Raw genomic sequence first — 57,671 nt, 5'->3', positions numbered from 1 at the left:
GACGGATAGATGATGACCTGCACCAACCAAATCAACACAAAAAGCCCCGAGTCAACCGACAGACGAATCCACTCCATATGATTTGATTATTTCTTACGGCAAAATGTATCCATAAAACCTGAACCTCCATCCGAACAAAAACCTTCTAAAACCGCCAGGCAAACCCTACTTTTCCGGTTCATCTGAGTTGCCATTGGGTTTCGGTATGGACTCTTTGCAGGATCAGAAAGAAAGGAACCCACCAAATCAGGTCGTTGGTATACAAGGTATAGCTGAACTCAAAGGGGATTTCTCGTAGTACAAGGTAATTGAAAAGGAATCCCAGGGGTCCGAATATCTTTCCCAGAAACCCGACTGCCACGATAGGCCAGTGTTTGAGGGGGTTGTAACTGGCCCACCAATAGCCCAAGCCGTATACGCCTACAATCATACCGGTCCCTTGCCAAATAGTAGGATGCTGCAGGGGAGCCATTCCAGTCCACTCGAAAAAGGTATGCGGCCAAATCACCACCCAGGCTCCCCAAAGAATATTATAAATGGCTGCCAATCTGAGGCAGGTAGACATCCAATCGGGATAATTTTTTTCCATGCCAATAAGGACAATCCGTCCGTCAAAAAGTTTGAAAATAGCCTGGATTTTTTCATCCGGTGAATCGGATGAGCGGATGACCTTCCCGCGCTCCGTTAAGTTGGATTGAAGCTGAGAGTGTAGATTAGCGCTGGCGCTAGGCTTATCGCCCAGCCGACCCGGAAATTTACACTTTTCCGACAGCGGTATCCGCCATTGGCCTATTTCTCATAAAATCGTTGATCTCTTTCTGATTTTTAGCTTACAAATAAGCCCCTTTTGCTTGATCGAGATGGCGTCTACACCATGATTTGACTTTGGGTATTGATGGTCTTTTCCTAAATTCGAAGGTAATAATCGATTACTGCCATGAGAACTTCTTCTATCATTCCGTTCTTCCTGTTGTTGTTGCTGTTGTTTGCTGGATGCGAGACCTCCGACTATTTGGAAGATGCGGAAGCTTTTCAGATCACTCGTAATGGTGAGCTTGTGCTGGACCTCTCAGATATCGAGCTGTACGATTTTTCTACCCATATCCTTTACCTGAACGAAAACAATCGGCTGAATGGGGATTTTGATCAGCTCAATGGTGCCACTGTGATAGTTGATGGACAGGAACTGTATACATTGAGGATTCAAGAACCGCACAGCTCGGCTATACATCCGGGGCCGCAGATTTTCAGGATGACGGATACGTTTGGTGATTTTGCATTTCGTATCCGATTTGTTTCCCTGACGGATGGCACTTCTCCTGCCCCTGTTGATCCAAGAGAAAATCCGAAAATCAGGAATGCCCTGAAAAGACATGGAAAATTGAGGGAAGGTCTTGCGCTGGAAATTCTTTCCGTCGAAAGCCAAGGTTCTCTGGTCAAAACCAAGGTTAGACTAAGGAATATCGATTCGTTTTCTTACTACCATTTGGATCCTGTAAAGATGGGAAACGGCCTGTTCCATTTCTATACCAATGGTTTAAGCTTCTTCAATCCCGCAATCAAGTCCTATATATATGACCAATCTGTAGCTCAATCGCCCGAACCATGGAATTATTGGACAAAGGAATGGCTGTCGGAAATCCAGCCAAATGAATCCAAGGACTTGGTGTTCACCTACAATCTTGGAACAGTGCCGGCAGGACAGGAACTGAGGTTTTCCTTTGATTTTCCATCTCCTGAACTGTCCATCAAAAACAGAAATGACTTGTACTTCAAATCAAGCCGTATTTGGCTTGGCAGTGTGGGTGATACCAAAGTGGTGAGGTTCTAGACCTGTTTTTTTGTAGTCAGAACCTTACTAGGTCCAAGTGGTTGATTTTCCCTTATTCGACGTTGCTGGATTAAACCCTTTTACAGCTCCCAACCCCGAGAGGGTTGAATTAAACCCCTCTCGGGATTTAAATGACTATTTTTCCAAATCATTCGAAACCTCCGGATTGGCATCCGGGGCCAATAACCGTCGGTATTCAAGCCCTGCGGGATATGGAATGAAGTCGAAATCCCAAAAAATCCGAGATCAATTGACGATCAAGAAAGTGAATATTTTGTGAATCTGTAATGTTGTAAGATTGGCATAATGAGCCGATGTCGACTGCGGATATTTGTCCAGAGAAGACATTGCTCTCTTTTTGAAACCACTAAATCGTTATCCATCCATTTTTGGTTAGGTCAATTAGAGTAACGCTGCTATACATTTCCTCCAATCTTTTAGGTTGAAATCAACCTTCCTCAATCCATATTTTTCTTTTCAACCACCCATCCCGGGGATTTTGACAGGCCGGGGGTTTTGCCGGTAAAGAGCTTTCCTGCTTCCTTGTCGCCTTTCAGTTGCCACTTGTACCAATGCGTAGCGACTCGGGCAAATTCGCCTCCATGGGCTTGGCCATAGGTGCCGCCGTGGCCCACGTCGAGATTGCCGACGAAAATCGGCACATGGTTGATCCTTGCAAAATCGTCCATTCCGTTGCCATAGGCGATGTCAGACTTCCCGCCCAAGAGGTAGAGCGTCGGCACTTTGATATTGTTCAGTTGGGCTTTAGTCACTTGGGGCATACCGGGCATCCCGCCACCGGGATTGGGCAATACACCGCTGTTGAATACGCCAACCGTGGTAATCCTTGGATCGCCCGCGACTTCGAGGGTTTGCAGCCCACCGCAAGACATCCCGCTCACGGCGATCTTTTTGGTGTCCAGCTTTTGGTAGTAGGGACTCTTGGGATCGGCGTTTTGTGCAATGGCCCAGTCGATGGCGTCGAGTAGCTTTTGGGACTTCGAGCGGACTTCCGTTTGCTTGGGCATGGTGCCGATGGCGATGACCAAGAATCCATGGGAAGCCACTTCATTCAGGAAATTGACGTGCTCCCAAGGCGAATCGAAGCAAGCGCCATTGCCCCAAGCGATAATGGGAAGCTTGTTTTTGTCGCCAAACTTTGAAAGATCCTGTGGCTTGAATACCGTGTGCGTGGGAAGCGAGGCTTCGGAAACCATGACGGCGGGATAGCTTCCGGTACCTCCGTTTTCAAGGACTTCAGAAAAGGGTTCGGGCTGGAAGAGCAGGTTCTTGGAGAAAAAAGGAAGTGCCTTTGTCCGAATCCTTTCCGCAATCCGGTTGAGATGGTCGCCCTCATAGCTTTCGTAGAAATGCGGGATTTGATAGGATTCCAGCACTTCGTGAAGTTTTTTGGTCGCCTCGCTGATGCCTCGGTCCTGCAGCCCGGCATCGAGTGCGATGGCTTTCAGTTTTTTGAGATTGGGTATGTATTGATCCACAAAATTCAGCGTGCGGTTGGCAATGATCTTGTTGATTACATCTTGACGCGGTTCGCCGTTTTTGGCTGGAAGGTCCAAGTAAAAAGGTGGATTCTGTGGATTGGGGGCAAATGCGGCCGAAGTGGCAAGTGTGGCGATTTCAAAAAACGTGGCAGTCTGCAATTGGTCAAGCGTGAAACCCTCCAATTTGGTCATCAACTCGGCATTGGTGTTCGCCGCGCCATCCATGCAGCAGGGGCTGAGGGCATAGATCGCCGCATAGACATCCGGATATTTCATTCCCAAGCGTAGGGTGCCATAGCCTCCCATGGAGTGTCCCGCCAAGCCACGGCTGCTTCTGTCGGCAAGCGTGCGGTAGTTGGCGTCGATATGCCGAACCAATTCCTTGGTGACGAAGGTTTCCCAGTCACCAATCGTCGCCGAACTCGCGTACATACTGCCCTTGAAGCGGTTGTAGGCATTGGGCATCGCCACGATCATTTCCTTGGAAAGGCCCTCGGCGATGGATTGCTCGATGACAGTTTGGAGGTTGATCCAGTGGTTTTCCCAGCCAAACCATTGGGAATCGTTGTCTGTAAAGCCATGCAGCATGTACAGCACCGGAAAGCGCCTGTTGGGATTCGCCTGGTATGAGGGCGGAAGGTAAACGGTCACGTCCCGGTCAGCCGGATCCCCGATGAGGTTGCCAGCGAGGGCGGCGCTACGGACTTTGATGCGTTCTTTGGTGCCAGTTTGGGCAAATGCGGCATAAACGCCCAGGCAGATCAAGATGCTGAACAGAAAAAACTTTTTCATAGGCTAATGGGTAGGAGACCAGTTGGAATTTTATTGTCTCACTTTGTGAAAATAGGAAAGAGAAAAATAAAATCCTACCCCTGGCTAGCTGTACGGACAAGGTTTGGTTTGAAAAACCCCAAAGCTTACGCCAAATTCTCCTGCAGGGAACTGATGGTTTCTACCAAGCTCTCCCAAGTGGCGTTGAGGCTTTTTTCCTCGGCCACTACCTTCGCATAGGCATCATTTACTTTGGCGAGTTTTTGGGAATCGGCATAGACCGATTCATCTGCCATTTCTGCCTCAAGGGCTTTTTTGCGGCTCTCGATCGTACTGATTTTCTCCTCCAACAGCTCCAGTTCCTGCTCTTTTTTCTTGAGCTCTTTCTTGGTCAGGTTGATTTCCTGTTGGGAGATTTCCCTCTTTTTGACGTTGGGTTTTTCCTTGGGCGGTTCTTTGACGGTCACTTGGTTGGCTTCCTGCTGGGATTTCCAATAGGTATATTCCTCATAGGTGCCCGGGTATTCCTTGATTTGGTTGTTTTCGATGTACCAAATCTTGTTGGCGACGCCACGGATGAAGTGTCTATCGTGGCTGACCGTGATAAAAGTGCCCTCGTATTGCTGCAATGCCTGTATCAGGATATTGACCGACTGCATGTCGAGGTGGTTGGTCGGTTCATCAAGGAGGAGAAAATTGGCTTCGGAAATCAAGGCTTTGGCCAAAGCAACCCGCGATTTTTCCCCACCTGAAAGGACTTTGATTTTCTTGAAGACATCGTCATTGGTAAACAAAAAGCAGCCGAGGACATTGCGCAGCTCGATTTCGGTCTTGCCACTTCCCTCCTGCTTCAATTCGTCGAGGATCTCGTTGTCGACATTGAGCGCCTCCAGTTGGTGCTGGGCGTAGAAGGATTTGATCACATTGTAGCCGTGTTCGCGCTTGCCTTGTATCGGTTCGGTACCGTCGATGATGCGCAGCAAAGTTGATTTACCCTTGCCATTGGCACCGATGAGGGCGATTTTATCACCCCTTTCGATGCGGGCAGAGGTATTTTTCAAAATCACCAAGTCCCCATAAGACTTGGAGACATGGTCCAAGACCACGATATCGCGGCCCGACTTTTGGCTGAATTTGAACTTGAAATTGACAGCAATATTGTCATCCACGACTTCGGCTACCCTTTCGAGTCGGTCAAGGGCCTTGATACGCGACTGGACTTGGTTGGATTTGGTCGCTTTGGCACGGAAACGCTCGATAAAGCGCTCCGTTTGTTTGATCATTTGTTGCTGGTTTTCGTAGGCGTTTTGCTGGATTTCCATGCGTTCCTTTTTCTCTTCTTGGTAGAAGGAATAATTGCCGGCGTAGACCGTCAAGTTGCCGTTGGACACTTCCACGGTCGTCGACACGCAGTTGTCCAAAAACTCCTGGTCGTGGGAAACCACGATGACTGCGCCCTCATAGTTGCGCAGGTAGTTTTCCACCCATTGGATGGAAGGGAGGTCAAGGTGGTTAGTAGGTTCGTCGAGCATCAGCAGGGCGGGCTTCTCAAGCAGCAGCTTGGCGAGCATCACCCGCATCCGCCAACCGCCGGAGAAGGTCCTTAGTGGGCGTTTGAGGTCCGCGGTGCTGAAGCCGATTCCTTCCAGGACTTCCTCGGCTTTGGCTTTGATCGTGTAGCCTTCGTTGGCTTCGAATTGGTCCTGCAAGCGGGCGAGCTTGTTGATGATGGCCTCCGAATGGTCAGTTTCCATCTGGTGGAGCACTTCGTCGATCTCATCCTGAAGTCTCAAGGTATCCTTGAATGCCGCCAGCGCGACATCCAGAATGCTTTCGTCCGATTGGTAAGAAAGCAAATCCTGGTTGAGGAATCCGATGGTACAATCTTTGGCCTTTTGGATATCTCCGGCGCTGGGTTGGTAGTCGCCATTGATGATTTTGAGCAAAGTCGACTTGCCAGTACCGTTGAGGCCAACGAGGCCGATTTTGTCCTTGGGCTTGATATGCAGGGAGGCATTCTCATACAAAGCCCTGCCACCGATAAAGTACGAAAGATTGTTGATGGATAACATGCTGCAAAAATAACCATTCTCCCCATTCATCTAGGTTTGGGGCCGATTATTAGATTGAAGGGGGTTGGTTGGTTTGGGGTGGGGAAAATTGAAGCAGGGTGAAGCCACGAATGCGCGAATGAAAAAAAGAAAAAGCAAAACCAAACTATTCGTGTATTCGTGGCCAAATAAATTATTGGCCACCATTACACTTAATTGTGAGAGAATGATGATCTATTTGCTAATTTGAGGACTTATGAGACCTTTTTGAATCCCAAATTTAAACCCATGAATAAATACCTCTTCCTCGTCCTCCTCAGCCTTTTGACCATTGCCTGCCATGGACAGCGCAACGCCAAAAGCGACATCAAGCTAGAAACGATCAAGTTGCCGGCGGGCTTCTCTATCTCCGTTTGGGCGGAAAATGTACCGGATGCACGCTCGCTTGCCATGAACGCCGACGGCTCGGTGATTTTTGTGGGCAACCGTCAAGGAAAAAACGTCTATGCGCTCAAGGACACCAACGGCGACGGAAAAGCCGACCAGAAGTTTACCCTTGCCGAGGGCCTGAGAATGCCCAATGGCGTTGCGTTCAAAGATGGCGACCTGTACGTAGCCGAAGTCAGCAGGATCCTTCGATTCAGGAACATCGAGAAAAATCTCGAAAAACCGACTTACGAAGTCGTCTACGACAAATACCCTGACAAAGCGCACCATGGCTGGAAGTTTATCGCCTTTGGACCTGATGGCTTGCTCTATGTGCCGGTTGGCGCTCCCTGCAATATCTGCGAATCGGAGGAAATCTTCGCCTCCATCACCCGCATCGACGTCAAGAGCGCGACGCCCAAACCGGAAGTTTTTGCCCATGGCGTACGCAATACGGTTGGCTTTGCCTGGCATCCAAGCTCCAAGGAAATGTGGTTTACGGACAATGGCCGCGACATGATGGGCGACGATATTCCTGATTGCGAACTCAACCATGCCCCAAAAAAAGGAATGCATTTCGGCTACCCCTATTGGCATGCCGGGGATGTCAAGGATCCTGAATTTGGCGGCAAGGGAAAAGATCAATCCGCCTATACTGCTCCCGCTGCCAAGATGGGCGCCCATACTGCACCCTTGGGCATGCGTTTTTACACTGGCAAACAGTTCCCGTCGTCCTACCAAAACAACATTATCCTTGCCAAACATGGGTCTTGGAACCGCAGCAAAAAAAGCGGCTACAACCTGACGCGGGTAGTTTTGGACGGCAACCAAAAAGTTGTGAAGCAGGAGGTTTTTGCCGAAGGCTGGCTCAACAATGAGACCCAAGACGTCTGGGGCAGACCGGTGGACGTCCTGCAAATGCCCGACGGCAGCCTTTTGGTCTCCGACGATATGGCCAATTGCATTTACAAAATCACCTATTCCGGCAAGTAGTCATGGATCGACGCAAAACACTGAAAAAAATTGGCATCGGAGCAGCCGTCAGTTTGGCTGCCCCCTCGCTTTGGTCCTGTAACCGCCCTACTCAAACCGCCACCAGCACCATGGAATCCGCAAAACCACTCCGATTGTCTTTGGCCCAATGGTCCCTGCACCGTACTTTCCAAAGCGGGGAATTGAATGCGGCTGATTTTGCAAGAATTGCCAAATCCGAATTTGGCTTGGATGCCGTGGAGTATGTGAATGGATTCTATCGGGAAAAGGGCACCGACCAGGGCTTTTGGAAGGAAATGTTGCAAAAATCCCAAGATCATGGCGTCAAAAACCTGCTGATCATGGTCGATGAAGAGGGGGACTTGGGCAACCTCAATGATACCGAAAGCCAAAAAGCTGTCGAAAACCACTTCAAATGGGTGGATGCCGCAAAAATCCTCGGCTGCCATTCCATCCGTGTCAACGCCTTTGGGGAAGGCGCAAAGGATGAGGTCCGAAAAGCCATGGTCCAAAGCCTCGGAAAGCTCTGCTCCTACGCTGCCGAGTCGGATATCCATGTATTGATCGAAAACCACGGGCTGTACAGCTCGGATCCATTTTGGATCAAAAGCATCATCGAAGAACTTAATGCCCCCAATCTCGGCACATTGCCTGACTTCGGAAATTGGTGCCTCTCAGCCAAATGGGGCAGCACACAGGCGGACGATTGTGCGGAGGTTTTTGACAGATATGAGGGAGTAAGGACGCTTTTGCCTTTTGCCAAAGGTGTCAGTGCCAAGTCCTACAGCTTCGACGAAAAGGGTGAACAAACCAAGATCGATTATGGGAAAATGCTTGGAATCGTGAAGGAATCAGGTTTTGAGGGCTATATCGACATCGAGTACGAAGGCATGCAACAAACCGAGCCGGAAGGAATCAGGCTCACCAAGCAATTGATCGAGCGGATTTGGGAAACGCTTTAGCAAGTTGGAACCAAACCTCTCTTCGTCATCCCGAGGAACGAGGGGTCTGAGACGCAACCAGAACATCTAGGACTTCCGAAAGATTTCTCCTTCGTCGAAATGACAAAGAGAAGTTTTCCCAACAATGAACCCTAGACGATGGCGAAAACCTCTCTTCGTCATCCCGAGGAATGAGGGATCTAATCAACCCTAAGCGAAACAATACTCCCCATGGATTTCTCCTTCGTCGAAATGACAAAGAGAGTCTTTCTCAACAATAAACCCTGGACGATGGCGAAACCTTCAATTGGTCATCCCGAGGACCGAGGGATCTAATCAACCCTTATCCAATCAATACTCCCGATGGATTTCTCCTTCGTCGAAATGACAAACAGAAGCCGATCCAAAAATGAACCCTGGACGATGGCGAAAACCTCACTTGGTCATCCCGAGGAACGAGGGATCTAATCAACACTTATCATAACAACAACCCCCATAGATTTCTCCTTCGTCGAAATGACAAAGAGAAGTCTATCCAAAAAAACAACAAGAATCAAAAAGAAAAGGCCCTTGGAATGTCCAAAGGCCTTTTTCTATTTCAACCACTCCGGCTTCGTCGTATCGACGTTGGCCTGTAGCTGATTGAGCAAATTGTAAAGACCAAAGTAAGTCCTGTTGATGTACAAGCCATGGCGGGAACCACGTGCCTGTCTTGATTTGCGGAACATTTTGTCATTGGAAATCCTATCTCCCAACCGGAAAATCTGCTCAAAGTAGCTGTCGTCCGCAAAGTCAAACCGCTCGACATGGAAGGGTTTGCCCAATAAGGAAATCATTTCCTTGAACACACCCTTGAAATAGGCCTTTTCCTCTTCGGAATCCTTGTCACTGATAAATTCAAGGCCGTAAAATATCGCATTGAGCTCCTCTTCATTGATAAGGAGATCCCTTTTGATCAATGAAAAATACCCACTGTAGAAGTCTTCCGGAATCACCTTTACACAACCAAAGTCGATGATTCCCAACTTTCCGTCCGTTTGGATAATGAAGTTACCGGGATGTGGATCCGCGTGTACCTGCTTGAGGTTGTGGACTTGGTGGTGGTAAAAGTCCCAAAGCGCCTGCCCTACCCTGTTTTTTGCCTCTTGGCTTGGACTGGTATCGAGCCATTCCTTGATATGCAGTCCATCAATCCAGTCCATGGTGATAATCCTGTCCGAACTCATATCGTCGTAATACTTCGGAAAAGCCAAATCCGTCAGGTGCGCGCAAGCTTGGGATATTTCCCTTGAACGCTTCACCTCCAACAAATAATCCGTCTCCTCCAGCAGCTTTTCTTCCACCTCCGCCATATAGTGGTCAAGTTCGCGTTCGTTCATATTGAGCAGGCGCAAGGCAAAAGGCCGCACCAACTTCAAATCCGAACTTACAGCGTCCGCTACGCCCGGATATTGGATCTTGACGGCTAGCTTTTTGCCACTTTTCGATGCCTGATGGACTTGTCCAATCGAGGCAGCGTTGACCGCAGAGCGGGTAAAGGACTCAAAAAGCTGCTCGGGCGTCTTGCCGAAATACTTCTGAAACGTCTTCACCACCAAGGGATAGGAAAGCGGTGGCGCGGAATACTGCGCCATCGTAAACTTATCCTGATAGGCCCTTGGCAATAGATTTTTGTCCATGGACATCATCTGCGCCACCTTCAGCGCCGACCCTTTCAACTCGCTGAGACTGTTGTAGATATCTTCCGCGTTGTTTTGGTGCAGTTCCTCCTTGGTCAGGGAGGGATTCACGACCTTTTTGGCATAATGCCGCACATAATTCCCCCCTACTTTGGCTCCGGTCGTGATAAACTTCGCGGCGCGTTGTACTTTCGATACTGGAATTTGCTGTTGTTCTTTCACTCCTGCTTTCACGTTCCTCCTTATTTATTCTGGTATAAAAACTTCGCAAAGTCCAAAAAGGTATCCAAGGCACTTTTTCCCATCAGGTCAAAGGCCAAGTTCACCGATTTTTCTATGGCAGCGTCCGTCTTTTCAAAATTGACCGAGCTGTCCTTTAGCCAAAACTGGAATACAAACCATACCTGAAGCCACAATGCCTCATCATAGCGCTCGGTGATGACCGGGCGGTTGGCAATCTCCTCGGTTTCTTTTCCTTCCAAAATCAGCTCATTGGCGAAGTCTTTGAACTTACTGCGGAACGTCTTGACTTCGGCGGGAAGCAAGTTTTTAAGGTCCCGCTTGCCCCCATATTGGGAAAGCAGGTAGGACCGGTTTTTCTTCATTTCCTCGACGAGGGTAAAGAGGAACCCGAGTAGCTTTTCCCGTGCACTGTATTCCTTGTAGACTTCCTGGGACTCGAGATTATTGATCGTGGTGTCAAACAAATGGCCCCAGACGGCGGATTTGACCGCTTCAAAAGAGGTGAAATAGCCGTAAAACTCCTCCTCTTTCATTTTGAGTTCCTTGGCAAATTTGTAGACGGAGGCAGGTTCCTTGCCGTGCTCCAATACATAATCGATATAGCCTGCGATGATTTTGGACTTAGGTTCCGATTTGGCAGTTTTCTTTGCTGCGGTCTTTTCCATGTTGGTTTTGTTAACTGCAGACATAACCTAGAAAGGTTGTATGAAGTTTAGAAAAGCAGGAAAAATTGGGTGGGATTTTGGGGAAATAGGTAAACTACAGAAAAAACCCTCCAATATACCTAGACTCGGCTCGGTTACCGGTTTACCTCGGCCTGAAACGGAGGTGAAAAAGGGCGGCTGCGCCACCTTTTTCCCCTCTCCATTTCTAAAAACCGAACCCAATGCACAAACTAAGCCGAGACCCTTTCAAAAAAAGCCAAGACTTATTATTTTTAGATCAAATAAGGTTTCTGCTATTAAAAAAAATAACCCATGCCCCAACGCCCACTCTCAGAACTCACAGACTCTGAATTATTGAAGGAATCAAAAAAGCTCAAGTCAATCCAGATTACCAATGCCTTTTTGGTTGGATTCCTGATTGGCATCATCGTTTTCAGCGTTATGAACAATAGCCTGGGATTTTTATCCTTGATACCGCTTTATCTGATCTACAAGATAGTGAATGGGGCAAAGTATGAAAAGGAAGAGCTAAAAAGGCTCCTAAAGGAACGGAATCTGAAGTAAAACCGAAGGATACCCAGTGATACTTTGATGTGATTTTCTGACAGGGCACATAACTATCTCTCAGATCTGGGAGTGGAGAGTATTTATCAGAAATCAATACCCTACCCGTTGATCACTTTAATAACCAAAGATCATGTCAACTGTCCTTCACTATCTGATCTCTGTCGACATAATCCGAAGTCCCTACTTCACCACTTTTTCTACAACCAGATTATGGTTGGTATAGATGCAGACGTCGGCGGCGATGCCGAGGCTTTCACGGACCATCTGCTCAGCCGTGAGTTGCGGAGCAAACTTTTTCAGCGCCCGGGCAGCGGATTGGGCATACATGCTTCCTGAACCAATGGTGGCGATCTCCATGTCGGGCTCAATGACATCACCCGTACCAGAAATAATCAAAATATCCTGACTGTCCGCGACGATCATCATGGCCTCCAAGCGGCTAAGCATCCTGTCCATTCGCCATTCCTTGGCGAGCTCGACGGCTGCACGCTTCATGTTGTTGCCATAGGCGCCTAGCTTTTCTTCGAATTTGTCCAACAAGGTAAATGCATCTGCCGTCGATCCCGCAAAACCCGTGACAATCCTGCCACCCTGTAGTTTACGGATCTTGTTGACTGTGCTCTTGGCAACGGTGTTGCCCAAGGTAGCTTGGCCATCAGCGCCGATGACCACTTCTCCGTTGTGTTTGATGGCGACGACGGTGGTTGATTTTATTTTTTCCATATTTTCTAGATGTGAGATATGAGACTCCAGACGTGAGACCATCCGTAGTAACATTCAACTTCGTAACGTTTTAACATTCTAACCTTTCAACTTTTCCCAACGTCAACAACCATACTAAACCAAAAAGTCCTGCGAAAACAGGACTTTTTGGCATATATGAAGGTTTTTTTTAAACCAGCATTCTAACAGGATCTTCCAAGAGACCTTTGAGGGTTTTGAGGAAAGCGGAACCAACCGCTCCATCCACTACCCTGTGGTCACAGGAAAGCGTCACTTTCATGACATTCCCAACCTGCATTTGGCCGTTTTTCACGATCACAGTCTCTTTGATTCCGCCGACTGCCAAGATGCAGGCATCAGGCGGATTGATGATGGCCGTGAACTCTTCGATGCCAAACATCCCCAAATTTGAGATCGTGAAGGTATTTCCTTCCCAATCCTTGGGTTGGAGTTCCTTGTTTTTGGCTTTTGCGCCCAATGTCTTGGCCTCATTGGAGATTTGGGAAAGTGACTTGTTGTCAGCAAAACGGATGACCGGCACCAACAAACCTTCCTCGACAGCTACCGCCATTCCGATATGGATGTGGTCGTTGTAGCGGATTTTGTCGCCGAGCCAAGATGAATTGACTTTGGGATGCTGGCGCAAAGCTGCTGCAGCCGCCTTGATGACCATATCGTTGAAAGAGATTTTCACTGGGGAAACCTCGTTCATGCTGTTTCTTGCCTCTATGGCCTTGTCCATGATGATTTCCATGGTCAGGTAGAAATGCGGCGCTGTGAACTTGCTTTCCGCCAAGCGCTTGGCAATTACTTTGCGCATTTGAGAAACCTTTTCCTCACGGAAGGATTCCTGGCCTATGGAAGGTGCAGCAGCAACAGCTGGCGCAGCGGCGACTTGCGGTGCGGCGACCTTCACAGACGCCGGATCGAAGGTTTCCACATCTTTTTTGATAATTCGACCGCCTTCACCGGAACCCTTCACCAAGGCAATGTCAATCCCCTTGTCCGCAGCCATCTTTTTGGCGAGCGGAGAAGCTTTCAATCTGCCATTATCACTGCTTGAGGAACTTGCATGAACTTCTTGAACGACCGGAGCGGCTGCCTTGGATACTTCCGCCACTGGGGCCACCGGTTCGGCTGCCACGGGCGCTGCCGCCTCAGGCGCTGGGGAAGCACCTGCGCCGCCTGCGTGGGCTTTTAATAGCGTCTGATAATCTGCCCCTTTTTCACCAATGATGGCGATGACGCCGTCTACGGCGACAGAATCTCCGGCTTCCACGCCAATATAAAGCAAGGTACCATCTTCATAAGACTCGAGTTCCATGGTGGCCTTGTCTGTTTCGACCTCAGCCAAAATATCTCCCGACTTTACTGAATCGCCTACCTTCTTCAACCAAGCCGCGATGGTACCCTCTGTCATGGTGTCACTCATTTTAGGCATAGTAATGACCGTGGCATTGATACCAGAGGTATCGATAGTCTCGGTTGCTTTGGCGGCTGGCACAGCTTCCGCTTTAGCCGGCTCTGGTTTGGATTCAGGCTGGGCTTCTATTTTTGGCGCAGGAGCACCGCCGGCAATTTCCTTTAGGATTGCGTCTATATTTTCGCCTTTGTTGCCAATGATCGCAATTACGCCATTGACAGCTACGGCATCTTTTTCTTGTACTCCAATGTACAGCAACACCCCCTCTTCATAAGACTCCAATTCCATGGTCGCCTTGTCGGTCTCCACCTCGGCCAATATATCTCCGGGCTTCAAGGTATCTCCAACTTTTTTCAACCACGCTGCAATCACCCCTTCTTCCATGGTGTCGCTCATTTTGGGCATTCGTATGATCTCGGCCATATTTTTTAGTATATCCTGGTCAAATTTTAGGAGTCCAAAAATAGTTCTTAAAATGACTTATTTCAAATTTAAACCTAGTATTTTCAGGTTTTGAAAACACGGGAAACCAGATTTTGTTCGGGAATGCCAATCATCAAATCTACAGAATACGAGTACCCAAAATGGCTTTTCAATGGCCATTTGCAGACGATTGTGCCAGGCTTATTTCGGGACAGCCATCCCTTACCCTTTGAGAGAGAACGTGTTGACACCCCTGATGGGGACTTTCTTGATTTGGACTGGCTACGCAAAAAATCTCAGGACCTCGTGATCATCAGCCACGGCTTGGAAGGAAACAGCAGGAGACCTTATATGTCGGGGATGGCGCGCCATTTTTATACAAACGGCTTCGATGTGCTCACCTGGAACTTTCGGGGCTGCAGTGGAGAATTGAACCGAAAGCCGATTTTCTACCATTCTGGTGCGACTTACGATCTGGATTTTGTAATCCAACATGCGGGAAAAGAATACACAAATATCTTTCTTGTCGGTTTTAGTCTTGGGGGAAACCTCACGCTGAAGTACCTGGGAGAAAAACGGGACCGCGGCCCGAAAATCAAAAAAGCCGTAGCGATATCGGTCCCGCTGCATCTCGAAAGCAGCTGCGTGAAGATTTCGACCGGAGAAAACATCGTATACGCGAACCGCTTTCTAAAAACCCTGAAGGAAAAGGTAGTCCAAAAAGCCAAGGTTTTCCCAAACGAGATTCCTACGGGGATCCTTCGAAAAATCAAAACCTTGCAGGATTTCGACGATCATTACACCGGTCCCTTGCATGGCTTTAGGGATGCACACGACTATTATGAGCAGAATTCCTCGCTGTATTTTCTTGAAAACATCGAAATCCCCGTGCTGATCCTCAACGCCCAAAACGATCCTTTCCTAAGCGAACGCTGTTTCCCCGTTTCGCTCGGAAGGCAACTGGACCAAGTTTGGATGGATTTCCCGAGGTACGGGGGGCATGTTGGGTTTTCGCCGAGAAAAAAGGAAGACATCTATTGGTCTGAAAAGCGGGCGTTTGAATTTATCACGGGAGAACAGTAATTTTCAAGAAAAATAGGAAACCATGTGCGGCAGATATTCCTTGGGAAAACAAAAATTTGAATTGGAAGACAGGTTCCAGGCGGAAATGTTGGTGGACTTCAAGCCCCGGTACAACATCGCCCCTTCCCAACTGGTACCTGTGATCACATCCGAGAGCCCCAAGGGTTTTTCATTTTTCTACTGGGGAATTACCCCGGATTTTGCCAAAAACAAGCCCGTAAGCCAGCAATTCATCAACGCGAAAGCTGAAACGGTGCACGAAAAGGTTTCCTTCAAATCCTCTTTCCAGCGCAGGCGTTGCCTGATTCCAGCAGATGGATTTTATGAATGGAAAAAACTTGGCAAGAAAACCAAAATCCCCTATCGCTTTGCCAGGCCAGATGAAGGCTTGTTTGCCTTTGCTGGTATTTGGGAGGAATACGAAAACGACAAGGGTGAGACAAACCATACTTTTTTGATTTTGACAACGGCCCCCAGCCCATTGGTCTCTGAGATCCACGACCGCATGCCGCTGATCCTAAATCGGGAAGATGAAAAGAAATGGCTGGACAAATACACCTCTGAACAAAGCCTTAAAAGTATCCTTGCAGGTCATAGCGGGGACGAACTGGTGAGCTACACTGTTTCACCCTTGGTCAATTCAGTCCAAAACGACAGTCCGTCGATCATCCGCAAGAGCTCTCCCGCAGATCAATTTGGTAATTACACCCTATTCGGCTGATGGCAGACATCAGAATTTTGGACCTTCGATTCCAAGGCGCTTCAGAGGCAATAGCATCCTTTCTTGTTGAAACAGACGCCGGGCCCGTGCTTATAGAGACAGGGCCGGATAGCACGTTTGCCAATCTTGAAAAGGAACTTGCAAAGTTTGGATACCTGCCAGAAGATATCAAGCACGTGCTTTTGACCCACATCCACTTTGACCATGCAGGGGCCGCTTGGAGGCTGGCCAAAGGCGGGGCGAAGATCTTTGTGCATCCTGCCGGTGCGGTTCACCTTGTCAATCCGGAGCGACTTTGGAATTCCGCTTCACAAAATTATGGGGACGATATGGAAAAGCTTTGGGGGCAAAGCGGATCCATTCCAAGCGATCAGGTGATCGAAGTGGAAGATGAAGCAGTTTTGGACATCGGGAATTGCCGGTTCAAGGCCATTCATACGCCCGGCCATGCGGTTCACCACATCGCTTGGAAACTTGGCGAGTCGATATTCACAGGAGACATTGCTGGTGTGAAAATTGAAAATGGTCCGGTAGTACCCCCCTGCCCGCCTCCGGACATTCATATCGAAGCATGGAAATCATCTCTTGGGAAAATCAAGGCTGAAAAGCCCTCTTTCCTATTCCTGACTCATTTTGGAATTATCGAAAACGTGGATTGGCATTTGGATTCGCTTTCATACATATTGGATGATTGGTCAGAATGGATGAAATCACGTTTTGACCAAGGTGTACCCCAAGCAGATGCTGTGACTGATTTCATTTCCTATACCCGACATTTTTTGGCAGCACAGGGATGCTCAGAAGCTTTGATCGAGGTTTATGAAAAGGCAAATCCAAGCTTCATGTCCGTCGCAGGCCTTTACCGATACTGGAAGCTCAAGCAAGAGGGTAGGCTTAGGTAGAGGCATTTTTTGTTGATCATTCTTTTTCATCACATAAGGTTCCCAAGTTTTGCGAATGCCGAAAGAAGGCAGATATTTGTATGCATAGCATACCAATTTGGACTCAGTTTTTCCCAAAATAACTTTCTGACATGTACAAATCGCGCATCAAAGGCATTGGCCACTACGTACCGGAACGCGTCATCACCAACGAATATCTTTCAACGATCATGGATACCAATAACGACTGGATCGTTGAGAGGACGGGTATCCATGAGAGGAGGTGGTTTGTACCTGGAAAAGACACCGTCACCAGCATGTCCAAAGCGGCCGCCGAAATGGCAATCCAACGATCGGGGCTTGACACCAAGGAAATCGACTTTATCGTGTTCGCGACCATTACCGCGGATTATTTTTTGCCAGGAAATGGGGTTCTCCTTCAAAGGGAATTGGGTCTGAACGGCATCGGCGCACTCGATATCAGGAATGCGTGCTCGGGATTTATCTATGCACTCTCCATCGCAGACCAATATATCAAGACGGGGATGTACAAGAATATCCTTGTGGTTGGTGCAGAGATTCAATCTTCAGCCTTGGACAAAAGTGATGAGGGCAGATCGAGTGCGGTGATTTTTGCGGATGGTGCCGGCGCAGCCGTCCTAAGTAGAGCGGAAGAAGGCCATCAGGGGATCCTTTCAACACACCTTCATGCAGATGGCGCCCATGCCGAAGAGCTCTATTGCATCGGACCAAGTTCCAGCAAAGAAGTCCGGATTTCCCCAGAATTGATCGAAAGTGGGGAGTTTTTCCTTAAAATGAACGGAAATGCTGTCTTCAAGCATGCGGTCGTGCGCTTCGCAGAAGTGATCCAAGAAGCTTTGGATGCCAACGGCAAATCAAAGGAAGAAATTGACCTCCTTGTGCCCCACCAAGCGAACCTCCGCATCAGCAATTATATCCAACAGAAATTGGGCCTTCCGGATGAAAAGGTCTATAACAACATTCAGCGCTTAGGAAATACCACAGCTGCGACGATTCCGATTGCACTGAGCGAGGCTTTTGAAAAAGGATTGCTGAAAGAAGGGGATTTAGTCTGCCTAGCAGCATTCGGAAGTGGATTTACCTGGGCCTCCGCCTTGCTGCACTGGTAGGCGATGGAAGGAAGGATTGACCTTGACCTCTGCGGCAACAGTCACCTGTTCCAACTAATCAAAACCCAATCGGACCTTTTTGTCGAGATATTCCATCGGCTTGCCGAAGAGTTCCCACATAGTCGTTTGATCGAATTCCATCATCAAGCGAAAGGAAGCAAAGTTTCAAAAGGCTATCGCCTCGAAAACTGTCCATACGAAGTTTTGGACCTGATAAGGGACTTTGATCCGAAAACAGGCTTCAATATCAGGATACTTCAGTGGTGGGGCCACGGCTTATATTTTTTTGTCCAGGTCGGATCAGCGAATCCCCGAAGATCGAAAGTGTTTTCCCAAAAACAGGTCGATTTTTTCATTTCGGATCACCCTGACCCATGGGAATATGCCAAAGTACTGTCTACAAAGAAAAAATTGGAAAATCAGGTTTTGCTTGATAAGGGCCCCGCAATGCGACTTTTTCAAATTTTCAAAGAAATCCCGTTGCAGGAAGACCCCGATAAACTACTGGAAGACTTAAAACGTGAAATTTTGTTAATCATGGATAATCATAATTAAACCTTTCCTAATTTCACATTTTAAGCTAATTTAGAACCGCAATCCCAACCATTCGTTATTTATCCAAAATAGCACTCCTTCATCCTATGAAATATATTTTTGGGGTTTTATGCCTCTTCTTTTTATCTCAGCAAGCATTCTCCCAAGATACTCCTAACCTTGTTTCTATCTATAATTCAGATTCAACCTTGGTGGGTACTGGAGTACTTAGAAACGGCGCAATGCAAGGCCTTTGGAGATTCCAAAACCCAAAGACAAACGCGCTGATACAAACAATCAACTTTGACAATGGGGTCAGGTCGGGATTAGCCACCTCTTTTTACCCAAACAACAACAAACACATCGAAGCGGAATACCAGATGAATAGGCTCAATGGTATCTACCGACAGTACGACAGAACGGGTGCCCTGAAAATCGAAATGGTTTACAAAGACAGTCTGGCTGTGGGGCCTTATAGGGAATTTTTTGGACGTGAGGGTCAGGATGATTTTACCAACCCCCGCCAAGTCAAAACAGAAGGCCAGTATTCGAATGGAAGGAAAAGCGGAAAATGGGTCACTTTCTATCCTACCGGTGATTTGGCATTGGTGGAGAATTATGAAAATGGAAATCTATCAGGACCTTATTTGGAATATGCAATCACGGGCGAGCTGATGGTACAGACTTCATTTAAAGATAACCATCCGCATGGCCCTTTTACAAGGTATTCGTTCCAGTCGATCGTAGAGGAAAAGGGCGAGTTTAGCAACGGAGACAGAATTGGACAATGGCTGACCTATTTCCCGGGGACCAGTATTGTTGAATCCGAAAAGTACTACGATAATGACGGCAACAGGACTGGCGAGTGGAAATTCTACTATGAAAACAAGCGAATCGCTAGGATCGAACGCTACGAAAATGATATCCCGGTTGGAGTTTGGGAGGAATTTTTCCCCAACCGCTCGATTGCCAAAAGGAAAACCTATGAATTGGGCCTGCCTATCGGCCAATACATAGAAAACCACTCCAACGGAAAGATTTCGGTAGAGGGACAGTATACCAATGGCATGAAGGACGGTTTATGGAAAAGCTATTTTCCGGAGGGCAATCTCTATTCTATCGGAGAATACAAAAACGATCTCAAAACCGGGCTTTGGAAGTACTTCAACAAAATTGGAATCCTGATTGCTGAAGGTGAATACAGCCTTGGGCTGGAAAACGGCCAATGGTTTTACTACTATGATGGAGGACAATTGAAATCCGTCGGAAGCTATTTCCTGGGATTTGAGGATGGACTTTGGGGATTGTTTTACGACAATAAGCAACTTACCCAAGAGGAATCCTGGTCGAATGGAAGACTTTTGAATGTGGGCGACTATTTTTCCTATGATGGAAGCAGGACTTTGGATAAAGGAACCTTAAAGGACGGAAACGGCACCAGAAATACCTACTATGTTACTGGAACCATAGAATCCCAGGGCAATTATGTCGACGGAAAGGCAAATGGGATCTGGACGTATTTCCACGATACGGGTAAAAAAGCTTCAGAAGGCCAAATGAAAGAAGGCAAGAAAGAGGGGCCTTGGAAATATTACAATGTCAGCGGTCGTCTCGAACAAATTATCAATTACCGCGAGGATGAGATCGTAGAGGAGAATACTCCTGTTAATCCAATGGGATTCAGGTTTGAATAAAACAATTTCTTGAAAGAACGGTTCGGATAATTGGGCAAACAGCACCGCAAGCATTGTCCAAAAATTATTACAAAATCTGAAAATATGTTCGGTCTATTCAAGAAAAAAAGTGAGTTGGAGGTGCTTCAGGATAAGCACAGAGAATTGCTCAAAAAGGCGTTTGAAATGTCCAAAGTCAACAGGCAGGAATCTGACCGGCTGATGGCCCAAGCAGAGGAGATCGCCAAAAAAATCGAAATTGCGAGAAAGGGACAGGGAATCTAGTCCCTTTTTTTTTTCCCGTTGGCCAATATCACTTTCGGGATATTTTGGCAAAGGAAACAAAGTCATGATTCAAACGATTAGGCACATATTTTGATTTGAATGAAAGGGAGGTGGCTATGAATGGTCTATCAGGCCAAAAATCAAGCAATTCCGTCCATTTTTTGAAGCCCATTCCCCAAAAATAAAATTCTGAAATTCCAGAGTTGAAAATCTATTTTTAGAATATTATTTTGCTAAAACGTTTTTATAAGATTTTATATTCTTTATTTTTAATATTTCATAAAACATTATTCTATTTTTTACCGTAGAACTACCCAAGAACTAAACCTCAGAACCATGAAAACTTCATCTATGATTCGCAGCCTCGCTATCTTGGTCGCAATGATCGGGATGCGCATTTCGGAAGCTTCGGCAGCTTCTCCCCCACCCATGTACGGAGTTTCATTTCAGGTTTTCTACAACGAACTAAGTCCATACGGAGATTGGGTGATGGATCCCCAGTTTGGATATGTCTGGGTTCCCTTTGTAGAAGCAGGCTTTCAACCTTACTTGACCAATGGGTATTGGGCGATGACCGAATTCGGCAACACATGGGTTTCAAACTATGCTTGGGGATGGGCACCATTCCATTATGGGAGATGGTTTTGGAACAACTTCTATGGCTGGGCTTGGGTGCCTGACTACGAATGGGGTCCGGCTTGGGTAAGTTGGAGAACCGGTGGGGGATACTATGGCTGGGCTCCCTTGGCTCCTGGATTCAATTTCAGTGTCGGATTCTACGCTCCTGCTGCGCATTGGGTGTTTATACCGCAAAAAAGATTCAGACACCCACATTTCCACCGTTACTGTGTTCCCAATTACCACGCGAGAAGGATTTACAACAGAACTACGGTCATCAACAATACCTACGTCTACAATAACCAAACCTTCTATACTGGTCCCTCCAGGCGTGAAGTGGAACGCGTAACCAACTCAAGAGTGCCGGTCTATCAGGTCCGGGAATCGGCTAGACCTGGAAGAACTGTCGTGCAACAAAATAGCATCAATGTATACCGTCCTGAAGTACGAAGCGCGAGAAATTCAAATGAGGAAGCAAGACCTTCCAGGTCATTTACGCCTGAGGAATACCAAGAAAGAAGGCAATCAGGAAGGTCAGTGTCGGAAAGCCGTGGTGCATCCCAGCCTAAACAATATGAAAATCAACGGAACGCAGGTATTCGGGACGGTAACGGACAACGTGGCGCCAACGACTACGAACGAAAGGAAAACCCACGTCAGGAAGTCAGCGTCCCCAGATACGGTAGCCGTGAGGCCAGTATGCCAAGGACAAGTCAAGGCAGGGAAAACACGCCGACCTATGAAGCTCCACAAAGAAGACAAGAAAGTGCACCTAGCTACAGTAAGCCTGCCCACAGCAGAGAAACACAAGCAAGACCTGAATCTAGGACTCAAAATGCGCAACCGAGGCAACAACCCAATCCGCCACGGCAACAGCCTCAGGTAGAGCAAAAGCGAAATTCAGCGCAGAACCCGAGGGTTTACTCCGGGAATCAAAATGGCAGACAAACGCAACAAAATCCGCCATCCCAAAGAGGGAACTCAGGGTCAGAACGCTCAGCCTCAGAATCGCGAGGTTCGAAACGAGGAGTAAACTAAAGGAAAAGCCCGCCTATGAAAGCGGGCTTTTCTACATTTTTCTTGCTTCACTATCAATAGATAAAGATTGCCAAATTCAACATTCGAATTTACCTTTTCGAATCCACCCGGAAATCCTAGGCTAAACTCTCGAAAAATCATCCTCCAACCTGACTATGTCATCTTCGTCGGAAGGCCGTTCCGGGTCGGTATGTATCCATATCTCAGCCACGATTCCCCATTCGCCTTTCCCTACGAGCCTGTGGCGTTCGCCTTTTCCAATTTGGACATATTGCTCGACAGTCAATTTCTCTTCCCCACCTTGAATGTCAGTTTTGCTTTTGATGACACTCGCCTTTCCGAATACCAACTTCCAAATTTCTGCCCTTCGGCGGTGGAATTGCCAAGAAAGACGCTGGTGTGGGGCGACAATCAACAGCTTAGGACTTAGTTTGAGATTTTTTTGCTCCTCAGAAAGTTCCAATCCTGGGAAAAAAATCCCGATGAATCTTTCTACATGTTTTTCAGATAAAGAAAAATAACCACCCCAAGGCTTTTCATTGTCTACCACGACGATTTCAAATCCCAGTGCGCGAAGTATTTGATGTATTTTTCCAAAAACCTCTGTTTTACTTTTTTCTTCTTCCAATATTCTCCAATCTGATTGCATGGCGGGATTTTGAAACCGGCCCGAAAGTTAAAGTTTTCTGAATGGAATCTAAAACACATTTCGAAAAGCATTCAGTTTTTCAAAATCTTTTCGATTGGATCGCTTCAATGGCTAACCTCACTCTTTTATTTCACTAATCATCCGCCCAATAATTGATTTTTTTCATGAAGCACTTTTGATATTCTTTAAAAAATAATTTAATTGCCTTAATCAAACAGCGCGCATGAATCTTATTGACCCCAAAAAAAACCTTGAAAAAATCAGCGGCGTCGTAGAGACCAAGAGCTATATCAACAAACTGAAGCTGATCAAAAACCTCTTTACCAAGGGAAGCAACACGGCAGGGGAAATATGCAATGAAGTGGGAATTTCCCTTCCTACTGTCAATTCGCTCCTGAGCGATCTGATGGCTTCCGGCGAAGTGATCAAAAATGGACGCGCAGAATCCCAAGGCGGTAGAAAACCCGATCTGTACCAACTTGCCACAGATGCGTTTTATATTTTGTCGGTAGATATCAACAAATTCCGCGTAAGAGTGGCGATCTACGACAGCGCAAATACAGCGGTGACGGAGCCTGCCATATTGAAAATTACACTTAACAACGAAAAGGAAACCTTCGATCGGATTTGCGATTTTGTGCTCGAGCACAAGGAAAAATCAGGATTGGACAATGAAAAAGTCATTGCAGTAGGGATTTCAATGCCTGGTCTGATTGATTCGATCAACGGAGTGAACCATACCTATTTGAAATTCGGAAAGAAAAGCTTGGTGGAAAACTTCGAGTCAAGGCTGGGCAGGAAAGTCTTTCTCGAAAATGACGCACGCGCCATGACCTTGGCGGAGTTTAAGTTTGGACACAATGACAACTACAAAAACGTATTGGGCATATTCATCGGCTGGGGGATTGGTTTGGGTATCTTGATCGATGGAAAGATTTATCAGGGAGCTTCCGGGTTCGCGGGAGAGTTCAGCCACTCCCCGATTTTTGACTCGAGCGACATTACCTGTTCCTGTGGAAAAAAAGGCTGCCTGGAATCTGTAGCATCCGGTACGGCAATTGTGCGCATGGCGAGACAGGCGATAGCGACAGACAGTGATTCTATTTTGGCACGCATGACCCGTGACAACAACGATGAAATCGAGCCTTATTTGGTTGTCGACGCGGCCTTGGCAGGAGACCAGAGAGCGATCACTATCCTTTCGGAGGTAGGACTGGACTTGGGTAGAGGGATTTCGATTTTGATTCAATTACTCAATCCAGAGCTAATAATCATTGGTGGTTCGGTGGCGGAAGCGAAGCAGTATCTGATTACGCCCATCCAACAGGCCCTAAACATCTACAGTATGGCCAAGGCAAGGGAGAATACCCAACTTACCCTTTACAAATTGGGAAAGGAAGTCGGTCTTCTAGGCGGAGTTGCAGTCGTCAATGAGAAAATCTTCGAAGATGTATTACTCTGATCACTTCGATCTTAAATTGTTGAAAAAGTAAAATCCAAACTGGCATGGAGTGTTTGAAGAAAATGGAAGTTTGGGCACTTTGCCTCTTGGCTTTTATTGGGTTTTCTTCCCAAAAACAAAAATCCGCAGCGTTTGAACTTTTGCCCGCCAAATCCACCGGAATATCATTTAACAACCGTCTTAAGGAAGACCAAGCAAATAATATCCTTCGCTACGAATACTTCTACAATGGTGGCGGTGTAGCTGTTGGCGATATCAACAATGATGGCTTGGATGACATATTTTTCACAGGAAATATGTCGGACAACAAGCTTTACCTCAATCAAGGAGACTTTAAGTTTAAGGATATCACGGGCTCGGCCGGGGTGAAGGGAAAAAACTCTTGGACCACAGGCGTCTCGATGGCCGACGTAAACGGTGACGGGCTGTTGGATATCTATGTCTGCTACTCCGGAAAGGGAAATCTGGAAAGTCGAAAAAATGAATTGTATATCAATCAGGGTGATTTGACCTTTAAAGAAGACGCAAAAACCTTCGGCCTCGATGACGCTTCCAATAGTACCCAAGCCATGTTTTTTGATTTTGATAAGGACGGTGACTTGGACATGTTTTTGCTCAACCACAATATCACGGTCATCAATGAAATCGAATTTGACCATGCGCGCAGTATGCGCCATCCAACTGCTGGGGACAAACTCTACAGAAACGAAGGTGGAAAATTCACGGATATCAGCGAAAAAGCAGGCATAAAGGGAAACGCGATGGGCTTTGGTCTCGGCATCACGGCCTCAGACCTCAATGGCGACGGATGGATCGATATTTACGTCAGCAATGACTATATCGAAAACGACTATATCTACATCAACAACGGTGACGGGACGTTTTCCGAAAAGATGACAGAAATGCTGCAGCATCTCTCCCATTTCTCTATGGGTTTGGATATCGCGGACATGAACAACGACGGCCTTGTGGATATTTTCACTTTGGACATGCTTCCCGAGGACAACAAACGCCAAAAACTCCTCTACGGCCCAGAAAATTATGAGCAATACGCCTTAATGGTGAATCGCGGTTTTTATCACCAAAACATGCGCAACATGCTCCAACTCAACCAAGGCAAGGGCATGTTCAGCGAGGTCGGGCAATTGGCGGGAATATCCAATACCGACTGGAGCTGGTCGGCGCTTTTTTTTGACGCGGACAATTCTGGACACAAAGACCTTTTCGTCAGCAATGGATATTACCGTGACTATACCAACCGGGATTTTTTGAAATACAAGGGCGATTACTATTTCAAAGCAGCAGTCGCCCGCGAACCTGCCGACACGCTTCACCTGGTCACAAGCATGAGTTCCACACCCGTGTCCAATTACATATTCCAGAATGGGGGAAACTTGGTTTTCGTAGATCAGACCAAAAACTGGGGCCTGTATTTGCCCAATTTCTCGGCCGGCGCTGCCTATGCTGATTTGGACAACGACGGGCAATTGGACCTAATCGTAAACAATATCAATCATCCCGCTTTCATCTACCGCAACAGACTCCGGGAAACCACTGGCAAGCAAACCAATTGGATTCAAGTCAAACTGAAGGGTGAAGAGGCCAACACAAGTGCCATCGGCGCGAAGATTTTTTCATACAATGAGGGTAAAGGTCGACTTGTCGAACAAATGCCGACGCGGGGATTCCAATCTACCGTCAGCCACCGACTGCATTTGGGACTGGGTGAAAACGGCAAGCTCGACTCACTCGTTGTCGTCTGGCCAAATGGCAAATCGACTACCCTCCGAAACCCAGGCATCAACCAAATTCTTGAAATCGAAGAAATAGCGAATGGGAGTCTATTTGCCAAAAATGAGCCAAAGACTCATTTTGAAGCCCTCGAAAACTCCATTCCATTCAAACACCAAGAGTATGGATTCAATGATTTCAAAAGGCAGCCCTTGCTGCTTGAGATGCCATCCTATGTCGGACCTGTCATGGCAGCATCAGCTGTGTTGGAAGATGGCAGTCAACTCGTTTTTGTAGGCGGGACAAAAGGTTCACCAGGCAAAATGTTTGAAGTCAAAAATGGAATTTGGAGCGAAAAAAAGGGATTCAGGTCCGAACCTGAGTTTACGGATTCAGATGCTGTTTTCTTTGATGCCAATGGTGATGGACATTTCGACTTGTACGTCTGCAGCGGCGGCTATCACGATTATCTATCGACCGATGAATCTTTACAAGATCGTATCTACATAAATGATGGGAGCGGGAATTTCAAATATTCCGCAAATTCCCTGCCTTCCATGTTGACAAGCTCCGCTACGGTTGTTGCAGCTGATTTCAACGGGGATGGACTGCAGGACCTTTTTGTGGGCGGTAGGATAGTCCCAGGGAAATATCCGCTCACGCCGAGCAGCTACCTTTTGATCAATCTCGGAAACGGGAAATTTGAAGACAAATCAGTTTCTTTCCTTCCAAAATCCGGTAAACTGGGAATGGTAACGGATGCAGCAGCCATCGATATCAATGGCGATGGTACTACCGATTTGGTTTTAGTCGGAGAATATATGCCAATCACTGTTTTGATAAATCAAGCAGGTAAACAATTCACAGACCAATCGGCACAATGGATAGAAAAAGGTGACGCAGGCTGGTGGCGGTCTCTGGCAGTTGCTGATTTTGATAGTGATGGGGATTTGGACTTTGTAGCCGGGAACTTCGGGCTTAATTCGCAATTCAAGCCATCGGCGGAAGAACCATTGACATTGTATTTCGCCGATTTTGATGAAAATGGCTCTATCGACCCCATCTTGGTTTCTTATATCCAAGGCCAACCTTTCCCCTTTCCAACCCGCGATGAACTACTGGATCAAATGTATAGCATGAGGCCAAAATTCACGGATTATGCGAGTTATGCAGAAGCAAATTTGGAAAAAGTCCTTGGGAAAGAACAGCTTGAAAAGGCGCAGATGTTGACTGCAACCGAACTTCGTACTTCTTATTTTGAAAATACCGGATCAAAACTTGCGGGAAGACCAATGCCAATTGAAGCCCAAATGGCACCTGTTCAGGCCATCCTTCCTTTGGATTACAACAATGACGGAAACCTGGATTTGGTTCTGGCAGGCAATCAAACTTACATCAGAATTCGGCTTGGTATCATTGACGCGAATATGGGACAGTTATTTGAGGGGGATGGAAAGGGAAATTTCAAACTTGTACCACAAACTATATCAGGGTTCTCGATTTTGGGGGATGTGAAATCAATCTTACAGCTTCCCTCCGATCAAGATCGCATCCACTTCGGGATCAATAACATGGGCATCAAAACCTACCAATTGAAAAAAATGCCATGAAATACCTAACAGCTTCATATCTCTGGATTTTCGTGGTTTTGGCTCCATCCGTGGCGTACGGTCAGAAGGCCAAAGAAATCCCAACGGATTTTTATATCGACAATCTTTTTCATATTACCGAGGTGATGGTGACGGATGTCGCTTCACCTCCTGCGGCCGCCAGGTTCTATGCCTACACCACGCTAGCGGCACATTTGGCTTGGGAAGCGGCTAATAATCCAACAGATGCGGAAACTTTGTTGGCAAAATCGAATATAGAATTCAGTGATTTCCCGAAAGCCGAACCCGAAATTGTACCTGAATTTGCCGCCATTTACACCATGCTCGAGGTCGGAAAGAAAATCATGCCCTCCGGTAAACTGCTAGAATTGAAACAGGAGGAATTGCTCAGGGAATTTTCAAAAAATAAACTGGTTTCTAAAAAGGCATTTGCAAAAAACATTGCATTTGCAGAGGCTTTCGCTTTATCGATGGTGGCAATGGCAAAGGCCGATGGCTACAACAAACTAAGTACTTTCACCCGCTACAGCCCAAAGGCAAAAGATGGGCATTGGTACCCAACTCCGCCCGCATACATGGCACCTGTCGAGCCGGAATGGCGCACGATACGCACTTTTTTCCTAGAAAAAATTGAAGAATACAAGCCCGAACCGCCCGCAGCGTTTGACCTCGGCGACGGGTCCCCATTCAAGCTGCAATTAGATGAGGTGTGGAAAACAAGCAAAAATCTTACGGAAGAACAGGAGTTAATCGCGAATTTCTGGGATTGCAATCCTTTCAAGGTCGACTTTTCCGGCCATATGGCGATTGGAATCAAGAAAATTTCCCCTGGAGGACATTGGATCGGCATCACAGGTATTGCCAGCAAAAAAGCAAAACTTGACTGGAAAAATACCCTATACGTCCACGCATTGGTTGGCATGGGACTGCATGATGCATTTGTGAGTTGTTGGGAGGAGAAATATGACTCCGACCGCATTCGGCCCGAATCCGCCATCAATAAATACTTAGATCCTGCTTGGAGACCTATTCTCCAAACCCCGCCTTTTCCCGAATACACCAGCGGACACAGCGTCATTTCGAGGACAAGTGCCGAAATTCTGACCGCTTTTTTTGGAAATGATTTTGACTTTGTGGATAGCTCGGAAGTCTATTTCGGCTTGCCGGAAAGGCCTTTCAACTCCTTTTTCGAAGCTTCAGAAGAAGCGGCAATATCACGCCTGTATGGAGGAATCCATTTCCGGGATGCAATCGAGCAAGGCTCAAAGCAGGGCGAGAAAATTGGCAAATACATTGTCGAGCGCGTCCGCTAATCCACATTGACCAAATTACCATCCAAGCCAACCGGAATTGCAAAGGGATTCAGTAATCTATCCACTAGCACCGCGACTTGGGCCCTGTTGAGAGAATTTTTAGGGTTAAAACCTGAACCAAATTTTGCGGCATCCCAAGCGTATTCTACCTTATTCAGCGTATTTTTTTTATCGATTACCAAAAGGATTTCCAAAAGTCCCTCGCCTGTCAATGGCTCGCCCGAAGCCGACCAGTATTGTGCCAATTGGGGATACATCGGCCGTAGTCCCTCCACCAACTCAAACTGGGATATCTCCCTCTCAGGATAAAACCACGTTTGGTTGGCCCATTTGTAAGGGACACCATGGCCTTTCAGGATGCCCGTTGCGCCAATCCTCTGAATCGACTGAAAATGGGGATCAGTGGCCTTCACGTCAATATAAGGCATGATGTAGGCGTTTTTGTCCAATAATGCCTGCTGAACCTCCCTAACCCCAATCTCTTGCAGCGACTTGTTTTTCAACAAGGCAGTTCCAGCCAATGCTCCAGCAGCTTGGCCAATACCCAATACAACAGGCTGCAGTCTCGAAGCGCCATTCACGATGTTGGAAACACCTATGCTCTTCTCCGCCACGATGAGATGCGTCGAGTTTTTCGGAATCAGACTTCCCAAGGGAACATTGTAAGACGGTACACGGATCTTGATAAAATCAATCGCTGGTGCCTTAGGATTCATCTTGTGATGATGGTCAATGGTGTAATCACCCACAGCAACCCCAGTACGGTAAAGTGGATTGTTCTGTGAAAAAGGATCCAAAACATGCGGCAACGTAAACATTGCCTCCGAGACCATTCTCCGCGACTCGCGGTGGTAAGGAATCATGGGCAATTGATCCCTGGTTGGAAACTCATCATCCGCAAGACCCAAATGCTTAAATCCCAACTCGGTCTGGATATAGTAAATGAACCGCAGTGAATGGAGTTTTGCTTCTTCCAAAGCCTTGCTGCGATCTTCCTTTGAAAGTTCCACGATATTCAAGTATATATCATTCCCACAATTTGGCCAATTTATCATGTACTTGTCGTTGGGCAGGCGGCCATAATTCAGCATCTTTTGACAATCGCTTTGGGGGTTATCAAAAGAAATCGGATCAGCATGATCACAAGCGCATCTGAACATATCAGGATCGTAGCCCTTTGGCTTGGGAATAGTCTTGTCCTTACCCTCTCCATAATCCTTCAATATCACCACATAGGTCAAGTCCTGAACGATGTCGTTTGCAGATTCCGGCGCGAAAATTTCCCCAAACCGATCCCGACTATCCATCCCGACATAGTAATCAAGTCCCAAGGAAGCTGCCACGTCCCCCAATTCTGTGGCGTCAATGAGCATTTTTGCATTGATTGTTTTTTGCTTGCCTTTTTCCAAATAAGAAACCGTCCACCGGCCGTTTTCAAAGGCAGCTTTTGTCCATGTGGTTTGAAACAAAACCGTGATATTGGGTTCATTCTTTACCCATTCCTGAAAAATCCTGTTACCGACCGAAGGTTCAAAAAGCGTATGGCTAACCCAACCTGTCCCGACCGCCTGGGGACCTCCATAATGCGCATATAGTTTCTCGCGAAATTCTCCCCAAATGCCTGAAGGCAACTCGTGGTTTCCGTCAATTGCAGATACGCCGGCAGAAGTCAGCATTCCACCGAGCCATGTTGTCTCCTCCAAAATCGTGACTTTGACTCCCATCCTTGCAGCTTGAATTGCCGCCGAGGTTCCGCTTGCACCGCCACCAATGACTAACAAATCGGTAGACTGTTGACAAAAAGTTGGATTACAGAAGATCAGCGAGCAGAAAATGATCGATAGGTAAGGTAAAAATCTCATGAGTCTCAAGGATAATTTTTCTGAAGTTTGTGTAACCGCAAGATAGGCCTGCAAACCTTACGGGGAAAGGCTTTTATGAAAGTATTCACCGTAGATTCGGGAAAAATGTTGCGTTAAGCCGTATTGAAGAAGTTTGGATTTACTTTGAAAAGTATGAATTTAAACAGAGTGCATTCCCGCGTTTACCCATTCAAACGAAACCCTAAGCTTACTTGTCACCTTTCTTGACAGAAGAGCCGCGCGGATGTAGTACCGTGGGAAGCACTTCCCGGATGACCGCTTTCTGGTTTCCATTTTCTTTAAGAAGCTCCAGCATGCCCTCCATCAGCCGATCGGCAATTTGGTGCAGGGGCTGCTCGATCCCGGTGATATTGGGTTGAAAAAGGCTGAAAAAATAGTGATCATCAAAAGAAACGACAGCCAAATCATCCGGTATTCTTTTCCCCAATTGCTGGATGGCTCTCAACCCTTCAAATGCCAGGTAATTGGTCGAGAAAAATACAGCATCCAACTCAGGATTGGCCTTTAGAAATCCAGTTATTTTCTCAAGCTCCTCATTTTCAGAATAGTTGTGAAATGGCACATGTAGCACATGCTCGGCTAAACCATATTTCATGACTGCTCTTCGATAACCGGCGAGTCTGAGCTTCATCTGCATTTGATCTGACTCAACATGTATCAATCCAATATGCTTGCATCCCTGCATGACTAAGTGCTCGGTTGCTTCAAACGCACTCTGTTCATTTTCGACGATCACATAACTGCAATCAACCTCCGGCATCCACCTGTCAAACAAAAGCACCGCGAAATCTTCCTCCAAAAGTTCCGAAATGGTGGATTCCAAGTCGGGAGTCGGCGTAATCACAAACCCATCCACATTCCTGACTTTGAATGTCCCTATCAGTTCCTTTGCCTTTTTGGGGTCATTTTCGGTGCTGCAATAGATTATTTTGTAGCCATTTTCGAATGCCTTTTCTTCAATAAGCCTGGCAATGGACGCAAAAAAATGATTGGATATATCCTCCACCATGAATACGATTACCTTGGATTTGCCCAATCTCAAGCTCTGTGCAAGATGGCTGGGCCTGTACCCAGTTTCCTGGATATAACTCTCCACCCGGGCTATCAACTCGCTAGAAATCCGCTTCTCCTTTGCCTTTCCGTTGAGGATAAAGGACACAGTGGTAATTGAAATATCCAATGCCTTCGCAATGTCTTTGATGGATATTTTCTTTTTCGCCATTTGCAGATTGGGGGTATTTTGAACCCGCAATATGGCTAAAAATGGGAATTAATCCATCAAGCTGCTTTCTATTGGGATTGAAATGCCTTGTACAGCGCCGTGAGTAAGGTGCGGTCTTTTGAATCTTCATGATACTCCCAGAACATACCGCCCGCCAAGCCTTTCTCTTTGATAAACTTTACCTTGGCTTCGAGAGATTGGGGATCTTCAAAGGTCACGAAAATGGAATCTTTGGCGTTCCAGAGATAGGGTGCTTGTGCCTCTTCATCCCAATGTCTCGAAAAATCAGGGTTCTTCATAAGTTCTGAAATCTCCAAAAATGGGTATCCCTTTGCCCCTTTACCTGTCTGACCGAGCCCATTATTTTCAGGGTTTACGGATTCCCATGATCTTCCATAAAAAGCCATACCCATGACAAGCTTGCTCGCGGGCACGCCTGCTTGGATATGCTCATCCACTGCTTTTGAGGCCGACCGATTTGAATATTTACTTGCAAACAAGTTGGTATGATGCCCCGTGGTATCCCTTACTGATTGGACGATGAAATCGTAGGTCATGATATTGATGAAATCCAAGTATTTCTGGGCTTCGCCAAGATTATTGACCTCCACAAACTCTGTGAATCCTCCCGTTGCAATGGTCTGAAGGTACGGTTTCCCAGTCACTCTCGTGAGACTGTCCAATGCATGTCTGACCGATTGTAGCATTGATACGAAATTCTCCCGATCCTCGGGTCTGTAGGGATTGTTGTCGCCGGGAAGCGCCGGATACTCCCAATCGAAATCAAGCCCATCTAGGTCATGCCGTATGAGGTATTCTATAGCGGATGCCGTATACGCCTTCCGTCCTTCGGGGGTCAGCACCGCGTCCGAGAACCCTTTAGACCACGTCCACCCACCGACGGAAATGAGAATCTTCAAATCAGGATTTTTGCCTTTTAGGCTCCTCAAAAGTGCGAGATTCGCTTTATCCTGCTCTTCCCTCCCCTCGCCTTCTCTCACCTTACCATCGATGACGTTTGCAAAAGCGTAATTGATGTGTGTGAGCTTGTCGGCATGGATGAGGCTGGTATCCACTCCTTTCCAGCCGGCGATATAGCCGATGATTTTGTATTTCTCGGGTGCAACGTTTTCTACATTTTCAGCACTTGGGCGGCAGGACATCGCAGCACACATACCCGCCAAAAGGATCAGTCGATAAGCAAGTTTCTTCATTTCAAAGCAAAATTTTCAAAAGAAAAAGGTGCCAAGAGGCACCCTTTTCAAAACAACAATTAACCAAAATCTATTAATTTCCTCCATCCCACCAAACCTTGGTCATGAGATTGTCACCGCCCATTCTGGACCTTGCAGCCTCATAGTTTTGTGGATTGGCACCGATCTCAGATTCCCAGTAACGAAGGCGTCTTGGGATCTCATTGGCTTCAAACCTGTTTGGATCTTGGGTCGGAGTCAAAGCTGGGTAGCCAGTTCTTCTCCAATTGGACCAAGATTCGATATCATTGAGCCATGTCGCAGCCCAATACTCTTCACCGATCAAACGCAATTTGTCTGCATTAGATGCTGCCGCAAAGCCCCTTCCGGCAATGTATGTGTTTACCTGATCCGCAGTCCTTGCAAATGAAGCATCAAACGCAGTCCAGGAATTGATCGCGGCGGCGACACCGTTTGAAAAATGTGTATTTGCATCGGTAGAAATCCAACCTTTCACGGCAGCCTCTGCTTTCATCAACTCCGTCTCTGCATATGTGATCAAGATATAAGGATCTTCCCAATCCAAATATTTGAGATTCAACATGGAAAACATCCTGTTTCCTCTTGCATTGAAATCGTCCAAATCAGCTCCTGTGAGGATAGTCCGGATGGTAGTTGAGTTGTAGCCGTTTGGCATACCTCTCTGCGCAGCTGGATCAGTTACCCAAGTTGAAGGATCTGCCGGTGTGCCGATTCCGCCTGAGATGATCATCAAACGAGGATCGTTGTTGGCTTTCATCCAATCGATGAAGGTCTTGCTAATTTTACAGTCATTGGAATACTTATATGTGTTCCAATAGCCATCATTCAAACCGTTACGGTTCACGCCGATAGGACCGACGGTGAATTTGATGTATCCGTTATCGGCATTGGAAGCAAATGTACCGCTAGTGTTTGCCTCAATGAAAGTCTCTCTGGCTTTTGCAGCATCGACATTGCTCATCCTCAAAGCAATTCTCATCAAAAGTGCATTGGTGAATTTTTTCCACTGATCGATGTTGCCACCATACATGAAATCTTGGGCACCTAAAGAGCGGGCGGAAGGAGAAAATTTATCCCTCGCAGCTTTTAATTGCACAATCATGTCGTTGTAGATTTCCCTTTGATTGTCATATACTGGAAACCAGTTGTTTGGTCCTTCCAAGCCTCTTCCTGCTTGAAAATAAGGTATATCACCATACAAATCGGTCATCCTGTGAAGGTCAAAAATCCTCAACACTGTCGCTGCAGCGTTGACGTTTGCTTCTGCAGGATTGTCTTTGGTTTTTTCTATCACATGGGAGAACGCTCTGATCACATCGGTGTAGTGACGTTCCATATAAGCCCCGCTATATTGGGCATTATAGAAATACTTATCTCCGCTGAAATACCCAGCCAACGAGGAGGTATGCTGAATCATCGTTGCAGAATACAACATGTTTGCACGGGTATTTTCGTATTCACCTGCAATCCTCAACATGGAAAGTGAAAATAGGTACTGCATGTCCATGTCGGTGACCGCATTGGGGTCGACGTTGAGATCGAACAAATCCTGCTCATTACACGAGGTAAAACTCAATGTAAGTGCTAGCAGAAGTCCGGTTATTTTATGAATTTTTTTCATGTTCGTTTCAGTTTAAATCAGGAAACAGGATTAGAAGTTAAGGTTAAGATTGAAACCGAAATTTCTGGTTGTCGGAGAAGCGAAAAACTCCAAGCCTTGCGCATTACCGCTAGTGGTATAAGCGGACTCAGGGTCGATGTTAGGCACATTGGACCACAAAAGGAACAAGTCCCTGCCGACAAATGAAAGCGAAGCCGAAGTAAACGGAGTCTTATTCAAAATTGTGCTTGGGAAAGTGTAGCCAAAGGAGAACTCCCTCAACTTACCGAACGACGCATCATAGACAATATTCTCGGTGATGAGTGCGTAGTTATTGTAGTAGTTGTCGATCAAATATTCGGCAGGATTCGCTGGGTTGGCAGGAATGTTCCAAGTCCTTGCTTCACCGTTTCTCGTCACACCGGAAACTGTCAAACCATTGTCACGTCCATTGAGCGTTTCGCCGTGCATCCCATATACATAAGCAAAGTAGTTGGTACCTGATACCAAGTGACCGCCACTTCTGAAGTCTATCAGGAAGCTCATTCTCCAATTTTTGTAGGAGAGGTTGTTCAAGATACCGCCTGAAATAGGATGCCTTCCTTCTGCGATTGTTTCCAAACCATTGGTTGCAACAGGTAGGCCTTGATCGTCATATACTTTTTGGCCGTCGATTGTCAAATGCTTGAAGCCTGCAATCATGCCCAAAGGCTGGCCTACAATGTGGCGAATTCTTTCTCTCCTCAGCCTGGATTCTTCCAAGTTGATAAACTCGACAGGCTCTCCTTTTGCGTTGGTACCCAAATCAAGAACCTTTGCCCTGTTGTTGGCATAGTTGAAAGAGATATCCCATTTGAAATCCCTTTTTTGCAAGGCCACCACATTCAACAAGAGCTCGATACCCTTATTCTCCATTTTACCGATGTTGACGATCGTAGATCCAAAACCTGAAGTCGCCGAGATACCCAAAGGCAAGATGTCGTTTTCTGTTCTTCTATTGTAGTAGGCTACATCCAATCCGATTTTGTTTTCGAAGAATCTCAAATCAAAACCAATCTCGTACTCTTTTGAGCGATATGGCTGCAGCGCATCGTTAGGAATTGATCCATTGTTGATCTGACCAAGGCTACCGCCCAAGTGTCCTGAACCGACAAGGCCATAGGTAAGGTTCAAAAGGTAAGGGCTTGGAGCACCTCCGCCAGTCTCACCATACGATGCTCTTAACTTACCGAATGTGAAGAATTCAGGCAGTGTGAAAGCGTCGGTAAAGACGAAACTCGTACCGACAGAAGGATAGAACAACTTGGTGTTGCCCGCATTGAAGTTGGGACTTCCTGCCGCATAAAGTGTCGAGAACTGGTCCTGACGGGCTGTAAGGTTCAAGAACAACATGTTCTTGTAACCAAGGTTGGCATATCCAAAAACGGAATTGATTCCCCACTCATTGAAATCATAGCCAACCTGAGGTGCTGCCACATTTCTTAAACTATGGAAATACGGTACAACCAAATTATCTCCCCCACCTCTCAGTGATTCAAATCCTCTTCTCATCCTATTTCCACCGATCAAAGCGTCCACGGAGAATTCACCGAATTGCTTTTGAGCACCAATAAACAGGTCGATGTTATCTTCCCTAATGTTTCTCTTGTCTACGTTATAGTCGCCCAAAGGCTTAAACGCTGTCCCATACGGGGTGTAGCTGTGGTCTGTTCGAGCTTGGAAGTCAGTACCTACACGGCCCATAACATACAACCAATCGGTAAAATCGTAGCGAAGGGATATCTTACCCAAAACCCTGTTTGTCAAATCCTCTCTGAAGAACTGGTAAGCCGCCCAATAGGGGTTGGTTTGGAAGACGTTCTGTTGAAATCTCAATTCGTTTCCAGCATCTGTTGCGCCGTACTTGTCCGTCGTGCCGCGCATCACATCCAGAGGCAGGGTGCCTGGCTTGGTCATGATGGCGAAATTGGCATTACCCGGAGAGTCGGAAAGTCTTGGCCTGTTTTTGGCGAGCTGCTTGGTATACTGCGCGCTGAAATCCAGCGTCAATCTTTTCAGCTTGCTGTTGATATTGAGGTTCAATACGTCACGGTTGAAACCAGCATTCGGCATGATATCCTTGTTATCTAGCCTTGAATAAGCCAAGCGGTAAGTGCCGGTCTCATTTCCACCACTCAATGCGACTGAGTTATTGAGGGTAGTTCCCGTTCTGTAGAAATCATTCAAACCTTCGCCTGTATGCTGGTAAGGTCTCGAAACGCCATCAAATTGAACCACGTTTTGGTTGCCATACCGCGCACCCCAGTGGCTTTGTCCAATTTCAAGCGCCTCTCCGCCGTTTGAAGCTACAACGCCGTCTCTTCCCGGACCATATGACCTTTGATAGTCGGTGAAATCCCACACATTATCAAATGTCACGTTTGAATTGAGCGCAACACCGATGCCTTTTCTGGCCTTTCCTGACTTGGTGGTGATCAAAATAACACCGTTTGCCGCACGTGCACCATACAATGCCGCGGCTGCGTTACCCTTCAATACAGAAATGCTTTCGATATCATCCGGGTTGATAGAAGCTAGTCCATCGCCACCGTCATTTCCACCCCACATACCTGCACTACCTAGATTACCTGACTCTATCGGCATACCGTTGACCACATAGAGTGGCTGGTCATTGCCAGTCAAGGACGAACCACCACGAATGACAACCCTCGTAGAACCGGCTGCACCAGTAGCTGGAGGAGTCACGTTTACACCCGCGATCTTTCCGGATAGTGCGTTTCCGACGTTGATTGCCCTAGATTCTGTAAATCGGTCTCCACCAACTTGGGTTACGGAGAAACCCAAAGCCTTCTTGTCCTTTTCCATACCAAAGGAAGTCACGACCACCTCAGACAAGTCTGAAACGTCTTCCGCCAACGTCACATTGATACTGCTTTGGTTACCTACCAGAAATTCCTGGTCCTTAAACCCGATGAAAGAAAACACCAACACAGAATTGTTGGTAACAGAAATCGAATAATTACCATCCAGGTCAGTGGTGGTACCGGTATTCGCGATCCTATCCAGGACGTTTACCCCTGGAATAGGTTCACCGGCACTGTCGACGACCTTACCGGTTAGCACTCTCGTTTGGCCATACACCTCAAATCCCGAGGCGAAGAGTATAACCAAAGCCAACATCAATTGTACAACTTTGTTCATAGGAGTTAATTTAGGGTTACTTCATTTTTCTTGTCGTTAAAATCAATTGGTTTTGAAACAATAAATCCTATGGCTTTTGATATGTGCACGGTTTTAAAATATGATGGCTTAAAATGATCAATAAACAGAATTTTATACCGCACTTTCTGGCCAGCCTAGTATTTGCTATGTGTAAATATATTTATAAAAAATTATTCTGGAAAGCATTTATTAATTTTTTTTAAAAAGTATCGGTATCTTTCAATATTTATTAGAATTAGTAAATCGGTTTAGCAAATAAAATGTACGATTATTTACACCGGATATAAGTTTTTAAAATATTTTCATCAAGTTCTGCCTCTATTTCAAGTAAATTATACCTACTATATGAAAATAATATCCATGATTTCACCAAGAGAAACGATTTCATAGACATGCATTTATAATTTTTTGAAGAAAAAACAACATCATTCCAAAACTGAAAAACGGGTACCAATCAAACCAAACAGCAAAAAAAAACCGCCCGAGGGCGGTTTTTGACTTTCATAAAAGGACTGTTATCATTTGATAAACAGCATCTCGCGGTATTTCACAAGAGGCCAGAATTCGTCATCCACGAGCAACTCCAGCTTGTCAACTGCATATCTGATCTTCTCGAAGAATGCGTCCTTCACAGCTGAACTGTAGCCTTTTGCCCTTTCCGCTACATCCTCCACTTTGTTGAGCCGCTTGCGCTCCTCTATCATAGCGTGAACGTTAAGCTTGAGCGATTCCAGGTGCTTACTGATTTCCTTGATCGTTTCGATGGCTGCCTTGTTGTCCAAGCCAAGACCTTTCAATCCGTTGGCATTCTCGATCAGCTTATTTTGATACTGAATAGCAGTAGGAATGATATGATTCAGCGCCAGATCCCCCATCACGCGGGACTCAATCTGAACTTTCTTGATGTAGTTCTCCAACATGATCTCATGCCTTGCGTGCAGTTCCTTTGGATTGAGGACTGCATGCCTGTTGAACAGGTCGGCGGTCTTCTTGTCATGGTAGATGTCCAAAGCTTCAGGAGTGCTCTTTTTGTTGGATAGACCTCTTTTTGCAGCTTCCTTCTCCCACTCCTCTGAATATCCATCACCCTCAAATCTGATCTTCTTGCTGTCCTTGATGTATTTTCTCAATACGTTGACGATGGCAATCTTTTTCTCCTTGCCTGCGCTAATCTCCTTTTCGATGTCTTTGGCAAGCGTGCGAAGTGTTTCAGCCACGATAACGTTCAAAACGGTCATTGGACCAGCCACGTTTGCACTTGAACCAACCGCACGGAATTCAAACTTATTCCCTGTGAAAGCAAAAGGAGATGTACGGTTTCTGTCGGTGTTGTCCAATATGATTTCTGGTATCTTGCTGATGCCCAGTTTCATGTACATATTGTCACCTTTTTCGATCTTGATGTTTCCGTTTTTCTCCAACTCATCCAAGACGTTGGAAAGCGTAGATCCAAGGAACACAGACATAATCGCAGGTGGCGCTTCATTGGCACCCAAGCGGAAATCGTTGTTTGCTGACGCGATACTTGCCCTCAACAGGTCCGCATAGTCGTACACCGCTTTGGTGGTTGCCACTACAAATGTCAAGAATTGAAGGTTTTCCCTTGCTGAATTGCTAGGCTGGAACAAATTCACACCTGTGTCGGTGATCAGAGACCAGTTGTTGTGCTTACCACTACCGTTGACTCCAGCAAAAGGCTTTTCGTGGAAAAGAACCTTTAGGTTGTGTTTCTCGGCCACTTTGTCCATGATATCCATGAGCAATTGGTTGTGATCCGTAGCCTTATTGATTTCTTCAAAAACAGGGGCCACCTCGAACTGTCCTGGGGCAACCTCATTGTGTCGTGTAGACACCGGAATGCCCAATTTGTGGGCCTCGATTTCGAAATCCATCATGAAATCTTTTACCCTTGTGGGAATTGTACCGAAATAGTGGTCTTCCAACTGTTGACCTCTTGCAGGGCTATGTCCAAAAACGGTTCTTCCGGACATCACCAAGTCAGGCCTTGTTGCGTAAAGCGCCTTGTCAATCACAAAATACTCCTGCTCCACACCCAAGGAAGGGGTTACTTTTCTTACGTTTCTGTCAAACAACTGGCAAATCTCAACGGCCGCACTGTTGACAGCCTCCATGGACTTCAACAATGGTGTTTTGTAATCCAAGGCCTCACCTGTGTAGGACACGAAAATGGTCGGGATACAAAGTGTCTTCTCGAAAATGAATATCGGAGAAGAAGGATCCCAAGCAGTATACCCCCTCGCCTCGAAAGTCGACCTGATACCACCATGTGGGAAGGAAGATGCGTCAGGCTCCTGCTGTACCAACGCCGATCCTTTGAATTTCTCAATCCCTGCGTGGGCATCAAAAAACGAATCATGCTTTTCCGCAGTAGAGCCCGTCAAAGGTTGGAACCAGTGGGTATAATGCGTGACACCTTTCGAAAGCGCCCATACTTTCACAGCAGATGCAATCTCCTCTGCAGTCGCCGGATCGATCTTGGTACCTTTATCGATGGCTTCCATTACTTTTTTGAAAATGGAAGGGGCGAGTGATTCTTTCATTTGTTTTGTCCCAAAAATCTGGCTACCAAAGTAGTCCGAAATCTTAGGGGCTGGGGCTGTGACGGCAATTCGCGGGCGCGCTGTAGCCATCAATAGAGCTTTTTGTCTTAAAGTTGCCATTTTTCTACAATAAGTGGTTTGATTTAACACCCACAAAAATATGAAATAATATGAATTTGAAAGCGAATGGGTATCAATTGAGCCAATAATTAGAAAAATTTACATTCTTTTTAAAAAAACTGATCCTATTTGACATACTTTGATTGAAAAAATATGGTTTTCTATCCGAAAAATAGAAAATTGAAAACCAAGCCATAATTTTTAACTTTGCAGCCTAAATAAAGAGATATCGGTGAAAAAAGTAGCGTTTTATACGTTGGGTTGCAAATTGAACTACTCAGAAACCTCAACCATCAGCAGGATGTTTGAGGCAAAGGGCTATCAAAAAGTCGAGTTTGAACAGAACCCGGACATTTTTATCATCAACACCTGCTCCGTCACCGATAACGCCGACAAAAAGTGTAAAAAAATCGTCAAAGAGGCCAAAAAAATCTCCCCCAACTCCTATGTCACAATTATTGGGTGCTATGCGCAACTGAAGCCCCAAGAGATTTCAGAAATTGAAGGTGTCGACGCGGTATTGGGTGCAGCAGAGAAATTCCGACTCTTGGAACTGTTGGATGGTTTTGCGAAAACCCAGGAAACAAAAGTCCTCGCATCCGAGATTCAGGAAGCCAACATATTCAACAACGCTTTTTCCATCCATGACCGTACCCGTACCTTTCTAAAAGTACAGGATGGTTGTAACTATGGCTGCGCTTTTTGTACGATACCGCTTGCCCGTGGCAAAAGCAGAAGCGACAGCATAGAAAACATCCTAAAATCAGCCCGGGAAATTGCCCAAACAGAAGTAAAGGAAGTCGTTTTGACCGGTGTCAATATTGGCGATTTCGGAATCCGGGAAGGAAAAAGGCAAGAAAGGTTTTCTGATTTGGTCTTTGCCTTGGATGAAGTGGAAGGTATTGAGAGATTTAGAATATCTTCCATCGAACCTAACCTGCTGACCAACGAGGTAATTGAGTTTGTATCAAGGTCTAGACGATTTGTGCCTCATTTTCATATCCCGCTACAATCAGGCTCAAATACCATTCTGAGGGCCATGGGTAGAAGATACCTACGGGAACTGTACGAAGATAGGGTTGATAAAATCAAAACGCTGATGCCGCATTGCTGTATCGGTGTGGACGTCATTGTCGGTTTCCCCGGCGAGACAGATGAACTTTTCCTCGAAACTTACAACTTCCTAAACGAGCTTGACATTTCTTACCTTCACGTATTCACTTACTCCGAGCGTGCAAATACCCGCGCTGTGGAGATGGATGGTATCGTACCGATCAAAAAACGAAACGAACGGTCCAAAATGCTGCGGATACTTTCAGAGAAAAAACGAAGGAAGTTTTACGAGGAAAACCTCGGCAAAACCTTTACCGTGCTTTTTGAAGAAGATGTCGAGGATGGGAAAATGCATGGATTTACGGAAAACTACATCCGCGTCGCCGCCAAGTATGATCCTCTCTTGGTCAATGAACTCAAGACCGTGACCCTTACATCAATCAATGAAAAGGGAAATGTGGAAGTCGTGGAGCCTGAATTGGTCTACGAAAGCCACACCTAAGCGCTATTGGGACTTTTTGAGTACGACCTTTGTCTTGTCTGAACGCTCCACTTTGGATAGGAAATCCCGGTAAGGCTGGTATTGAGAAGCTTCATAGACTCCATCGCGCAATTCAAAATTCCGCTTGTAGGTCAGCTGATTTCCTTCGACCAAAAACTCAGCCCGGTATACGCCAAACTCGGAATCGATCGAAATTTCCTTCGGTAGATTTTCCACCTCAAAGCCCTCAGGCCAAGCATACACAATCTCATCAACGTCCACAAACCCCATCTTTCTCTCAAATCTGCCTTTGCGTCCATCCTTGGCCGCAGGTAGATTTGTAGAATATACATTCAACTGATTGGGTTGAAGAAAAAACCGATTTCCCGATTTACCCGCCATGTTTTTGACAATCAGGTCAGACTTCACGATCACGACCGGAATGGGCGCATCTTCCAATCCAAATTCATAGGAAACCACTTCAAGGCTTGGCAGACCGAAATACTGTTGAATCCATTTCTTTTTCGTATCCGAGGATGAACGGACCACATCAATCACACCCCCATTTTCTGCTTGGGTCGCCCTGACTTCCAATTCCAAGGATCCCTGTGCATTACCTGATTCCTCGATTTTGAAGATGGCTTTCTGGGTCATTGCGTTTTGGCTGTGGCTGTATTTGGGCGTGCGTACCAACTTGCCGCCTGCTTCGGTCACCAACAGTGCCTGTCGATCGGAGGTGAAATTCCCCAAATATCCGAATGGATTGGATTGGGAAGTACATTCCAGCCATATGGTATCCTTTTCCATTGGTACTGCCAAAATTGCGTGGTTGAAGTAACTTTTTGGAAAATCTTCCACCAGGATTCTTCTCCCCTCACCTCCGTAAATCAATGCATAGTGGCTTTTGATGCCTGCCTCTTTTAGCAGCGCACCCATATAGTTTGACAAGGCTTTGCAATCCCCATAGCCATATTTGTCTACAGTCAAGGCATCGAAGGGCATCAGTCCTCCCAAACCCAATTGAATACTCACGTACCGCGTCTTTCCTTGAAGGTAATGGTACAATGCCCGCACCTTCTCCTGATCGGTGCCTAATCCGGAGATTGCTTTCGCGACATCCTGTTTGGTAGCATCCGTTAGGACATCTTTGCCTTTGTTTAATTGATAAATCCAGGAACCCATGTTTTCCCAGCTTTTGAGGTCTCCTTTGAAGCCATCAAAATCAAAATAGGTGGGCGCTGCAAAAAGCACCTTGAGTTCTGATTCGGCAACTGGAACCAGAGGCTCCGGATCGTAGGCAGGAAGGTTTGCCAATTCCCAAACCACCTTGGTCATCCCATCTGCCGTGGTAGAGCTCGTTCCCTCGCCTTCAATGTTCTTGGCAAAAAACCGAATGGGATTGTCAGGAAAAAAGGTGTAACTACCTCGTGTAGACATTACGGGATATTTGGGCGTGGCCTGGGGTACCCAATTGGGAATATAAAACAGCGTTCCGATTTCCAATTCATACTCCAATTCCACGGTGTAAGGGAATTCCGTACGAGTGGCATCGATGAGCTTCACCCTGGTATCTTCATACACGGAAAAGGAACTGAAATTGCTGTAGTCCTTAATGTCCGAGGCCTTTGATTTGAATATCTGCTTGCCGACAATGTCGTAAGCGTTTGCCGAAATGCTTTTTACCTTGATCAGACTATTGTAATCCACCGCCAACACCGCCAAATCCTCAGCATCCTTCTTGAAGATCGTAGCCACGGTCCGGTTTTTCTGGAAAAACTTTCCCGTCTTGTCCACCCTGACCTCCTGGGCACTTTCACGGATGACGGCCGAAGCACCAAGGTATTCCTGGGGAATGCCCGAAATTGAGAAATTTTGGCAGTTTCCCACAGACACCAAGCCAATGGCCAACCAAATGGTAAATACACTACATAACCTGAACATCACCATAAGGTCAGACTTTTTTCAACACAATATTTTCCTTTTGTTTCTGGGCAATGGCATCAAAAAACTCCTTGATCTGTGCGTATTGCGATGCTTCAAACAAAGTCTGGTTCACCTGATAGCTGATCATGATTTGGATTTTGTCTGGTGACGGGGAAGATATCCTGTATGAATAAACAAGGCCTTTTTCATTGAATTGATTGATCAAACCTTTCGGCATTTCCTCGACCACGTATCCTGCGGGCACTTCGATGTTGACCACCATTTGCCGTTTTTGGTTGTACATGAAATCTATCGGAAAAATCCGCCCATCCAGCTTGAATGGATTTTCGGATAGGTAAACGTCCTCAAAGGGGTTGAAATAGATCCTGTCGCCGGAAACTTCAAAGCCTGAGGTGCCGACCAACTCATACTTCTCGACAACCGCCTTGTCCTTGGTATCCAAGTTTTCCCAATCGATCGATTTCAGATCCCAATCCTTTAGCTCATTGGAAAAGCTCTCTGTATACTTCTCTTTTCCGTCAACCGCAATCTTGCCTTTGATCCTCGCAGCACCATAGCCCTGGAAATTCCGTTGGACACTGGCGAGTAACTCTTCATCCAGAATTTTCATATTGACCATCATGACTTCCGAGTTGACCGCCGAGTTGCCAATGTTGATCCATTGGGATTGCCCGGGAATCATTGCAAATCCCCTGAAATTGATGGCATGGAGAGGCAGGTAACCGAACTGTAGCGAAGGGTTTGTAGCATCCAGCAGAATTTGTTTTTCTCCGACTACGAGCAGTGTGAGCACATAATTGATCCGATAGCGTACCGGATTGGCTGGGTTGAGAAACCCGGAACCGCGCGTGGAAGTCATCACAGGAAATGCAGAAAGTCCGGCTTGATTGAGAAAAAGCGTCAAAAGCATATTGATGTCCGCTGCCGAACCTTTGCCTTCTTTGTAGGATTTGTCCAATGCCTTCGTAGGATATAAGCCCACCCGGTCATCCCAGGTCATTTTCTTGGTGATGTGGTTGTAAATACGGACGGCTTTTTCCTCGTCCGAAGCTGCGTCAGCGATCAATGACTCTACTGTTGTCTTGGCAAAAGCGCCTTTTTGCAGCATTTTCCCAAAATCTTCATCCTGCAGAAGTTCTTCCGCAAGCTTCTCCCAAGAGCCAGTCAATATCTGCCTTGCAGAATTGGGAAACTGGACCGACTGCAGCTGAAACTCTACCTTGGTACTATAACTCCAGGGATTGTCAATATAGGGCTCGGCCTCCAAGGCAGGGGCATGCTTGACGGCGTAGTGGTACTTGGTCGTATTGTAGGTGACAGAATTGGATGAAACCTGTGAAGAAACGGTATAGCCGTTGGTCACGCGCTCTTGGTTTGTCCAAGCTGCATTTCCGGTTCCACCTTTTTCCTCGTAAATCTCAAACTTCTGGTATCCTTGAGTCGCCTGTGTAAAGGAATAGTATTCGGGATATTCGAAGGTAAGCTCTGACCATTGTGTAGGAATGTCAGCTTGGAATTCCCATTCTCTGATGTAGCTGAATAGATCAGAGGTGATTTCATAGGAAATCTCAATCACGGATCCTTCCTTTACATTGGGCGGGGAAATTTTCTTGATGCGGTAATTCTTGTTTACTTCCTCATCGAAAATGTGCTCTTTTTCGATTTTTTCTTTGACAATCTTACCATTGACCTCGTTGTAGACAAAGCCCTTGATACCAAACACATCGTCCTTCCTGCCAGCAAAGACATAGTAAGGTATCTCCAGGTCACCATGGGAAAGACCATCCTTGTTGAGGATTTTGGTCACTTTGTGTACCGAATAATTGACCAAAAATCCGTCCGATACATGGTAGTCGATCTTGACATTACCTACATGGGAAAGTACCGCAGCATCCGCTTCAGGATCTGGCGCATAGGTTTTGGTGGTTACTACATCGTCGGGAATCTTACCGAATTTGAAGGCTTCGTTGGCGGCAAAGGAATGCCAGGATGCCAGCAGGAGGAGGGCTGAAAAGAAGGTCAGCCTTGAAAGGAAGATATTCATAGGTTGGGGCGTTAATTCTGAAAAATAAATCATTAAGTAACAAAAGTCAATACTTTGTGAAAAAAAATAGTCATCTGCCGAGCGCAGTAACCTTCGTGCCTAATCGAACGACAGACACAAATACCTAAACATCAGATGTTTTCTTATTCCCACCTACAAAAATTGCACAAAAAAAGATTCAATAGGTCCGCCGTCATTCATTCAGATACAATTTGCATCGAGGCATCTAAACCAATATTCACCATTTATTGCCCTTTTTTCAACACTATGTTTTCTTTTTGTTTTTGGGAAATAGCGTCGAAAAACTCTTTAATGTCTGGATATTGCCCGGATTCAAACAGCGTTTGGTTAACCTGAAAGTTCACGACGATTGCAATCTTGTCCGGTGCAGGTGTCGAGATTCGATATGAGTACAATAGGCCTTTATCATTAAGGTGATGAATCATTCCTTTGGGTATTTCATCGATTACATAGCCTTCCGGTACATCTATGTTGATTACTGTCTGCCGCTTTTGAGGATAAATGAAGTCAATGGGGTATATCCGTTGTTCTTGTTTAAAGGGATTGTCCGAAAACACAAGATTTTCGCCAGGATTTAGGTAAATAAACTCTCCAGAAACAACGAGCCCCGAGTTTCCGGTTAAATCATACTTCTGAACAAGTGGTTTTTCCCTTGCGTCAAGGTTTTCCCAAATGATTTCACCTAACTCCCAATCTTGTAATTCCTCTCGGAATCGCTCCTCAAGTTTTTCTTTTCCTTCCGATCTTATTGCGGATTTAACGATTGCTGCGCCGTATCCATAGAAATTTTGTTGAATATTGGCCACAAGTTGTTCTTCCGATATTCCCATGTTGATCATAGTCACTTCAGAATTCGGAATCGAATTCCCAATTTCCAACCATTGAAATTGCCCGGGAATCAGTGCATAACCATGAAAGTTTAGTGCTTTGACGGGTAAAAATCCGAAAGGCAAATCAGGATTAGTTGCATCCAAGATGATCGTTTTTTCCTGAAGCAGCAGAGCCACTAGCACGTAGTTTATCTTATACATAACGGGGGTCGCTGGATTCAATATTCCAGACGCCCTTGTTGAAGTAAGTACTGGGAATGCCGAGAGGCCGGCCTTGTCGAGAAACTGGACCAACAAGAGATTTAAGTCTGCCGCGTTGCCGGATTTGGATTTAAAAACTTTTTCCAGTTCCTGTGATGGATAAATCCCAACCCCTCCGTTCCAGGAGATATTGTCGGTGATATAATAGTAAATTTTTTTCGCGATTTCTTCGCCGCTTTTCGCGTCTCCAACTATTGTCGGGACAATAGAGGCGGCATAACCACCTCTGTTAAGAATTTCACCAAAATCATCACCCTTTAAGAACTTCTCGCCTACCTGATTCCAGGTGGAAGAATACTCCCAAAGCACGCTGTTAGGGTATTGGATTGACTGCAACTGGTACTCAACTCTACTTCCATAACTTTGAGGATTGTCAATGTATGGTTCGGGATCAAGACCAGGTGCACCCCTGACTTCAAAGGTATGGATCACGGTATTGTATTTTCCTAAGTTTCTAAAAGCCGTTTTCCCACTACCAATGTGCTTTTCCGCTTTCTCCAGTTCAAGGAAACCTTGTGCACTATGCCTAAAAGCGAAGTATTCTGGATATTCAAATGTATAAGAGGAAAACAGGGTCGGAATTTCTTCTTGAAATCGCCAATCACGAATATTTCCCAATAAAGGGGAAGTCATTTCATATGAAATTTCAACTACTGAACCTTCTCGCAGGTTAGGTGGAGAAATCTTTTTGATGTGAATACTTCCTGTCACTTCTTCATCATAAATGTGGTCGGAGGAAATATCCTGCTTTGTAACAGTTTCTCCTTCCACGTTATACACATAACCCCTGATGTTGAAAATTTCCTCACTATTTCCTTCAAACACAAAATAAGGTAATTCCAAATCAGCATCCTGGAGGCCATCTTTCTTAAGAATTTTGATGATCCGCTGAACTGAATAATTCGCAGTAAAGGGATCCTTTCCGTTGGAAGCAATTATGACTTTTCCAATGTTGGAAAGAATAATGGCATCTGATTCTGGAAATTGGTCGAATCGGGTTTTGTGAACCAAAGAGTCCGCAACTTGTCCAAAAGACCTTTCTTGGCTTTGTCCAAACAAATCCGAGGAAGCGAATAGCATGAAAGCAAATGCTACACAGTTGACAAAAAATCCCTTCATATGAATAGGCTATACCGAATTGAAAAATATCTATTTGACAAAAACAATCCAAATATTTTCTAAAAAAATAGTGGACCATCGAGCGCAGTATCCTTCGTACCTAATCGAAGGACAAACAAAATCGCCTAAAGATCAGATGTTTCCAGCTTTCAGCTGCTTCACGGCATAATCCGCCGCCCTCGCGGTCAAGGCCATATAGGTAATCGAGGGATTCTGGGTACCGGTAGAAGTCATGCAGGCCCCATCTGTGACAAACACATTATTGCATGCGTGCATTTGGTTCCATCCGTTCAAAAGGGATGTTTCAGGATCCCTGCCCATACGGACACCGCCCATTTCATGGATATCCAAGCCGGGAGCCTGTTTGGAATCCGAAGTACGGATATCCTTGCAGCCAGCCTTGGAAAGCATTTCACTGCCCTGTTCCAAAAAGTCTTTCAATATCTTTTCGTCGTTGTCGTCATAGTCAACATTCACCTTGAGCAAAGGAATACCCCAAGCGTCTTTTTCGGTAGGACTCAGGCTGACTAAGTTGGATTCCTTGGGGATGGTTTCGCCTTGCATCATCATAAACACATGCCAAGGACCAGGAACGGAGTTCTGTTCCTTGAAATCTGCTCCGAATGGCAGGTCCCGCCTTCCGCCCCAGCCACCTCGGCCTGCCGTGTAAAAAGTCATATAACCTCGGAGAAAGTCCATTTCCTGTTTCTTGACGTTGCGGAAATTGGGCATCATCACCGCGGTCGGTCTCCTTCCGAAGTAATATTTGTCCTCCCAGCCTTCAAACGATGCGGAAATATTCCCCCGGTAACTATGGAAGGCGACATATTTTCCCAATATCCCGGAATCATTGCCCAAGCCATTGGGGAATCTATTGGAAGTACTGTTGAGTAGGATCAGATTCGAATTGAGTGCCGAGGCATTGAGAAAAATCACTTTGGCGAAGTATTCTGAGACCGATTTGGTTTCTCGGTCCACCACACGGACTCCTGTCACTTTTTCCTTTTGGTCATCGTAGATAATGGAATGGACCACGGAATCCGGGCGGATAGTCAGGTTACCGGTGGCCGCAGCCGCTGGCAATGTGGCAGCATTTGAACTGAAATAGGCACCAAAGGGGCAGCCGCGATAGCATTGATTCCGCGCCATACATTGGCCACGACCCATTTTCAGGTGATGTTCTTGGGGTTGGGTCAGGTGCGCACACCTGCCAATCATGACATGGCGATCTTGATAGGAGGCAAGAATACGGTCCCTTATTTCCTTTTCCACGCAATTCATCTCCCATGCCGGCAAAAACTCCCCATCAGGCAAAGTCTCCACACCATCGTAATTCCCACTCACGCCGACAAAGCGCTCCACGTAACTGTACCAAGGCGCAATGTCATCATACCTGATTGGCCAATCCACCGCAAACCCATCCCTGCCCGGACCCTCAAAATCATATTTGCTCCAGCGCTGCGTCTGCCGTGCCCAAATGAGCGACTTACCCCCTACTTGGTAGCCTCTCACCCAATCAAAAGGCTTTTCTTGGAGATATGGATGCTCCGAATCTTTTACAAAAAAATGTTCCGTGTCTTCCTTGTAGGCATAGCAACGGTTGACTACTGGATTCTCGAGACGATCGGCAAGGGGAATCTGGTTGCGGTGGGGCATGTCCCAAGGATTGGAAACCATCGTAGGATAATCCTTTTTGTGCTCCACATTCCTCCCACGCTCCAACACCAAGGTTTTGAGACCTTTTTCACAAAGCTCTTTGGCGGCCCATCCACCACTGATGCCTGAGCCGATTACGATCGCGTCGAAGGTATTTGCTTGGCTCATTTTACTCGTATCTCAAAGACTCAATCGGATCAAGACGGCTTGCTTTGCGGGCTGGAAAATATCCCGAAGCCAAACCAACCACAATACAAACAATGAAGGCCACGAAAATCCAAAGCCAAGGAACAAGGAATCCACCTGGGCCAATCGCGTTTGCCACAATATTGCCGATCCCAATCCCAAACAAAACGCCCACAATTCCGCCGAGAATACAAATGACTATCGCCTCGATCAAAAACTGCTGCCGTATCCGCATCGGTGTGGCTCCGAGGGCTTTTCTGATGCCGATCTCACGGGTCCGCTCCGTCACGGACACCAGCATGATGTTCATCAATCCAATCGAGGCACCCAACAAGGTAATGAAACCAATCCCGAATCCTCCAATCCTCAAATAACCGGCTACCTCCTCCAAACTCTCACCTACAGATTGGCTTTTGGTCAATTCAAATGAATCCTCCTGCCCAACTTTGTCCTGCCTGATCTTGCGCATCAAGCCTGTGGCTTGCCCCATTTCATAGTCCAATTTCAGAGGATCAGAGCCGCTTGCCGTGATGGAATAGCGGAAGGTCCCATTCAAATCCAAGCGGCTTGCATTTTCCACCGGGATAAATATCGCTCGGTCCGCACCCGGTCCGCCACCCACCGAGCCCTGCTTTTCAAGGACTCCAACAATCGTATACCTGTTTCCATACACGGTAAGATAATCGTTCAATGGCTCCTCGGAATCCCCGAAAAGTGACTTCACGATGTCCACGCCCACGATGCAGACATAATTTCCGTATTGCACCTCCGTGCGGCTAAAGTTCCTGCCCTTTTCGATCTTCAGCCCTTTTAGACCAAAATACAGGTCATCAGCACCTGTGAGCCTCACGTTCGGGTTCGTTTTCTTCGAGCCCCGTTTTACTTCGGCTGTCCCAGAAACGGTGGTGAAAACGGTCGCAGGTCCTGTATTACCAAAAGCCTCCTTGAATGCCAATGCTTCGCGGTACTTCACGACTGGATAGGACTTCTCGGTTTTGCCATCCTGCACGGCCCTTCCGCCGGAAAATCCCCTCGACCGGATGTCGAAATTGCTGGCGCCTAGGCCTGAAAAACTTTCCTCAATTTGTGCTTTGATGCCATCTATGGCAGTCAGCATGCCTACGAGGGACATGATCCCGATGGCGACAATGGTGCCCGTGAGCACAGTCCTCAACAAGTGGGATTTGATGGACTGAAGGGCTTCCTTGATGTTTTCAAGTAAATTCATAGTGGTTGGTTGTTAGTTTTCAAAAAAACTGCTGCAAAATAGTCGCTAATAATACGAAAAATGCCCGAATGGTTGAGGCTCTGCGATCAAATATTGACCAAATACACAATTCAGATCAATGCATACGGTCTCCGCGAATCTCCAGATTTTTGATCACTTCGGCTTCATAGGCCAGCCATTCCTGCCATCGCGCATTTACTTTTTCCTTGTCATGGTACTTTCGAGCCAGTTCGATAAAGTTGACATAGTGTCCTGCCTCCGACACCATCAGCTCGTAATAGAACTTTTGAAGCTCTTCATCCTGTATATGCTTGGAGAGAAGCTTGAAGCGTTCGCAACTTCTCGCCTCAATCAAAGCATTCATCAATAAGTACTCCACCAATTGCTGGCTCCGGCTTCCACCCTTCTTGACAAACTCGGAAAGCTTCACCACATATTCATCCTTCCTTGGCTTGTCAAATTCCAATCCACGCTTTCTGATTTGCTCCATCACACGCTCAAAATGGTTCCATTCCTCTGCGACTACAGGCGTGAGTGTGTCGACAAGCTCCTGCAGATCGTGGAATTTGACGATCAAGGAAATACAGGAGGATGCCGCTTTTTGTTCACAATAGGCATGGTCAACAAGGATATCGCCGATGTTCATCTCGGCAATGTTTACCCACCTCGGGTCTGTGGGTAGCTGCAGGTGCAGCATTTTCTTTTTGGTACTTTCCTCCCAACTCATGGTCTCTAGTCAAATAATGGCCAACTGATTCCGACATCGAGTGTTCTTCGCAGTCCCGTGAAATAAGGCGTCACAAAGTATCCCGGCTCGCTCATCATGTTGATGTTGATATGGTTCATGCGCAGCAATATCCGTGTCCGGTTGATCCGGGCGTTGAGGAAGAAGTCGATCACAGGATAGGCGTAGACATCGAAGAAGTTTTGGATGTGAAACTGCTGGATTGCCGGATTGTAGAAATCGGCGTAGTTATCGCTGCGGTACCTGCCCTCCAAACCGATCTGGACATACAAATTGCCCTTGAACATCTCGGACTGGTAAAACAACCGCGAATTGACGACCCAACTCGGTATCCGGAAATTGTCCGCCCCGTCGCCGGAACGTTGGGTGTAGTATCCTTCGCCCTCAAAGAACAATTTCTGCCTCAAATTGGCGGAAAATTTCAGCCCGGGAATCACCAAAAACGCCTCCCCGGATGCCTGTACCGCCTGCTGCAAAGTATCGAAGAAGACGTAATTATTGACCCGGTTGAGGGTCAGGCTGGGACGTATCCGCAAAAACGGCAGATCCACTTTCAGGATACCTTTGATTTGATCGACGCCGATATTTTCAAAGTCATTTGCCCACCGGTGGTGGTTTCCGGCATAGAGCAGTTGCATCGCAGTAGGACGGTACAGGGCCTTCGTGTAAGATGCCTCCAAAAACGGCGAGACGAACAGTCCACGGAGCCTGAAAGCTTCCGGCAGCAGGTACTCCGCCTCGGCATCAAATCTCCAATTCTCCCCAATCTTGCCGCTCAACATACCGCCTACGTACACCTCGTCGATCTGCTGTGCATTTCCGACGTTTGCGGATTCCACCTCCGCACGGCGGTATTTCAAAAAGGCATTGTAATACAGTGGACCCAAATCCCCCTTGAACCCGACTTCGTTTCTGAGTTCGCGGAACAGGTTTTGGTTTTTGGTACTGTCGGAGGCAATCAGCCGGGGCGGGTTGAAAATGTTGAAAAAGCTCGAGTCAGAGGAATTCAGGTTGGCTGTAAAAAGCACATTCTGGTGTCGCCTGTCAAATACATGGTAGACCTGCCAGCCTTTGACGATTTCGTATTGGTGGTAAAGATGGTAATCGATCCTGAAATCCTGGGCCACCGAATTTTTCAACCAAACCTTGGCATCTTGGTAGGCAAACAGCTCAGATGTCTCATCAAAATCCGGAGACACGATTCCGCCTTGCTCTTCCACCACATGTTTCATCCTGGAAAAATTGGCCAAAAGCAGATACTTGCCATTTTCGCTTTTGTAGCTCGTGTGCATGGAATAGGCATTTTGGACGGCAAGGTGATCGTCACGGCCAGATGGATTGAGCAATTTGGTCGCTCGAATCGTGCTGAGGTTGAAGCCGATGTTCCACCTAGGATTGATATTCCTGGCAAAAACCAAGTCCAGCAGGTTCCGATTTCCCCCTCCAAAGAATGCGTTCATCTGCGTGTAAGGCGATTTGGTGTCGTAGTACCGCATGCTGTCGGGAGACAGGTAGTACAAGTCATATGCATGGAAGCCCGAACTGACCCCAATCGTTCTGGGCACATCATAGAAAATCGGCTTCGCGGCGCTACCGACGTTGCCAAGGTCCTGGTACATCCATCCTGACTTGGCGACGGGCTCGTAGTAGTGGAAATTGTCCAAAAGGGTATCTACCTCGACTTTTCTTTCGATATTTCTCTTGATATCCTTTTCCAAAAAATAAAGCGAAGTCTTGGGCCCAAACACCATCTTGGTGCTGTCGTCGATCAATTTTTTCCTACCACCGGCTTCCTCCTTGATCTCCTTACGCTGCGGCAATTGCTGTCCTTCCTGCGGAAAACCGCTCGGCATCCCGGTTTGGGGATTGATGGGACGTGTCTGACCGTAGAGGTCAAACCCCAGCAAAACGCCGAACAGGAAGATGAAAAGGAAATGCTTAAACCTCACGTATTTTGAGTTTTTCCCCGATACTTTGCTTGACCCTGGATCGCAAGACTTGGGCATCCGCATCGGAAAGTTTGATATTGACAGGCAGCGCAAAAATCGGAATTTCCGCCAAACATTCACGAAATGCAGGGCTTTTAAGTTTTACCGCATCTTTCTCCGTGGTCAAGACCGCAGCACCCCCATGCTTCTCGGACAATTGCTTGAGTGCTGACATATCACTCTCCCTGTAGGTATAGTGGTCGGGAAAATCCAATACTTCCAGCACCTCAAACCTCCTCCTGGCTTCCGCAAGGAATAGGCTGTTGTCTGCAATGCCAGACAATGCGATCACTTTTTTTGTTTGGATTCCTTGTTCCTGGCCGGAAACAACTTTGGGCGACCCATACCCCAAACCCGCAAACAGGACCCTTGCCTTGCTGTAGCGGGAAATTTTCTTGAGGAACCTCTCTTTTTCAGAAGCAAGGAGCTCATTTGGGCACTTTGTCACCACGATGATATCCGCCCTTTCCGCCCCAGTCCGCGACTCTCTCAAGGTCCCCGCGGGTAATAGATGATCCTCAAAAAACGGCCGGTGGAATGTAGTCAGCAGAATCTTCACATCTCCTAGGATATAGCGGTGTTGGAACGCGTCATCCAATAGCAAAAGCTGCGTTTCAGGCAATTGGGAGAGGATTTCCTGTGCGGCATCTACCCGCTTCTCTCCGACGGCGACGTGGATTCTCTCTTTGTATTTGGAGAAAATCTGGAAAGGTTCGTCTCCGATTTGCTCAGGACTTGTGTCCTGGGAAGCAAGAACAAATCCCTTGGTTTTTCGACCATAGCCGCGGCTGAGGGTCACCGTGCGGTATTGGTCCGCAAAGGATTCAATCAAGAATTCCACCATCGGCGTTTTGCCCGAACCTCCGACATTCAGGTTTCCGACCACGACTGTGGGGATGCTGGGATTGAAGGATGGGAGTGTTCCCCGATCAAACAATTTGTTGCGTACCTTGGTGACACCATTATATAGGAGTGCAAATGGATATAACCAAGGGGCGTACCAGCGCATGGGGCTTTTTGCTTATTTTTGAACAAAATAACTGAAAAAAGATGGCATATACCGTCCGTGACTTGGTGAATTATCTCGAAACTGTCGCCCCTCCCTCCTATCAGGAATCCTATGACAATGCCCAATTGATTACCGGGAATCCCAATACCGCTGTCTCCGGCATCCTGTGCACGCTGGATGCGACGGAGGAAGTAGTGGCCGAAGCGGTCCGCCTAGGCTGCAACGTGATTGTCGCCCACCATCCGATTGTGTTCAAAGGACTCAAAAGCCTGACCGGCAAAAACTACGTGGAGCGCACGGTCATCGCCGCCATCAAAAACGATATTGCGATCTATGCCATCCATACCAACCTCGACCACGTCCGCCACGGGGTAAACAAAAAGATCGCCGACAAAATCGGACTCAGCCATACCCGCATCCTGCAACCCAAAAAGCAAATCCTGTCCAAACTGACCACCTTTGTCCCCCACGAACAGGCAGATGCAGTGCTTGCAGCGCTGTTTGAGGCGGGGGCGGGAAAGATTGGGGAATATGCAGGATGCAGCTTCCTGACCACGGGCACGGGAACTTACACCCCCTCCGCGGCGGCGAATCCGCATTTGGGGGAAAGGGAAAAACCCCACCGTGAACCTGAGACGAGGATCGAAGTTTTGCTTCCCTCTTATCTCGAAAGAAAGGTTTTGGCGGCCCTGAGGAAGGCACATCCCTATGAGGAAGTGGCCTATTTTCTCCACCAACTGGAAAACGAAAACCAGGAAGTTGGTGCGGGGATGCTGGGTGAGTTGCGGGAACCGATGGATGAAAAGGAGTTTCTACTCCATTTGAAACAGGCGATGGAACTGGATGTAATCAAGCATACGGCCTTGACCGGAAAGCCGATAAAAAAAGTGGCCCTCTGTGGGGGCGCGGGGATTTTCCTGCTTTCCACGGCGAAGAGTGCCGGCGCAGACATATTCATCACGGCCGACATCAAATACCACGAATTCTTTGATGCTGAGAATCAACTGATTGTTTGTGACATCGGGCATTACGAGAGTGAAATTTTCACAAAAGAATTACTCAAGGAATTATTGTCCCAAAATTTTCCTAATATTGCACTCTATTTGTCAAAAGTAGTCACAAATCCCATAACATATCTGTAGTACATGGAAAGTACAGTTACTCAGAAGCTTGAAGCCTTATTAAACCTTCAAAAAATAGATTCCAGACTTGACGCGATTTTTAAAGTAAGGGGAGCCCTCCCCGAAGAGGTCCAAGACCTAGAGGATGAGTTAGCCGGATACGAAACAAGACTTCAGAAATTCCAGGTTGATATTGCTGCCTTGGAAGACGACATCAAGCGATTCAAGGAAAATATCAAAGAGTCCGAAAAGCTGATCAAAAAATACCAAGACCAGCAGATGAACGTCAGAAACAACCGGGAGTACGACGCCATCACCAAGGAACTCGAACTGCAGGATTTGGAAATCCAGGTTTCCAAAAAGAAGATCGGGGAATCGCAGATCAAGATTGAAAACAAAAACGTCGAGGTTGCGGCACTTCAGGAGATCGTAAAAGAGCGCCAAAAGGACCTTACCACCAAAAAAGACGAGCTGAAAAACATCGTCAGCGAAAGTGAAAACGACGAAAACAAGCTGAATACCGAAAGGGAAAAGGCTGTAAAGAAAATCGAAGACAGGCTGTACAAATCCTACACCAAGATCCGCGGCAATGCCAAGAATGGCCTCGCTGTCGTGATGGTCAAGCGTGGTGCTTGCGGAGGTTGCTTCAATGTCGTGCCGCCACAGCGTCAGGCTGATATCCGTGAAAAGAAGAAGCTGATTGTCTGCGAACACTGCGGCAGGATTTTCGCCGGTGTCGAGGACGAGATCGAAGAGGATATTACAAAAAAGAAGAGAACCAGAGCCTAACAATACCAAGAAGCCCGAGCAATCGGGCTTTTTTTTTTTGAGTTTAACGGCGGCAAATCTGAGTAGGATTTTTTGTAATCCGGGGGAAAACCCAAAACCGGCAAGATGACAAGGCACAAGCACCATATTTGTTGCCCTAGTCCTATCGAAGCTTTATCAAGCCCCAGGTATGCCCCTGCCAAAAATAGTAGATCGGGTCATACACGGAATATCATCGGGTAATGGTCGGGCGGCGATCGGGACACGGTAGGAACGCGGTGGGGACGCGGTAGGAAGGCGGTAGGAAGGCGGTCGGGACGAGGACAGGAGATGAACCAAGTACGAAGTACGATGTACCAAGTGTGCATGCCTGATATAGGTTGACAA

At 46.7% G+C, this 57,671-nt stretch carries 40 protein-coding genes (1 of these 40 running past the window's edge); 17 read left to right on the top strand and 23 right to left on the bottom strand.

Annotated features, from left to right (window positions below; genetic code table 11):
• Positions 1-77, bottom strand: the 5' portion of a protein-coding gene (locus tag C943_RS16925) for a hypothetical protein (protein WP_008630298.1). 331 nt of this gene lie to the left of the window's left edge; only the first 77 of its 408 coding nucleotides appear in the window; the start codon lies at positions 75-77; its stop codon lies beyond the left edge, outside the window.
• A gap of 101 nt (positions 78-178) precedes the next feature.
• Complete coding sequence (locus tag C943_RS16920; RefSeq protein WP_040481177.1) at positions 179-565, bottom strand: hypothetical protein; 387 nt, start codon at positions 563-565, stop codon at positions 179-181.
• Positions 566-937: 372 nt separating this feature from the next.
• Between C943_RS16920 and C943_RS16915 the strand changes: the two genes are divergently transcribed.
• Positions 938-1,831 (top strand): hypothetical protein, encoded by an 894-nt coding sequence (locus tag C943_RS16915; protein WP_008630294.1) that lies wholly within the window; start codon positions 938-940, stop codon positions 1,829-1,831.
• A 458-nt stretch (positions 1,832-2,289) separates the two neighbouring features.
• On the opposite strand, the gene C943_RS16905 is transcribed toward C943_RS16915, so the two are convergent.
• Both C943_RS16905 and C943_RS16900 read right to left on the bottom strand, forming a co-directional pair.
• Positions 2,290-4,125 carry an alpha/beta hydrolase-fold protein gene (locus C943_RS16905; RefSeq protein WP_008630290.1) on the bottom strand — a complete coding sequence of 612 codons (1,836 nt, stop codon included), beginning with the start codon at positions 4,123-4,125 and terminating at the stop codon, positions 2,290-2,292.
• A gap of 125 nt (positions 4,126-4,250) precedes the next feature.
• Complete coding sequence (locus C943_RS16900) at positions 4,251-6,176, bottom strand: ABC-F family ATP-binding cassette domain-containing protein (protein ID WP_040481131.1); 1,926 nt, start codon at positions 6,174-6,176, stop codon at positions 4,251-4,253.
• 267 nt (positions 6,177-6,443) lie between these two features.
• On the opposite strand from C943_RS16900, the gene C943_RS16895 reads away from it, so the two are divergent.
• Positions 6,444-7,574, top strand: a complete 1,131-nt coding sequence (locus tag C943_RS16895) for a PQQ-dependent sugar dehydrogenase (protein ID WP_008630284.1) — start codon at positions 6,444-6,446, stop codon at positions 7,572-7,574.
• 2 nt (positions 7,575-7,576) lie between these two features.
• The gene (locus tag C943_RS16890; protein ID WP_040481130.1) at positions 7,577-8,536 is read left to right on the top strand and encodes a sugar phosphate isomerase/epimerase family protein; all 960 of its coding nucleotides are present in this window, start codon (positions 7,577-7,579) and stop codon (positions 8,534-8,536) included.
• A gap of 572 nt (positions 8,537-9,108) precedes the next feature.
• Here the strand turns inward: C943_RS16890 and C943_RS16885 are convergent.
• Positions 9,109-10,428, bottom strand: coding sequence for an ABC1 kinase family protein (locus C943_RS16885; protein ID WP_008630281.1), 1,320 nt, complete (start codon positions 10,426-10,428; stop codon positions 9,109-9,111).
• A gap of 8 nt (positions 10,429-10,436) precedes the next feature.
• Positions 10,437-11,102 (bottom strand): TetR/AcrR family transcriptional regulator, encoded by a 666-nt coding sequence (locus tag C943_RS16880; protein WP_008630280.1) that lies wholly within the window; start codon positions 11,100-11,102, stop codon positions 10,437-10,439.
• A 312-nt stretch (positions 11,103-11,414) separates the two neighbouring features.
• Between C943_RS16880 and C943_RS16875 the strand changes: the two genes are divergently transcribed.
• Entirely contained in the window at positions 11,415-11,666 is a 252-nt protein-coding gene (locus tag C943_RS16875) for a hypothetical protein (protein ID WP_008630279.1), read from the top strand.
• A 183-nt stretch (positions 11,667-11,849) separates the two neighbouring features.
• Here C943_RS16875 and hslV read toward each other — a convergent pair whose 3' ends face one another.
• Together hslV and C943_RS16865 are read right to left on the bottom strand one after the other, a co-directional pair.
• A complete protein-coding gene (hslV, locus tag C943_RS16870) occupies positions 11,850-12,392 on the bottom strand; it encodes an ATP-dependent protease subunit HslV (RefSeq protein WP_008630278.1) in 543 nt (180 codons plus the stop codon).
• A gap of 169 nt (positions 12,393-12,561) precedes the next feature.
• Complete coding sequence (locus C943_RS16865) at positions 12,562-14,238, bottom strand: pyruvate dehydrogenase complex dihydrolipoamide acetyltransferase (protein ID WP_008630268.1); 1,677 nt, start codon at positions 14,236-14,238, stop codon at positions 12,562-12,564.
• Between the two features lie 123 nt (positions 14,239-14,361).
• Here C943_RS16865 and C943_RS16860 point away from each other — a divergent pair, with 123 nt between their 5' ends.
• The 7 genes from C943_RS16860 (at position 14,362) to C943_RS16825 (ending at position 22,222) form a co-directional block, all read left to right on the top strand.
• Positions 14,362-15,321: a YheT family hydrolase gene (locus C943_RS16860; RefSeq protein ID WP_008630265.1), complete on the top strand. Its 960-nt coding sequence runs from the start codon at positions 14,362-14,364 to the stop codon at positions 15,319-15,321.
• A 22-nt stretch (positions 15,322-15,343) separates the two neighbouring features.
• On the top strand, positions 15,344-16,042 hold the full coding sequence (locus tag C943_RS16855; protein ID WP_008630263.1) for an SOS response-associated peptidase: 699 nt from the start codon (positions 15,344-15,346) through the stop codon (positions 16,040-16,042).
• On the top strand, positions 16,042-16,944 hold the full coding sequence (locus C943_RS16850; protein WP_008630261.1) for an MBL fold metallo-hydrolase: 903 nt from the start codon (positions 16,042-16,044) through the stop codon (positions 16,942-16,944). Before C943_RS16855 ends, C943_RS16850 begins: the two co-directional genes overlap by 1 nt.
• Positions 16,945-17,075: 131 nt before the next feature.
• Positions 17,076-18,074: a 3-oxoacyl-ACP synthase III family protein gene (locus C943_RS16845; RefSeq protein WP_008630254.1), complete on the top strand. Its 999-nt coding sequence runs from the start codon at positions 17,076-17,078 to the stop codon at positions 18,072-18,074.
• A 641-nt stretch (positions 18,075-18,715) separates the two neighbouring features.
• Positions 18,716-20,302, top strand: coding sequence for a toxin-antitoxin system YwqK family antitoxin (locus C943_RS16835; RefSeq protein WP_040481129.1), 1,587 nt, complete (start codon positions 18,716-18,718; stop codon positions 20,300-20,302).
• 84 nt (positions 20,303-20,386) lie between these two features.
• Positions 20,387-20,566: a Lacal_2735 family protein gene (locus tag C943_RS16830; protein ID WP_008630246.1), complete on the top strand. Its 180-nt coding sequence runs from the start codon at positions 20,387-20,389 to the stop codon at positions 20,564-20,566.
• A 336-nt stretch (positions 20,567-20,902) separates the two neighbouring features.
• Positions 20,903-22,222 carry a DUF6600 domain-containing protein gene (locus tag C943_RS16825; RefSeq protein ID WP_051069628.1) on the top strand — a complete coding sequence of 440 codons (1,320 nt, stop codon included), beginning with the start codon at positions 20,903-20,905 and terminating at the stop codon, positions 22,220-22,222.
• A 121-nt stretch (positions 22,223-22,343) separates the two neighbouring features.
• Here C943_RS16825 and C943_RS16820 read toward each other — a convergent pair whose 3' ends face one another.
• Positions 22,344-22,871, bottom strand: coding sequence for a cupin domain-containing protein (locus C943_RS16820; protein WP_008630242.1), 528 nt, complete (start codon positions 22,869-22,871; stop codon positions 22,344-22,346).
• Between the two features lie 223 nt (positions 22,872-23,094).
• Between C943_RS16820 and C943_RS16815 the strand changes: the two genes are divergently transcribed.
• The 3 genes from C943_RS16815 to C943_RS16805 are packed head-to-tail and all read left to right on the top strand — an operon-like array spanning position 23,095 to position 28,987.
• The gene (locus tag C943_RS16815; RefSeq protein WP_008630241.1) at positions 23,095-24,333 is read left to right on the top strand and encodes an ROK family protein; all 1,239 of its coding nucleotides are present in this window, start codon (positions 23,095-23,097) and stop codon (positions 24,331-24,333) included.
• 44 nt (positions 24,334-24,377) lie between these two features.
• A complete protein-coding gene (locus C943_RS16810; RefSeq protein ID WP_008630240.1) occupies positions 24,378-27,674 on the top strand; it encodes a VCBS repeat-containing protein in 3,297 nt (1,098 codons plus the stop codon).
• Positions 27,671-28,987: a vanadium-dependent haloperoxidase gene (locus tag C943_RS16805; RefSeq protein WP_008630239.1), complete on the top strand. Its 1,317-nt coding sequence runs from the start codon at positions 27,671-27,673 to the stop codon at positions 28,985-28,987. Before C943_RS16810 ends, C943_RS16805 begins: the two co-directional genes overlap by 4 nt.
• On the opposite strand, the gene C943_RS16800 is transcribed toward C943_RS16805, so the two are convergent.
• The 6 genes from C943_RS16800 to C943_RS16775 all read right to left on the bottom strand — a co-directional run bounded on the left by C943_RS16800 (position 28,984) and on the right by C943_RS16775 (position 40,800).
• Positions 28,984-30,849: an FAD-dependent oxidoreductase gene (locus tag C943_RS16800; RefSeq protein ID WP_040481171.1), complete on the bottom strand. Its 1,866-nt coding sequence runs from the start codon at positions 30,847-30,849 to the stop codon at positions 28,984-28,986. The genes C943_RS16805 and C943_RS16800 overlap by 4 nt on opposite strands.
• 208 nt (positions 30,850-31,057) lie before the next feature.
• Positions 31,058-32,092 carry a LacI family DNA-binding transcriptional regulator gene (locus tag C943_RS16795; RefSeq protein ID WP_008630235.1) on the bottom strand — a complete coding sequence of 345 codons (1,035 nt, stop codon included), beginning with the start codon at positions 32,090-32,092 and terminating at the stop codon, positions 31,058-31,060.
• A gap of 68 nt (positions 32,093-32,160) precedes the next feature.
• A complete protein-coding gene (locus C943_RS16790; RefSeq protein ID WP_008630233.1) occupies positions 32,161-33,306 on the bottom strand; it encodes a glycoside hydrolase family 18 protein in 1,146 nt (381 codons plus the stop codon).
• 73 nt (positions 33,307-33,379) lie between these two features.
• The gene (locus C943_RS16785; RefSeq protein WP_081610503.1) at positions 33,380-34,948 is read right to left on the bottom strand and encodes a SusD/RagB family nutrient-binding outer membrane lipoprotein; all 1,569 of its coding nucleotides are present in this window, start codon (positions 34,946-34,948) and stop codon (positions 33,380-33,382) included.
• Positions 34,949-34,978: 30 nt separating this feature from the next.
• The gene (locus C943_RS16780) at positions 34,979-38,128 is read right to left on the bottom strand and encodes a SusC/RagA family TonB-linked outer membrane protein (protein ID WP_008630229.1); all 3,150 of its coding nucleotides are present in this window, start codon (positions 38,126-38,128) and stop codon (positions 34,979-34,981) included.
• Positions 38,129-38,667: 539 nt separating this feature from the next.
• Complete coding sequence (locus tag C943_RS16775) at positions 38,668-40,800, bottom strand: glutamine synthetase III family protein (RefSeq protein ID WP_008630227.1); 2,133 nt, start codon at positions 40,798-40,800, stop codon at positions 38,668-38,670.
• Positions 40,801-41,062: 262 nt separating this feature from the next.
• On the opposite strand from C943_RS16775, the gene mtaB reads away from it, so the two are divergent.
• Entirely contained in the window at positions 41,063-42,385 is a 1,323-nt protein-coding gene (gene mtaB / locus C943_RS16770) for a tRNA (N(6)-L-threonylcarbamoyladenosine(37)-C(2))-methylthiotransferase MtaB (protein WP_040481127.1), read from the top strand.
• 3 nt (positions 42,386-42,388) lie between these two features.
• On the opposite strand, the gene C943_RS16765 is transcribed toward mtaB, so the two are convergent.
• The 8 genes from C943_RS16765 to lpxK form a co-directional block, all read right to left on the bottom strand.
• Positions 42,389-44,305: a DUF3857 domain-containing protein gene (locus C943_RS16765; RefSeq protein WP_169334634.1), complete on the bottom strand. Its 1,917-nt coding sequence runs from the start codon at positions 44,303-44,305 to the stop codon at positions 42,389-42,391.
• A gap of 10 nt (positions 44,306-44,315) precedes the next feature.
• A complete protein-coding gene (locus tag C943_RS16760; protein WP_008630215.1) occupies positions 44,316-46,352 on the bottom strand; it encodes a DUF3857 domain-containing protein in 2,037 nt (678 codons plus the stop codon).
• A 245-nt stretch (positions 46,353-46,597) separates the two neighbouring features.
• A complete protein-coding gene (locus tag C943_RS16755) occupies positions 46,598-48,583 on the bottom strand; it encodes a DUF3857 domain-containing protein (protein WP_008630213.1) in 1,986 nt (661 codons plus the stop codon).
• A 132-nt stretch (positions 48,584-48,715) separates the two neighbouring features.
• A complete protein-coding gene (locus C943_RS16750) occupies positions 48,716-50,407 on the bottom strand; it encodes a GMC oxidoreductase (RefSeq protein ID WP_008630211.1) in 1,692 nt (563 codons plus the stop codon).
• Between the two features lies 1 nt (position 50,408).
• The gene (locus C943_RS16745) at positions 50,409-51,653 is read right to left on the bottom strand and encodes an ABC transporter permease (RefSeq protein WP_008630210.1); all 1,245 of its coding nucleotides are present in this window, start codon (positions 51,651-51,653) and stop codon (positions 50,409-50,411) included.
• A 115-nt stretch (positions 51,654-51,768) separates the two neighbouring features.
• On the bottom strand, positions 51,769-52,380 hold the full coding sequence (locus C943_RS16740; RefSeq protein ID WP_008630209.1) for a MiaE family protein: 612 nt from the start codon (positions 52,378-52,380) through the stop codon (positions 51,769-51,771).
• Between the two features lie 5 nt (positions 52,381-52,385).
• Positions 52,386-54,347: a putative porin gene (locus C943_RS16735; protein ID WP_008630208.1), complete on the bottom strand. Its 1,962-nt coding sequence runs from the start codon at positions 54,345-54,347 to the stop codon at positions 52,386-52,388.
• A complete protein-coding gene (lpxK, locus tag C943_RS16730; RefSeq protein WP_008630207.1) occupies positions 54,337-55,395 on the bottom strand; it encodes a tetraacyldisaccharide 4'-kinase in 1,059 nt (352 codons plus the stop codon). Before lpxK ends, C943_RS16735 begins: the two co-directional genes overlap by 11 nt.
• Positions 55,396-55,436: 41 nt before the next feature.
• Here lpxK and C943_RS16725 point away from each other — a divergent pair, with 41 nt between their 5' ends.
• Together C943_RS16725 and C943_RS16720 are read left to right on the top strand one after the other, a co-directional pair.
• Positions 55,437-56,537, top strand: a complete 1,101-nt coding sequence (locus C943_RS16725; protein WP_008630206.1) for a Nif3-like dinuclear metal center hexameric protein — start codon at positions 55,437-55,439, stop codon at positions 56,535-56,537.
• A 3-nt stretch (positions 56,538-56,540) separates the two neighbouring features.
• Positions 56,541-57,305 (top strand): zinc ribbon domain-containing protein, encoded by a 765-nt coding sequence (locus tag C943_RS16720; protein WP_008630205.1) that lies wholly within the window; start codon positions 56,541-56,543, stop codon positions 57,303-57,305.
• The last annotated feature ends 366 nt before the right edge of the window (positions 57,306-57,671 follow it).

The sequence above is a fragment of the Mariniradius saccharolyticus AK6 genome (assembly GCF_000330725.2).
Lineage (GTDB): Bacteria > Bacteroidota > Bacteroidia > Cytophagales > Cyclobacteriaceae > Mariniradius > Mariniradius saccharolyticus.
This window is presented reverse-complemented; position numbering and strand designations above follow the sequence as displayed.

Coding starts and splice junctions, on each gene's coding strand:
- lpxK (WP_008630207.1), bottom strand. CDS start 55,395: ATGCGCTGGTACGCCCCTTGGTTATATCCATTTGCACTCCTATATAAT.
- C943_RS16720 (WP_008630205.1), top strand. CDS start 56,541: ATGGAAAGTACAGTTACTCAGAAGCTTGAAGCCTTATTAAACCTTCAA.
- C943_RS16835 (WP_040481129.1), top strand. CDS start 18,716: ATGAAATATATTTTTGGGGTTTTATGCCTCTTCTTTTTATCTCAGCAA.
- C943_RS16725 (WP_008630206.1), top strand. CDS start 55,437: ATGGCATATACCGTCCGTGACTTGGTGAATTATCTCGAAACTGTCGCC.
- C943_RS16810 (WP_008630240.1), top strand. CDS start 24,378: ATGGAGTGTTTGAAGAAAATGGAAGTTTGGGCACTTTGCCTCTTGGCT.
- C943_RS16855 (WP_008630263.1), top strand. CDS start 15,344: ATGTGCGGCAGATATTCCTTGGGAAAACAAAAATTTGAATTGGAAGAC.
- C943_RS16745 (WP_008630210.1), bottom strand. CDS start 51,653: ATGAATTTACTTGAAAACATCAAGGAAGCCCTTCAGTCCATCAAATCC.
- C943_RS16755 (WP_008630213.1), bottom strand. CDS start 48,583: ATGAAGGGATTTTTTGTCAACTGTGTAGCATTTGCTTTCATGCTATTC.
- C943_RS16815 (WP_008630241.1), top strand. CDS start 23,095: ATGAATCTTATTGACCCCAAAAAAAACCTTGAAAAAATCAGCGGCGTC.
- C943_RS16865 (WP_008630268.1), bottom strand. CDS start 14,238: ATGGCCGAGATCATACGAATGCCCAAAATGAGCGACACCATGGAAGAA.
- C943_RS16860 (WP_008630265.1), top strand. CDS start 14,362: ATGCCAATCATCAAATCTACAGAATACGAGTACCCAAAATGGCTTTTC.
- C943_RS16825 (WP_051069628.1), top strand. CDS start 20,903: ATGAAAACTTCATCTATGATTCGCAGCCTCGCTATCTTGGTCGCAATG.
- C943_RS16750 (WP_008630211.1), bottom strand. CDS start 50,407: ATGAGCCAAGCAAATACCTTCGACGCGATCGTAATCGGCTCAGGCATC.
- C943_RS16890 (WP_040481130.1), top strand. CDS start 7,577: ATGGATCGACGCAAAACACTGAAAAAAATTGGCATCGGAGCAGCCGTC.
- C943_RS16830 (WP_008630246.1), top strand. CDS start 20,387: ATGTTCGGTCTATTCAAGAAAAAAAGTGAGTTGGAGGTGCTTCAGGAT.
- C943_RS16850 (WP_008630261.1), top strand. CDS start 16,042: ATGGCAGACATCAGAATTTTGGACCTTCGATTCCAAGGCGCTTCAGAG.
- C943_RS16795 (WP_008630235.1), bottom strand. CDS start 32,092: ATGGCGAAAAAGAAAATATCCATCAAAGACATTGCGAAGGCATTGGAT.
- C943_RS16775 (WP_008630227.1), bottom strand. CDS start 40,800: ATGGCTACAGCGCGCCCGCGAATTGCCGTCACAGCCCCAGCCCCTAAG.
- hslV (WP_008630278.1), bottom strand. CDS start 12,392: ATGGAAAAAATAAAATCAACCACCGTCGTCGCCATCAAACACAACGGA.
- C943_RS16740 (WP_008630209.1), bottom strand. CDS start 52,380: ATGAGTTGGGAGGAAAGTACCAAAAAGAAAATGCTGCACCTGCAGCTA.
- C943_RS16875 (WP_008630279.1), top strand. CDS start 11,415: ATGCCCCAACGCCCACTCTCAGAACTCACAGACTCTGAATTATTGAAG.
- C943_RS16785 (WP_081610503.1), bottom strand. CDS start 34,948: ATGAAAAAAATTCATAAAATAACCGGACTTCTGCTAGCACTTACATTG.
- C943_RS16805 (WP_008630239.1), top strand. CDS start 27,671: ATGAAATACCTAACAGCTTCATATCTCTGGATTTTCGTGGTTTTGGCT.
- C943_RS16900 (WP_040481131.1), bottom strand. CDS start 6,176: ATGTTATCCATCAACAATCTTTCGTACTTTATCGGTGGCAGGGCTTTG.
- C943_RS16760 (WP_008630215.1), bottom strand. CDS start 46,352: ATGAATATCTTCCTTTCAAGGCTGACCTTCTTTTCAGCCCTCCTCCTG.
- C943_RS16905 (WP_008630290.1), bottom strand. CDS start 4,125: ATGAAAAAGTTTTTTCTGTTCAGCATCTTGATCTGCCTGGGCGTTTAT.
- C943_RS16915 (WP_008630294.1), top strand. CDS start 938: ATGAGAACTTCTTCTATCATTCCGTTCTTCCTGTTGTTGTTGCTGTTG.
- C943_RS16845 (WP_008630254.1), top strand. CDS start 17,076: ATGTACAAATCGCGCATCAAAGGCATTGGCCACTACGTACCGGAACGC.
- C943_RS16820 (WP_008630242.1), bottom strand. CDS start 22,871: ATGCAATCAGATTGGAGAATATTGGAAGAAGAAAAAAGTAAAACAGAG.
- C943_RS16790 (WP_008630233.1), bottom strand. CDS start 33,306: ATGAAGAAACTTGCTTATCGACTGATCCTTTTGGCGGGTATGTGTGCT.
- C943_RS16765 (WP_169334634.1), bottom strand. CDS start 44,305: ATGTTCAGGTTATGTAGTGTATTTACCATTTGGTTGGCCATTGGCTTG.
- C943_RS16800 (WP_040481171.1), bottom strand. CDS start 30,849: ATGAGATTTTTACCTTACCTATCGATCATTTTCTGCTCGCTGATCTTC.
- C943_RS16880 (WP_008630280.1), bottom strand. CDS start 11,102: ATGGAAAAGACCGCAGCAAAGAAAACTGCCAAATCGGAACCTAAGTCC.
- C943_RS16780 (WP_008630229.1), bottom strand. CDS start 38,128: ATGAACAAAGTTGTACAATTGATGTTGGCTTTGGTTATACTCTTCGCC.
- C943_RS16895 (WP_008630284.1), top strand. CDS start 6,444: ATGAATAAATACCTCTTCCTCGTCCTCCTCAGCCTTTTGACCATTGCC.
- C943_RS16920 (WP_040481177.1), bottom strand. CDS start 565: ATGTCTACCTGCCTCAGATTGGCAGCCATTTATAATATTCTTTGGGGA.